53 protein-coding genes, 2 tRNA genes and 1 pseudogene (1 of these 56 running past the window's edge) are annotated in these 54,911 nt (G+C 68.7%); 25 read left to right on the top strand and 31 right to left on the bottom strand.

The window, feature by feature from the left end; all coding sequences use genetic code 11:
• Positions 1 to 962 carry the 5' portion of a sensor histidine kinase gene (locus MQH10_RS20795; RefSeq protein ID WP_242565895.1) on the bottom strand. Its footprint begins 691 nt before the window's first position, so 962 of the gene's 1,653 nt are visible here — the first part of the coding sequence; its start codon is at positions 960 to 962; its stop codon lies beyond the left edge, outside the window.
• A gap of 176 nt (positions 963 to 1,138) precedes the next feature.
• On the opposite strand from MQH10_RS20795, the gene MQH10_RS20790 reads away from it, so the two are divergent.
• Together MQH10_RS20790 and MQH10_RS20785 are read left to right on the top strand one after the other, a co-directional pair.
• Positions 1,139 to 1,933 carry a sensor histidine kinase gene (locus MQH10_RS20790; RefSeq protein ID WP_242565894.1) on the top strand — a complete coding sequence of 265 codons (795 nt, stop codon included), beginning with the start codon at positions 1,139 to 1,141 and terminating at the stop codon, positions 1,931 to 1,933.
• A 43-nt stretch (positions 1,934 to 1,976) separates the two neighbouring features.
• Entirely contained in the window at positions 1,977 to 2,399 is a 423-nt protein-coding gene (locus MQH10_RS20785; RefSeq protein WP_242565893.1) for a SufE family protein, read from the top strand.
• A gap of 22 nt (positions 2,400 to 2,421) precedes the next feature.
• On the opposite strand, the gene mopJ is transcribed toward MQH10_RS20785, so the two are convergent.
• From mopJ to MQH10_RS20765, 4 genes are all read right to left on the bottom strand, one after another.
• On the bottom strand, positions 2,422 to 2,913 hold the full coding sequence (gene mopJ, locus MQH10_RS20780; RefSeq protein WP_272887058.1) for a motility/cell cycle regulatory protein MopJ: 492 nt from the start codon (positions 2,911 to 2,913) through the stop codon (positions 2,422 to 2,424).
• Between the two features lie 178 nt (positions 2,914 to 3,091).
• Entirely contained in the window at positions 3,092 to 3,514 is a 423-nt protein-coding gene (locus MQH10_RS20775) for a Ros/MucR family transcriptional regulator (protein WP_242565892.1), read from the bottom strand.
• A gap of 332 nt (positions 3,515 to 3,846) precedes the next feature.
• Positions 3,847 to 5,064: a DUF2336 domain-containing protein gene (locus MQH10_RS20770; protein ID WP_242565891.1), complete on the bottom strand. Its 1,218-nt coding sequence runs from the start codon at positions 5,062 to 5,064 to the stop codon at positions 3,847 to 3,849.
• A 62-nt stretch (positions 5,065 to 5,126) separates the two neighbouring features.
• The gene (locus tag MQH10_RS20765; RefSeq protein ID WP_242565890.1) at positions 5,127 to 6,017 is read right to left on the bottom strand and encodes a crotonase/enoyl-CoA hydratase family protein; all 891 of its coding nucleotides are present in this window, start codon (positions 6,015 to 6,017) and stop codon (positions 5,127 to 5,129) included.
• Between the two features lie 142 nt (positions 6,018 to 6,159).
• Between MQH10_RS20765 and MQH10_RS20760 the strand changes: the two genes are divergently transcribed.
• The 3 genes from MQH10_RS20760 to MQH10_RS20750 all read left to right on the top strand — a co-directional run bounded on the left by MQH10_RS20760 (position 6,160) and on the right by MQH10_RS20750 (position 9,279).
• Positions 6,160 to 7,698 carry an acyl-CoA synthetase gene (locus MQH10_RS20760; protein WP_242565889.1) on the top strand — a complete coding sequence of 513 codons (1,539 nt, stop codon included), beginning with the start codon at positions 6,160 to 6,162 and terminating at the stop codon, positions 7,696 to 7,698.
• A 265-nt stretch (positions 7,699 to 7,963) separates the two neighbouring features.
• Positions 7,964 to 8,614, top strand: a complete 651-nt coding sequence (locus MQH10_RS20755; protein ID WP_242565888.1) for a TetR/AcrR family transcriptional regulator — start codon at positions 7,964 to 7,966, stop codon at positions 8,612 to 8,614.
• Positions 8,611 to 9,279, top strand: a complete 669-nt coding sequence (locus MQH10_RS20750; protein WP_242565887.1) for a VC0807 family protein — start codon at positions 8,611 to 8,613, stop codon at positions 9,277 to 9,279. The genes MQH10_RS20755 and MQH10_RS20750 overlap by 4 nt, the downstream gene beginning before the upstream one ends.
• Here MQH10_RS20750 and MQH10_RS20745 read toward each other — a convergent pair.
• The 5 genes from MQH10_RS20745 to MQH10_RS20725 all read right to left on the bottom strand — a co-directional run bounded on the left by MQH10_RS20745 (position 9,276) and on the right by MQH10_RS20725 (position 12,492).
• Positions 9,276 to 9,674: a DUF1801 domain-containing protein gene (locus MQH10_RS20745; RefSeq protein WP_242565886.1), complete on the bottom strand. Its 399-nt coding sequence runs from the start codon at positions 9,672 to 9,674 to the stop codon at positions 9,276 to 9,278. The two genes, MQH10_RS20750 and MQH10_RS20745, sit on opposite strands and share 4 nt — an antisense overlap.
• A gap of 5 nt (positions 9,675 to 9,679) precedes the next feature.
• Positions 9,680 to 9,901, bottom strand: coding sequence for a hypothetical protein (locus MQH10_RS20740; protein ID WP_242565885.1), 222 nt, complete (start codon positions 9,899 to 9,901; stop codon positions 9,680 to 9,682).
• Positions 9,902 to 9,926: 25 nt separating this feature from the next.
• Entirely contained in the window at positions 9,927 to 10,331 is a 405-nt protein-coding gene (locus MQH10_RS20735) for an SRPBCC family protein (protein WP_242565884.1), read from the bottom strand.
• A complete protein-coding gene (locus tag MQH10_RS20730; protein ID WP_242565883.1) occupies positions 10,328 to 10,657 on the bottom strand; it encodes an ArsR/SmtB family transcription factor in 330 nt (109 codons plus the stop codon). The genes MQH10_RS20735 and MQH10_RS20730 overlap by 4 nt, the downstream gene beginning before the upstream one ends.
• 275 nt (positions 10,658 to 10,932) lie before the next feature.
• Positions 10,933 to 12,492 carry a proline--tRNA ligase gene (locus MQH10_RS20725; RefSeq protein WP_242565882.1) on the bottom strand — a complete coding sequence of 520 codons (1,560 nt, stop codon included), beginning with the start codon at positions 12,490 to 12,492 and terminating at the stop codon, positions 10,933 to 10,935.
• Positions 12,493 to 12,611: 119 nt separating this feature from the next.
• Between MQH10_RS20725 and MQH10_RS20720 the strand changes: the two genes are divergently transcribed.
• Positions 12,612 to 13,058 (top strand): MaoC family dehydratase, encoded by a 447-nt coding sequence (locus tag MQH10_RS20720; RefSeq protein ID WP_242565881.1) that lies wholly within the window; start codon positions 12,612 to 12,614, stop codon positions 13,056 to 13,058.
• Positions 13,059 to 13,107: 49 nt separating this feature from the next.
• On the opposite strand, the gene MQH10_RS20715 is transcribed toward MQH10_RS20720, so the two are convergent.
• Together MQH10_RS20715 and MQH10_RS20710 are read right to left on the bottom strand one after the other, a co-directional pair.
• Complete coding sequence (locus tag MQH10_RS20715) at positions 13,108 to 13,605, bottom strand: hypothetical protein (RefSeq protein ID WP_242565880.1); 498 nt, start codon at positions 13,603 to 13,605, stop codon at positions 13,108 to 13,110.
• Between the two features lie 17 nt (positions 13,606 to 13,622).
• Entirely contained in the window at positions 13,623 to 14,450 is an 828-nt protein-coding gene (locus tag MQH10_RS20710; RefSeq protein WP_242565879.1) for a trypsin-like serine peptidase, read from the bottom strand.
• 164 nt (positions 14,451 to 14,614) lie between these two features.
• Between MQH10_RS20710 and MQH10_RS20705 the strand changes: the two genes are divergently transcribed.
• The 5 genes from MQH10_RS20705 to MQH10_RS20685 are packed head-to-tail and all read left to right on the top strand — an operon-like array spanning position 14,615 to position 19,719.
• The gene (locus tag MQH10_RS20705) at positions 14,615 to 15,427 is read left to right on the top strand and encodes an SDR family NAD(P)-dependent oxidoreductase (protein ID WP_242565878.1); all 813 of its coding nucleotides are present in this window, start codon (positions 14,615 to 14,617) and stop codon (positions 15,425 to 15,427) included.
• 1 nt (position 15,428) lies between these two features.
• Positions 15,429 to 16,586, top strand: a complete 1,158-nt coding sequence (locus tag MQH10_RS20700; protein WP_242565877.1) for an NAD(P)-binding protein — start codon at positions 15,429 to 15,431, stop codon at positions 16,584 to 16,586.
• Positions 16,505 to 17,020 carry a GMC family oxidoreductase gene (locus tag MQH10_RS20695; protein WP_242565876.1) on the top strand — a complete coding sequence of 172 codons (516 nt, stop codon included), beginning with the start codon at positions 16,505 to 16,507 and terminating at the stop codon, positions 17,018 to 17,020. The genes MQH10_RS20700 and MQH10_RS20695 overlap by 82 nt, the downstream gene beginning before the upstream one ends.
• Positions 17,021 to 17,062: 42 nt before the next feature.
• Positions 17,063 to 19,156, top strand: a complete 2,094-nt coding sequence (locus MQH10_RS20690) for a S9 family peptidase (RefSeq protein ID WP_242565875.1) — start codon at positions 17,063 to 17,065, stop codon at positions 19,154 to 19,156.
• A 17-nt stretch (positions 19,157 to 19,173) separates the two neighbouring features.
• Entirely contained in the window at positions 19,174 to 19,719 is a 546-nt protein-coding gene (locus MQH10_RS20685; protein ID WP_242565874.1) for a GNAT family N-acetyltransferase, read from the top strand.
• A gap of 3 nt (positions 19,720 to 19,722) precedes the next feature.
• On the opposite strand, the gene MQH10_RS20680 is transcribed toward MQH10_RS20685, so the two are convergent.
• Positions 19,723 to 19,929, bottom strand: coding sequence for a hypothetical protein (locus tag MQH10_RS20680; protein WP_242565873.1), 207 nt, complete (start codon positions 19,927 to 19,929; stop codon positions 19,723 to 19,725).
• A 194-nt stretch (positions 19,930 to 20,123) separates the two neighbouring features.
• Positions 20,124 to 20,197 (bottom strand) — tRNA-Gln (locus MQH10_RS20675).
• 126 nt (positions 20,198 to 20,323) lie between these two features.
• Between MQH10_RS20675 and MQH10_RS20670 the strand changes: the two genes are divergently transcribed.
• A tRNA-Pro gene (locus MQH10_RS20670) sits at positions 20,324 to 20,400 on the top strand.
• Between the two features lie 45 nt (positions 20,401 to 20,445).
• Here the strand turns inward: MQH10_RS20670 and MQH10_RS20665 are convergent.
• Positions 20,446 to 21,186 (bottom strand): 2OG-Fe(II) oxygenase, encoded by a 741-nt coding sequence (locus tag MQH10_RS20665; RefSeq protein ID WP_242565872.1) that lies wholly within the window; start codon positions 21,184 to 21,186, stop codon positions 20,446 to 20,448.
• 290 nt (positions 21,187 to 21,476) lie between these two features.
• Here MQH10_RS20665 and MQH10_RS20660 point away from each other — a divergent pair, with 290 nt between their 5' ends.
• The 5 genes from MQH10_RS20660 (at position 21,477) to MQH10_RS20640 (ending at position 28,225) form a co-directional block, all read left to right on the top strand.
• Positions 21,477 to 22,787: a putative 2OG-Fe(II) oxygenase gene (locus MQH10_RS20660; RefSeq protein ID WP_242565871.1), complete on the top strand. Its 1,311-nt coding sequence runs from the start codon at positions 21,477 to 21,479 to the stop codon at positions 22,785 to 22,787.
• Positions 22,788 to 22,905: 118 nt separating this feature from the next.
• The gene (gene sppA, locus MQH10_RS20655; protein WP_242565870.1) at positions 22,906 to 24,681 is read left to right on the top strand and encodes a signal peptide peptidase SppA; all 1,776 of its coding nucleotides are present in this window, start codon (positions 22,906 to 22,908) and stop codon (positions 24,679 to 24,681) included.
• Positions 24,682 to 24,700: 19 nt separating this feature from the next.
• Positions 24,701 to 25,261, top strand: coding sequence for a hypothetical protein (locus tag MQH10_RS20650; RefSeq protein WP_242565869.1), 561 nt, complete (start codon positions 24,701 to 24,703; stop codon positions 25,259 to 25,261).
• Between the two features lie 95 nt (positions 25,262 to 25,356).
• Positions 25,357 to 26,553, top strand: a complete 1,197-nt coding sequence (locus MQH10_RS20645) for an aspartyl/asparaginyl beta-hydroxylase domain-containing protein (protein ID WP_242565868.1) — start codon at positions 25,357 to 25,359, stop codon at positions 26,551 to 26,553.
• Positions 26,554 to 26,614: 61 nt separating this feature from the next.
• Positions 26,615 to 28,225 (top strand): tetratricopeptide repeat-containing sulfotransferase family protein, encoded by a 1,611-nt coding sequence (locus MQH10_RS20640; RefSeq protein ID WP_242565867.1) that lies wholly within the window; start codon positions 26,615 to 26,617, stop codon positions 28,223 to 28,225.
• A gap of 186 nt (positions 28,226 to 28,411) precedes the next feature.
• On the opposite strand, the gene MQH10_RS20635 is transcribed toward MQH10_RS20640, so the two are convergent.
• Both MQH10_RS20635 and MQH10_RS20630 read right to left on the bottom strand, forming a co-directional pair.
• On the bottom strand, positions 28,412 to 31,381 hold the full coding sequence (locus MQH10_RS20635; protein ID WP_242565866.1) for a TonB-dependent receptor domain-containing protein: 2,970 nt from the start codon (positions 31,379 to 31,381) through the stop codon (positions 28,412 to 28,414).
• Positions 31,382 to 31,849: 468 nt separating this feature from the next.
• On the bottom strand, positions 31,850 to 34,801 hold the full coding sequence (locus MQH10_RS20630; RefSeq protein WP_242565902.1) for a TonB-dependent receptor plug domain-containing protein: 2,952 nt from the start codon (positions 34,799 to 34,801) through the stop codon (positions 31,850 to 31,852).
• A gap of 458 nt (positions 34,802 to 35,259) precedes the next feature.
• Between MQH10_RS20630 and MQH10_RS20625 the strand changes: the two genes are divergently transcribed.
• A complete protein-coding gene (locus MQH10_RS20625; RefSeq protein WP_242565865.1) occupies positions 35,260 to 35,850 on the top strand; it encodes a class I SAM-dependent methyltransferase in 591 nt (196 codons plus the stop codon).
• Positions 35,851 to 35,854: 4 nt separating this feature from the next.
• Here the strand turns inward: MQH10_RS20625 and MQH10_RS20620 are convergent, their stop codons facing one another.
• The 3 genes from MQH10_RS20620 to MQH10_RS20610 form a co-directional block, all read right to left on the bottom strand.
• Positions 35,855 to 37,354, bottom strand: a complete 1,500-nt coding sequence (locus MQH10_RS20620; RefSeq protein WP_242565864.1) for a putative 2OG-Fe(II) oxygenase — start codon at positions 37,352 to 37,354, stop codon at positions 35,855 to 35,857.
• A gap of 83 nt (positions 37,355 to 37,437) precedes the next feature.
• On the bottom strand, positions 37,438 to 38,346 hold the full coding sequence (locus MQH10_RS20615) for an ABC transporter permease (protein ID WP_242565863.1): 909 nt from the start codon (positions 38,344 to 38,346) through the stop codon (positions 37,438 to 37,440).
• Positions 38,343 to 39,266, bottom strand: coding sequence for an ABC transporter permease subunit (locus tag MQH10_RS20610; protein WP_242565862.1), 924 nt, complete (start codon positions 39,264 to 39,266; stop codon positions 38,343 to 38,345). Before MQH10_RS20610 ends, MQH10_RS20615 begins: the two co-directional genes overlap by 4 nt.
• 114 nt (positions 39,267 to 39,380) lie before the next feature.
• Here MQH10_RS20610 and MQH10_RS20605 point away from each other — a divergent pair, with 114 nt between their 5' ends.
• The gene (locus tag MQH10_RS20605) at positions 39,381 to 39,791 is read left to right on the top strand and encodes a TIGR01244 family sulfur transferase (protein ID WP_242565861.1); all 411 of its coding nucleotides are present in this window, start codon (positions 39,381 to 39,383) and stop codon (positions 39,789 to 39,791) included.
• On the opposite strand, the gene MQH10_RS20600 is transcribed toward MQH10_RS20605, so the two are convergent.
• Complete coding sequence (locus MQH10_RS20600) at positions 39,788 to 39,949, bottom strand: hypothetical protein (protein WP_242565860.1); 162 nt, start codon at positions 39,947 to 39,949, stop codon at positions 39,788 to 39,790. The genes MQH10_RS20605 and MQH10_RS20600 overlap by 4 nt on opposite strands.
• Positions 39,950 to 40,020: 71 nt before the next feature.
• On the opposite strand from MQH10_RS20600, the gene MQH10_RS20595 reads away from it, so the two are divergent.
• Positions 40,021 to 40,917: an MBL fold metallo-hydrolase gene (locus tag MQH10_RS20595; protein ID WP_242565859.1), complete on the top strand. Its 897-nt coding sequence runs from the start codon at positions 40,021 to 40,023 to the stop codon at positions 40,915 to 40,917.
• Here the strand turns inward: MQH10_RS20595 and MQH10_RS20590 are convergent.
• Positions 40,899 to 41,306 (bottom strand): YybH family protein, encoded by a 408-nt coding sequence (locus MQH10_RS20590; protein WP_242565858.1) that lies wholly within the window; start codon positions 41,304 to 41,306, stop codon positions 40,899 to 40,901. The genes MQH10_RS20595 and MQH10_RS20590 overlap by 19 nt on opposite strands.
• Positions 41,303 to 42,286, bottom strand: coding sequence for an NADPH:quinone reductase (locus MQH10_RS20585; RefSeq protein WP_242565857.1), 984 nt, complete (start codon positions 42,284 to 42,286; stop codon positions 41,303 to 41,305). Before MQH10_RS20585 ends, MQH10_RS20590 begins: the two co-directional genes overlap by 4 nt.
• A 111-nt stretch (positions 42,287 to 42,397) precedes the next feature.
• Here MQH10_RS20585 and MQH10_RS20580 point away from each other — a divergent pair.
• Positions 42,398 to 43,305: pseudogene (locus MQH10_RS20580) on the top strand (aminoglycoside phosphotransferase family protein).
• On the opposite strand, the gene MQH10_RS20570 reads toward MQH10_RS20580, so the two are convergent.
• Complete coding sequence (locus tag MQH10_RS20570; protein WP_242565854.1) at positions 43,302 to 43,973, bottom strand: DUF1345 domain-containing protein; 672 nt, start codon at positions 43,971 to 43,973, stop codon at positions 43,302 to 43,304. The pseudogene MQH10_RS20580 and the gene MQH10_RS20570 overlap by 4 nt on opposite strands.
• Before the next feature lie 161 nt (positions 43,974 to 44,134).
• On the opposite strand from MQH10_RS20570, the gene MQH10_RS20565 reads away from it, so the two are divergent.
• The gene (locus MQH10_RS20565; RefSeq protein WP_242565853.1) at positions 44,135 to 45,535 is read left to right on the top strand and encodes a phospholipase D-like domain-containing protein; all 1,401 of its coding nucleotides are present in this window, start codon (positions 44,135 to 44,137) and stop codon (positions 45,533 to 45,535) included.
• A 110-nt stretch (positions 45,536 to 45,645) separates the two neighbouring features.
• On the opposite strand, the gene MQH10_RS20560 is transcribed toward MQH10_RS20565, so the two are convergent.
• Together MQH10_RS20560 and MQH10_RS20555 are read right to left on the bottom strand one after the other, a co-directional pair.
• Positions 45,646 to 47,034 carry a carotenoid oxygenase family protein gene (locus MQH10_RS20560; RefSeq protein ID WP_242565852.1) on the bottom strand — a complete coding sequence of 463 codons (1,389 nt, stop codon included), beginning with the start codon at positions 47,032 to 47,034 and terminating at the stop codon, positions 45,646 to 45,648.
• Positions 47,035 to 47,085: 51 nt separating this feature from the next.
• Entirely contained in the window at positions 47,086 to 48,144 is a 1,059-nt protein-coding gene (locus MQH10_RS20555) for a DUF2855 family protein (RefSeq protein ID WP_242565851.1), read from the bottom strand.
• Between the two features lie 88 nt (positions 48,145 to 48,232).
• Between MQH10_RS20555 and MQH10_RS20550 the strand changes: the two genes are divergently transcribed.
• Both MQH10_RS20550 and MQH10_RS20545 read left to right on the top strand, forming a co-directional pair.
• The gene (locus MQH10_RS20550) at positions 48,233 to 48,832 is read left to right on the top strand and encodes a TetR/AcrR family transcriptional regulator (protein ID WP_242565850.1); all 600 of its coding nucleotides are present in this window, start codon (positions 48,233 to 48,235) and stop codon (positions 48,830 to 48,832) included.
• Positions 48,833 to 48,947: 115 nt separating this feature from the next.
• Positions 48,948 to 50,270, top strand: coding sequence for a cytochrome P450 (locus MQH10_RS20545; protein WP_242565849.1), 1,323 nt, complete (start codon positions 48,948 to 48,950; stop codon positions 50,268 to 50,270).
• Positions 50,271 to 50,466: 196 nt separating this feature from the next.
• Here MQH10_RS20545 and MQH10_RS20540 read toward each other — a convergent pair whose 3' ends face one another.
• The 3 genes from MQH10_RS20540 to ggt all read right to left on the bottom strand — a co-directional run bounded on the left by MQH10_RS20540 (position 50,467) and on the right by ggt (position 53,017).
• Complete coding sequence (locus tag MQH10_RS20540) at positions 50,467 to 50,784, bottom strand: type II toxin-antitoxin system RelE/ParE family toxin (protein WP_242565848.1); 318 nt, start codon at positions 50,782 to 50,784, stop codon at positions 50,467 to 50,469.
• 15 nt (positions 50,785 to 50,799) lie between these two features.
• The gene (locus tag MQH10_RS20535; protein WP_242565847.1) at positions 50,800 to 50,988 is read right to left on the bottom strand and encodes a hypothetical protein; all 189 of its coding nucleotides are present in this window, start codon (positions 50,986 to 50,988) and stop codon (positions 50,800 to 50,802) included.
• 271 nt (positions 50,989 to 51,259) lie between these two features.
• Positions 51,260 to 53,017, bottom strand: a complete 1,758-nt coding sequence (gene ggt / locus MQH10_RS20530) for a gamma-glutamyltransferase (RefSeq protein ID WP_242565846.1) — start codon at positions 53,015 to 53,017, stop codon at positions 51,260 to 51,262.
• 105 nt (positions 53,018 to 53,122) lie between these two features.
• Here ggt and MQH10_RS20525 point away from each other — a divergent pair, with 105 nt between their 5' ends.
• Positions 53,123 to 53,995, top strand: a complete 873-nt coding sequence (locus MQH10_RS20525) for an alpha/beta fold hydrolase (protein ID WP_242565845.1) — start codon at positions 53,123 to 53,125, stop codon at positions 53,993 to 53,995.
• 1 nt (position 53,996) lies between these two features.
• Here MQH10_RS20525 and MQH10_RS20520 read toward each other — a convergent pair whose 3' ends face one another.
• Positions 53,997 to 54,533, bottom strand: a complete 537-nt coding sequence (locus MQH10_RS20520) for a hypothetical protein (RefSeq protein WP_242565844.1) — start codon at positions 54,531 to 54,533, stop codon at positions 53,997 to 53,999.
• A 4-nt stretch (positions 54,534 to 54,537) separates the two neighbouring features.
• Positions 54,538 to 54,911, bottom strand: a 374-nt coding sequence (locus tag MQH10_RS20515; protein WP_242565843.1) for a c-type cytochrome, incomplete at its 5' end; no start/stop codon positions are given.

The following is a 54,911-nucleotide window of genomic DNA, read 5'->3' as shown; positions in this document are numbered from 1 at the left end:
GACTTGCCGGCGTTCTGCGCCTCGGCCTCGGCGCGGGCCTGCTGCAGTTCCGCCTCGTGCGCCCGCTGGCGGCGCGCGTCGCGGATGGCGCCCAGGACGCGCGTGGGATTGACCCGACGCAGGGTGAGCTCGAGCCACGGCTCCGGCCCGCCGCCGGCGGGGGCGAAGGACACCTCGGCATGGCCCTCGGTCATCACCTGCACCAGGGCCGCCTCCACCCGCGCTCGATCGGCGGTGGCGGCCAGTTGGGCGACGGGACGTCCGACGAAGATCTGGCCCTTCAGCTCGCGGGGGACATTGCCCCAGACCGCGGCCAGCTTGCCGGTCGGGAAGATCGAGATCAGCAGATGCGGCTGCTCGCCCAGCGCCTCGCGCAGTCGGCTTTCGACCAGGACGCGGCGACGGCGGTCCAGGTCGATGTTCCGCTGCAGGACCACCAGGGCGACCCCCAGGCCCAGCACTGTCGTCGACAGCCCCATGGCGCCCAAGGCGGTGGCCACGTCATAGGCGGGCGGCGGCGCCATGCCGAGGGTGAGGCTCGCCATGCCGGTGATTCCGAGCGCGCCCGCGGAGATCGCGGCCGCGAGCGCCAGACGGTCCGGACGCGCCATGGCCGCCCCGGCCGCGAGCGGGGCCAGCAGCCAGATCGCCATCGGGCCCGCCAGTCCCCCGGTCAGGCAGGCCGCCAGAACCCCGGCCACGCCCCAGTTGATCAGGATGAAGATCTTGGCGGTCTCGTTCCGTGACCGGGCCAGGAGGAGCCCCGCGCCCGCCGGACAGGCGCCGACGGCCAGGGCGGCCAGGGCCGGCCCGGTCATGTTGATCGGCAGGAGCAGGATCAGGGCCGTGCCCAGCGCCAGAAGGGCCAGCCAGCCGGCGTGCCACCAGACAAGACTCGCCGCGGCCTCCAGGGCCTGCTGCTCAGTCCTGAACGACGGGCTGTCCACCACGGCGCGCTTCAAGGCCTCCCAAGGCTCCCAGCCAGACGCCGGGCGAATGATCTTAGCTTCGCCGCCGAGTCCCCGCGAGGCTCCTCGCCCCCCGCGCGACGCCACGCCGCCGGCTGGTGGAAACCAATTCGTAAGCGCGCGTTGCGATCATCGGTTGAACACGGCCGCAGAGACAGTTCAACCGACCCATGTCCCAGCCGGCCCCCCTCCCCATCCCCGATCCAGACGGCCTTACCGAGGTCACCCCGATCGCCCCTGTGCGGCGGGCGCGCAACCGCCGCCAGACGGGGCTTGAGGCGCAGAAGCGGTCGTTCCTGCGCATGGCCAGCCACGAGCTGCGCACGCCCTTGAATTCCATCCTGGGGTTCTCGGAGATCATCTCGGAAGAGCTCTACGGTCCGCTGGGGGCGCCCCAGTATCGAGAATACGCCGAGATCATCCGGGCCAGCGGTCAGAGACTGCTCAAACTGGTGAACCAGATCCTGGAGATCGCCCGGCTCGAAGGTCATGCGATGGATCTCCAGCCTCGACGGGAATCCCTGGACCATGCGCTGGACGACACGCTCGACACCCTGCGCGAGGACATCGGCGCGCGCGGCGCCCAGGTGACAGTGATCGACGAGGGCCAGCTGCCCTTCGTCCAGGCCGACCCGCGCGGCCTGCGCACCCTGCTGACCAACCTCATCCAGAACGCCGTGGTGTTCTCGCCTGAGCGGTCGCGGGTGACGGTGGAGGTGCGCAGGGTCGCCGCCCTCATCGAGATCCGGATCAGCGACGAAGGCCCCGGCGTCGACCCCGACGACATTCCGCGCCTGTTGCGCCCCTTCGAGCAGGGCGACAACGCCCTGACCCGACGCAGCGAAGGGGCTGGCCTGGGCCTGCCGATCGCGGCCCTGCTCTGCGAGGCCATGGGGGGGCGCCTGCGCCTGGACACCCTGCTCGGGACCGGCCTGACGGCGGTGGTCGTCCTGCCCGCCGCCTGAAGCGGTTGCGCTCGGGAGGGCGGCCCCTTAAGTCGCCAGTCCCATGCGCGCCATCGAAGACGACCTGACCGACCTGGCCGACGAGTTCGACCTCCTGGGCGACTGGGAGGAGCGCTATCGCTATGTCATCGATCTCGGCCGCGAACTCGCGCCCTTGACCGACGCCGAACGCAGCGAGGCCAACAAGGTCCGCGGCTGCGCCAGCCAGGTCTGGCTGGTGACCGAACCCCAGGCCGACGGGACCGTGCGGTTCCGCGGCGATTCCGACGCCCACATCGTCCGCGGCCTGATCGCAATCCTGTTGAGACTGATGTCCGGCCGGCGTCCGTCGGAGATCCTGGCCTTCGACACCACGGCGGCGTTCAATCGTTTGGGCCTCAGCGGCCACCTGTCGGCGCAGCGATCGAACGGATTGGCTTCGATGGTCGCCCGCATCCGCCGGGACGCCGAGGCGCTGGCGGCCTAGGGGCCCGGCTCGAGGGCTCTGCTCAGGCGGCGCGGATGCCGCTGAAGCTGGATTCGCTCTGCATGCCCATGACGGCGTCGTAGCCCAAGATCATGTCCACATCGACGCCGTTGGAGGCGAGCGGAAGCCGCAGCCACAGGATCGACATGTGGGAGGCGCCCCGCCAGGACAGGCTGTGCACGCCCACCGCGGGACGGCGGTCTTCGACGATCTTGGTCAGTTCCGTGCGCCAGTAGTCTGCGGCGGCGCTGTTATAGACCTCTTCCAGTGTGTGGCCGGTGATCTCGCGGCCATAGACGCCGTAGAGCTCGGTGCCGGCCAGGCGCAGCTTGAAGTCCAAGGGGTGGCGGGTGACGTCGATCAGGCTGACCGTGGGCAGCAGGCGCTTGAAGTCTTCGGGCCGAATGTCCTGGCGTCCAGGCAGCCGGGGGCCATGCCGGAGTCCCGCCCAGTAGGCGTACAACTCCTCATGCGCTCTCGCCGCTGCTGCAGATGCCCCGAACTGCGCCGCCATATTCAGATTCCTTAACAACCCCTTGGAATCACGACGAATCACTTATCGCTTGAGCCGGGATTCAGCGGCAAGCGGAAATGCGGCGGCGCGACGACATTTCCCAGCCAGCGAGTCCGGAAAATGCAAAACGCCCGCTGGACCAGCGGGCGTTCACATCTCCAGGCCGAGAGTGGTCGGCTTATTTGGCCCGCTTGCGCGGGGCCTGACGACCGCCCTGACCCAGGCCCATTTGCTTGGCCAGATCGGAGCGCGCCTTGGCGTAGTTCGGAGCGACCATCGGATAGTCCTTCGGCAGGCTCCACTTCGCCCGATATTCCTCGGGGCTCATATTGTACTTGGTGCGCAGGTGCCGCTTAAGCGACTTGAACTTGCGGCCGTCCTCAAGACAGACCAGATGGTCCGGCGTGATGGACCGGCGAACCGGCACCGCCGGTTCCTTCGGCGCCGCCTCAGGCGCTTCCGAACCGGTGGAAATGCCCGACAGAGCGCGGTGGATGCTCTGGATCAGGGCAGGCAAATCTGCAGCGGCGACAGTGTTATTGCCGACGTAGGCGGAGACAATGTCCGCCGTCATCTCGATGACTTCTGACTTCTCGTCCATAACTTTGTTCCGTGGGGTGCGATGCACCAATTTGGGGGATGACTGATTCACGACATCAGTTATGGCGTGCTTATAGGGGACTCATGCCAAGCACAAGTGATGAAAATCGCCTGCGACTTTAGCGAACATGTTCATTGCAGCCGTTGTTGAAGCCGCTGACCACTTTCCCCAATAGCGAAGCGAGTACTAGTCCGTGGAACTGCCGCACCATGACCACAACCCAAAGATTTATCCACTGGGTTACGGGTGTGACATACTGTCCGTACGCGCGGGCGCAGGTTCACGGCGCGGCCGCGCCGCGATTAATCGGCCGACTTGGAGAGAATCGAAGTCTAGCGGCCGAATTCTTTCGCAAGCGCGAGCATCGCTGTGCGCTGCGGGATGGAATATTCGTCTACTGCATCTTCATCGCCGTCGCGGATGGCCTTCATCAGCGCCGGGGTAAGCGCCGACGATAGAGACCAATTCCAGTAACGCAGAACGGTTTGCGCACGATCAACCGCGATCATGTCATAGGTGATCAGCACCCGCTCCAGGGCCGGATGAACAGCCCCGGTGTCGTCGGTCTCGGGCCGGCGCAGGGCCCGCCACAGGGCTCGAACAGCGGCTTTAGGTAACCCGGTGGCCTTACAGACTATAGCCAAGGGTTCGCCGCCGGGATCGGTGAATATCTTGGCGCCGGTCATCGGCTTGACGCCCGACAGATAGGAAATCTCCTCGGCGACATCCCGCGTCAGCCCCGTCTGGGCCGCCGAGACGGCCGCTTCGAGACTGTCGAACGGGCTCTTGTCGATCGCGGCCCGGTTGCGTTGGCGTCGCTCAATAAACTGCAGGGCCTTCCGCGACAGCGGGTCTTGCCAGTTCTCTTCCGCCGCCATGGCGAAGATGTCGCTGGCCGCATCCTGCAGGACTTCGCGAGAGACCGCGAACCTCTGCAGAATCGTCCGCCGGGCGTCGGCGTCGGCCCACCAGAACAGCACATAGGCGTGGGCCGGTCGCAGTTCGGGCCGGCGAAGCAGGATCGGCGCGAGCCGCGGCTCGTCGCGGGTCAGGGCGACGATCACCTCGATCGCGCCATTGGACAGGCGCGCCAGCTCGTTGTTCAGCAGGCAGTTGATGACCGCGGACTCGCCGAACTCGACCAGGGTCTCGCAGACCACCTCGCTCACGCCGCGGCGCAGGGCGATCAGGCGGCGGTGCTCGAGGCCGGTCATGCGGGCGCAGTCGAGCAGGTCGGAATCGCTCAAGCCCTGGGCGTTGGCCAGCAGGGCCTCGGCGATCTCCACCCGGTCGCGCAGCAGCAGGCGGACCAGGCTGGCGGGGATCTCGGTGAGGTTGGCCAGGCGGCGGGCGACCTTCAGTCGCTCCTCCGGTTCGGCCTCGCGCAGCATGTCGACCAGGAGGTCGGCGGTCATGGCGCGTTCGAAGGCGTTCACCCGCGACGAGGGCAGGCACACCACGTCCGCCAAGCGTTTCAGCAGGGCGCCGCGGGCCCGGAAGGCTCGGGGGTGAGGCGGCGGGGCGCCGAAGGGGGGCGGTGCGGCGGTCATGGTCGAAGCGAATCCGACCACAACCGCCTTAACCGGTCGTTCTCAGACGGGCGAATGGACGCCTATTTGAAGGTCGGGGCTTCCCAATGGTCGCCCCAGATGTCCGGCAGGTCGGTCGAGACCTTGTCGGGATAGTTGGCCGGGCGCTTCTCCAGGAACGAGACCACGCCCTCCTTGGCGTCGGCCATGCGGCCGCGGGCGTGGATGCCGCGGCTGTCCGAGCGGTGGGCGAACATCGGGTGCGTCGCCCCGGCGTTGCGCCAGATCAGCTGGCGGGTCAGGGCCACGGACACCGGGGCGGTGTTGTCGACGATCTCGCGGGCCAGAGCGTTCGCCGCCGGCAGCAGGTCCTCGGGCGCGTGCAGCGAGCGCACCAGGCCCTTGTCGAAGGCCTCCTGGGCGGGGAACACCCGGCCGGTGTAGCACCACTCCAGCGCCGTCTGGATGCCGACCAGGTGCGGCAGGAACCAGGACGAGCCGGCTTCCGGATTGATGCCGCGACGGGCGAAGACCAGGCCGAACCGGGCCTCGGTGGAGGCCAGGCGGATGTCCATGGCCAGCTGCATGGTGACGCCGACGCCGACCGCCGCGCCGTTGATCGCCGCGATCACCGGCTTCAGGCTGTCATAGATGCGCAGGGTCAGGAGACCGCCGCCGTCGCGCTGCACGCCTTCCGGCGTCCGCGCCGCCTGGCGCTCGCCGCCCGCCTGGGCGTCATAGTCGAAGGTCGCCGCGCCCGAGGACAGGTCGGCCCCGGCGCAGAAGGCGCGGCCGGCCCCGGTCACGATCACCACCTTCACGTCGTCATTGGCGTCGGTGTGATCGAAGCAGGCGATCATCTCCTTCATCATCTGGGTGTTGAAGGCGTTCAGCTTGTCCGGCCGATTCAAGGTCAGCGTCGCCACCCCGTTTTCGATCTCAAGCTTGATGGTCTCAAAAGTGGGCGTGGTCATAGCTGGAACTCCTCCTCGTGATTTCTCCCATTCGGGCGCGCTTGACGGACGGTCCGTCAAGCACCGCATATGCCGGTTAACGACGATAAGTTTTGGGAGGGACCTTCGGCGCGCGCGCCGGAGCCCGAAGTCAGGAAGACCCATGCATCCGGCCACACACGCCAAGACCCACCCCGATCGCGCCGCCTACATCATGGCGAGCACCGGCGAGACCGTGACCTACCGCCAGCTCGACGAGCGCTCGAATCAGGGCGCCCAGCTGTTCCGGTCGCTCGGCCTCAAAGCGGGGGACGTCATCGCGATCCTGCTCGAGAACCACCCGCGCTATTTCGAGGTGACCTGGGCGGCCCAGCGCGCCGGCCTCTACTACACCTGCATCTCCTCCAAGCTGACCGCCGGCGAGGTCGAGTACATCATGGGCGACTGCGGGGCGAAGGTGCTGATCACTTCGCAGGGCGTCGGCCCGGTCGTCGACGAGTTGCCGGCCCTGCTGCCCGGCGTGAAGCTCTACATGGTGGGGCCGCCTGTCGCGCCCTATGAGAGCTTCGAGGACGCCCGGGCCAAGATGCCGGCGACCCCGATCGCCGACCAGACCGCCGGCTCCGACATGCTCTATTCGTCCGGCACCACCGGCCGGCCCAAGGGCATCAAGCCGGCGCTGACCGGCGGCGCGATCGACGAGCCGACCTCGCTCGCCATGATGGCCAACCAAGTGTTCGGCTTCCCGCTCGACGGGGTCTATCTGTCGCCGGCCCCGCTCTACCACGCCGCCCCTCTGCGCTGGACCATGGGCATGCAGCGCCTGGGCGGCACGGTCGTCGTCATGGAGAAATTCGACGCCGAGGACGCCCTGCGGCTGATCGAAAAGTACAAGGTCAACTGCGGCCAGTTCGTGCCCACCCACTTCGTGCGCATGCTGAAGCTGCCCGAAGAGGTCCGCGCCCGCTACGACGTCTCCTCGATGATCTCGGCGGTCCACGCCGCCGCCCCCTGCCCCGTCCCGGTCAAGGAGCAGATGATCGCCTGGTGGGGCCCGGTGATCCACGAGTACTACGCCGGCACCGAGGGCAACGGCTTCTGCTATCTCAGCTCCGAGGAATGGCTGGCCCACAAGGGCTCGGTCGGCCGCTGCCTGACCGCCGAGCTGAAGATCTGCGACGAGAACGGCGAGGCCCTGCCGCCGCGCGCCGAGGGCGTCGTCCACTTCGCCGGCGGCCCGCCGCTGAGCTATCACAACGCCCCGGAAAAGGTCGCCGAGAACACCAACCAGCACGGCTGGACGACGCTGGGCGATGTGGGCTGGGTCGACGAGGAGGGCTATCTCTACCTCACCGACCGCAAGAGCTTCATGATCATCTCCGGCGGGGTGAACATCTATCCGCAGGAGCTCGAGAACCTCTTGATCACCCACCCCAAGGTGACCGACGCCGCCGTGGTCGGGGCGCCGCACGAGGAGATGGGCGAACAGGTGGTCGCCGTGATCCAGCCTGCGAACTGGGACGACGCCGGCGACGCCCTGCGCGCCGAGCTGATGGCCTTCTGCCGCGAGCACCTCAGCCACGTGAAGTCCCCGCGCCGCATCGACTTCATGGCCGAACTGCCCCGCCACCCGACCGGCAAGCTCTATAAGCGCCTGATCCGCGACGCCTATTGGGGCAAGGAAGGCTCCAAGATCGTCTAGGGGCAAGCGGCCCGGCGGGGGGCCTTGGCGCCCCGCCAACACCGCGCGGCGGTGTGTTTGCGAACCACGATGAGAAGGACCGCGGCCAGTTTAACCCGGAGGTCCGGAAATCGCCGACCTGATTTCGCAGGGCGGTTTGACGTCAACATGGACGAGTGGTTTTGGCGTGACGGACGTCATTCTATCCATTTGATTTATTGATATATTTATAGGCGCCAGCGCAACAGGCTTGCGCGGCACGGGTTCGTGCGGTATCGATTTGCTCATGCAAGCAAATAACCGCTCGAACAAGCAAACGACCAGCCCCGCCCGCACCTTCACGGAGTCGGCGCGGCGAGCGCAGATCGTGGAGGTGGCGATCAAGGTCGCGGCGTCGGCGGGCTATGCGAACATCTCCTTCGCCCGCATCGCCAAGCTGGCCGGCCTCAGCAGCACCGGGATCATCTCCTACAATTTCGACGGCAAGGACGACCTGATCCGCGAGGTGGTGTCGCAGATCCTGAAGGTGGCGGAGGCCTATGTGACGCCGAGGCTGGCCGCCGCTTCAGGCGCGCGAGCGACCCTGCGGGCCTATATCGAGGCCCGGATGGCGTTCCTGGCGGACTATCCCGACCACCTGCCGGCCCTGGTGGAGATCATCTCCAACCTGCCCCGCGAGGCGCCCGACCGCGGCCGCCTGCTGGCCCAGACAGAGACCTGGCAGGGCGTGCACGCCGACTTCGTGCGCCAGGCCCAGGCGACCGGCGCGTTCCGCGCCTTCGACCCCGCCGCCATGGCCTTCGCCCTGAACGGCGCCCTGGACGCGGTGGTCACGCGCAAGATGCGCGAGCCCGACCTGGATGTCATCGCCCTGGGGCGCGAGCTGGCGGACCTGTTCGACCACGCCGTCCGTCCCGTCGAGGAGCCCCGCCCATGAGCGTTCAAACCTCCACCGTCCCGACGGCGACCGAGGCGCGGCAGGCCTCCGCCCGCCTGCGCCGGCAGCTTGGACTGCAGCTGATCTTCGAACTGGCCCTGCCGCTCGCCGGCTATTACGGCCTGAGAGCCGCCGGGGCGGCGCCCTGGCTCGCCCTGACCGCGGGCGGCGCGCTCACCGCGCCCTGGATTCTCTACGGCCTACTGCGCCACCGGCGGCTCGACATGACCGCCCTCTTCACCCTGAGCCTGCTGCTGGTCGGCGCGGCGGCCAGCGCGGTGACCGGCGATCCGCGCCTGATGCTGGTCAAGGACGGCGCAATCGGCGCTCTGCTGGGGCTCTGGTTTCTGGGAAGCGTGCCAACCCGCCGTCCCTTCATCATGACCACCTCGCGGGCGGTCGTGGTCGCCAAGGTCGGCGTCGCCGGGGCCGACGCCTGGGAGGCACGGTGGGAGGATGACGCCGACTTCCGCCGGCACATCCGCATCCTGTCGGCGATCTGGGGCGTGGTCTTCCTGGGCGACGCCGGGATCAGGGTCGCGCTGGCCTACGCCCTGCCGCTCGACGCCGCCCAGGGGATCACCACGATCCAATGGCTGGTGGTGCTGGGCGGCCTGCTGGTGTTCCACGCCCGCTACGTGGCGCGGACAGGGTTGAAGGTCTAGGCCTTGCCGCGCTTGGGGGGCTTGGACATGTTCAGGGCCGCGGCCGCGCGGACCAGGGCCTTGAAGGCGTCGGCGTCCAGAACCACACCCTCGGGGATATCGATGGCGCGGCGGGTGTTTCCTTCCAGGCTTGAATTGAACAGGCCCGCCGGGTCGGGGAGCGAGGCGCCCTTGGCGAAGGTGAGCTTGACCACCGCCTTGTAGGTCTCGCCGGTGCAGAGGATGCCGCCGGCCTCCCACACCGGAACGCCGCGCCACTTCCAGGTCTCGACCACCTCGGGGACCGCCTCATGGATCAGGCCGCGCATGCGCGCCAGCGTCTCGCCGCGCCAGTCGCCGAGCTCGGCGATGCGGGCGTCAATGAGGGCGGCGGCCTCGGACGGGGGGTTCGACATCCCACTCATGCCCCGGCGCCCTGACGGCCCGGGCGGCGGGCGACATAGGGCAAGGCGAACAGATAGAGGCCGGTGACCAGGAGAGGCAGCAGGGGCACGACGGCCACAAAGCCCAGCCAAGGCGCATTGGCCCCGAGCGCCAGGGCGACCAGATTGGCCACGGCGGCCAGGGCGAAGGCGAGCGAAAGCCAGCGGTGCGCCTGTCGGATCAAGGGGGTCCAGGTCATGGGGATCTCCTGTGAAGGATGGGGCTCAGTCGGCCCGGGCGAGCACCTGCTCCAAGGCGTCGAAGAAGCGGGGCCAGCCGGCGGTGGCGCCCCGGTAAGCCATGGGTTGGTCGGGCTGGAAGCCGACCTGCTCCATGCGCAGGCGCGTGCCCCTGTCGGTGGGGGTCAGGGTCCAGGTGACGACGCTGTCCAGGCCCTTGGCCGCCCAGCTGTAGGCGAGCGAGCGGCCGGGCTCGAGCTCCAGGACGCGGCAAGCGATGTCGCCCCAGGCCGCGTGCAGGCTGAAATCGCGGCCGAGGACCGGCGCGAAATCGCTCTTCATCAGCCAGACCTCGATCAGATGCGGCTGGGTGAGCGCGCGCCAGATCTTCTCTGGCGGATGGCCCAGCTCCCGCTCGACCACGACGCTGAGGGGTTCGGCGGCGCTCATTGGTCCATCCTCGACAGCAGATCGTCCAGGGCGTCGAAACGACCATGCCAGAACCCGGTCATCTCGACCGTCCAGTCGGCGAGCGGGGCCAGGGCCGAGACCCGGGCCGTGTAATGGGTCTGGCGCCCCGCATGGCGGTCGCCCACGAGGCCCGCGCGCTTCAAGACACCCAGATGCTTGGACACCGCCGGCTGGCTGATCCCGGCCTTAAGGGTCAGGGCCCCGACCGTCTGCTCACCGTCCCGGCACAGGCGCTCGAAGATGGCCCGACGGGTCGGGTCGCCCAGGGCGCGGAACAGGTCGTCAGGGGTGGCGGGCGCGGGCAATGCATAACTCTCTGGCTATGAGATAATTCATAGCCATCGAGATATGAGTGCGTCAAGCGGGGGCGCCGGAGATCAGGCGCGTGCGACGATCTCAGGTGCGGCGGTCCAGCCCCCGCCACGTTGAGCACGCCCCGCGGACCCAACCGCCTTGAGGCCCAGTTGAAGGGGTCAAAGTCCCCCTCTGGCGCTTCGCACCAACTCCCCCAACGGGAGAGCAACTTGCAGGACCTCGTATGCGTTACCCCTCCCCCCTTGAGGGGGAAGGACCGGGCGCCTCAGTACGCCCGGCCGATCAGCACCTCTTCGACGCCGGGTTCGCCGGTGAAGATGCACGGCGCGAAGGTCGCGGGCTGGTCGAGGGGGGCGTTGCGCAGGGTCAGCTTGTGGATCTTCAGCTTCTGCTCGATGGCGTCGAGCGCCTCGCCGCTCGGGCGGGACCAGCTGGCGCGGACCCAGCCCTTGAAGGCCACGCCCTCCTCGTCATCGTCCGGGGCGGCGCCGAAGAACTCGGTCAGGCCGTCATAGGTGGTGATGTCGCGGCGGATATTGGCGTCCAGGCGGGCCTTGGCCTCGTCGAACAGGCCCTTCTGGATGGCGGCAAGCAGGCCGGGGACCTGGGCCACGAACTCGTCGCGGGATAGAGCCTGAGACTTGACCTTGTCGCCGTCGCGCAGGTCGTCGCGGCGCATGAAGCTGACCATGCCGGCGGCCACGTCGCGGGGGCCGAGCTCGACGATGATCGGCGCGCCGCGGCGCACCCAGTTCCAGCGCTTCTCGGCCGAGCGCTGGTCCTTGGTGTCGAGCAGGGCGCGGATGGGTTCGCCCAGAGCGAAGGTCTCGTTCAGGGTGGCGACCAGGGCCTCGCCGAAGGCCAGGACCTCGGCGTCCTCGGGCTTGCCGCGCAGCATGGGCACGATGACGATCTGGCGGGGCGCGATGGCGGGCGGCAGGCGCAGGCCGTCATCGTCGCCATGGGTCATGATCACCCCGCCGATCAGGCGGGTGGAGGTGCCCCAGCTGGAGGTGTGGCAGAATTCCAGCTCGCCGCTCTCGCCCTGGAAGCGGATGTTCTGGGCCCGCGCGAAGCTGGTCCCAAGATAGTGCGAGGTCCCGGCCTGCAGGGCCTTGCCGTCCTGCATCATGGATTCGATCGAATAGGTGTTGTCGGCGCCGGGGAAGCGCTCGTTCTCGGGCTTCTCACCGGCGACCACCGGCATGGCCAGCACCGTCTCGGAGAATTCCCGATACATTTCCAGCGCCTGGCGGGTGGAGGCGAGCGCGTCCTCGCGGGAGGCGTGGGCGGTGTGGCCCTCCTGCCAGAGGAATTCGGAGGTGCGCAGGAACAGCCGCGTGCGCATCTCCCAGCGGACCACATTGGCCCACTGATTGATCTTGAGCGGCAGGTCGCGGTGGCTCTTGATCCAGCGCGAGAAGGCGTCGCCGATGATGGTCTCCGACGTCGGGCGCACGATCAGCGGCTCGTCGAGCTTGGCGTCGGGATCGGGCTGCAGCTTGCCGTCGATGGACTTCAGCCGGTGGTGGGTGACCACCGCCATCTCCTTGGCGAAACCGTCGACGTGCTCGGCCTCCTTGGCGAAGAAGCTCAAGGGGATGAACAGCGGGAAGTAGCAGTTGTCGACGCCCATGGTCTTGATGCGCCGGTCCATGGTCTGCTGGATCCGTTCCCAGACCCCGTAGCCCCACGGCTTGATGATCATTGAGCCGCGCACCGGGCTGAGCTCGGCCATGTCCGCCTCGCGGACGATCGCCTGGTACCAGTCGGGGAAGGACGAGCGGTTGCCGGTCATGCGGCTGACGCTGAGAGCGCGTTGCATAGAGAACTCCGTGTGTGCGCTCTCCATAATGGCGCCCGGCCGCGTGGCAAAGCCGGCTTGCGCGAAGCCGGTCAGATGCTAGACCCTCGAACACCTGTTTCAATTCTAGGGAGAGAACGATGAACCCCGTTGAGTTCAAGGATCTGGGCGGCCTGGTCGGTCAGGAAGTCGGCGTGTCGGACTGGCTGGAAGTCACCCAGGAGCGCGTGAACCAGTTCGCCGAAGCCACCGGCGACCACCAGTGGATCCACGTCGACGTGGAGCGCGCCAACCGTGAAATGGGCGGCCCGATCGCCCACGGTTATCTCACCCTGTCGCTGATCCCGTTCCTGTCGGCCGGCCTGCTGCCGGTGAAGGGCGTGACCCGCGGCATCAATTACGGCTCGGACAAGGTCCGCTTCGTGAACATGGTCAAGGTCGGCAAGAAGGTGCGCTTGCGCCAGAAGCTGCTGGGCGTCGAGCCCAAGGCCGGCGGCGTGCAGATCCGCAACGAGTGCACGATCGAGATCGAAGGCGAGGCCAAGCCCGCCTGCATCGCAGAGACCCTGTCCCTGCTCTACGCCTGATCAAGGCGATCTAAGCGCCCGCCCCCGGTCGATCCGGGGGCGGCGTCGCTCAGCGCCCCGTACGGCGCGTGAACAGCCAGTCCGAAAAGACCACCGGCGCGGCCTTGTCGCCGGTCTCGATCCGCAGCCGCCACTGGTCGTGGCCGCGATCATAGTCCAGCCGGTCGCGGAACGTCCCGTCGGGATAGGGAAACGCAAAGACCAGGCCGTCGCCCTCGACCGCGCCGGCTCCCAAGGTGTGGGACGTCTCACCGCCGGTGGCGTCCAGCCAGTGAATGACCAGCTTGCCGGCGTCGTCCTGCCCGAACCAAACCCGCGCCTCATAGGGCGACCGTCTGGTCGGATCTTGGATGTGCAGCTCGACGAACGCGCCGCCGAACTGGGCGCGGACCTCCGCCTCGGTCGCGGTCGCGTGCCCGCGAGTCTGGCCCGAGACCGTCCAGTCGCCGACGAAACGCCCCAAGACCCCGTCAGCGGGCGTCGTGGCATGAGCCACAGGGGCGGCGAGCGCCAACCCCAACGCCACGGCGGATACGAATTTCAGCATTCAAAGCCCCCTCACCTTCAATCCGGCGAGGCGGCCTCCTCTGCGGAGGCGGCGCGCGCGCCGGCCACGACGTCCGTGCTGGCGGTTGTCACAGGCGCCGCGGCGTTGTCCAGCAGGGCGATCGTCTCGCGGATGAACCGCGCATGGGTGACGATTCCGATCTCCAGCCGTTCGCTGTTCAGTTCGACCTGCTGGGTGAGCAGGCCGGCGATGAACTGGGTCGGCGCCTCGGCGGCTGCGCCCACGCGGCGGCGGCCGGTTTCGGACATGAACACCGGCCCGCCGGAATTGCCCGGGAAGACGCTGAAATCCAGCAGGAAGGTCGGGAAGATCTTGGCCGGGGCCACCGGATAGGATGCCACGCGGCCCGAGCGCAGGATCGGGAAGCCCGCCTGGTTGGCCGCCAGGCCGCGCGGGAAGCCGAGCGCCATCATCTCGTCGCCGGCCCCGACCTCCAGCTTGGTGAAGGTCTGATCCTCGGCCAGCCAGTTTTCCGGGATGGCCGCCTTGGCGAATTCCGGCGGGGCGGTGATGGAGATGGTCGCCACGTCGCGGGAGGGGTGATGGGTCCACAGCTCGTGGCCGGCCTTGTCGCGGATCTTCAGGAGGGCCGGGGTGTAGGTCCAGGAGCCGTCCGGGTTCTCGACCCGGTAGCCGATGCGGGCGTCCTGGCCCGGCATCTTTTCGAAGACGTGATTGGCGGTGACCAGCACGACGCGCGGCTTGCCGTCCGGCGTCGGCGCCTCGATCAGGAACCCGGTCCCCACGGTGCGCGTTCCATCGCCGAGCGGTTGCTCGAGCTGAACGGTCGCGTGGATCAACTCCATTGAGAGATCGTAGGCCATCGACGCCCCCTGTCGGGATCAGCACTCCACCCGACTAGGCGACCATCACTCTAAGAGCATTGTTAACGCAATGCCCTTCGCGGCCGTGCGCGCTGCGTTCAATCGCCGCGCCGCATTCGCAGCGGCGGTTGTTGTCCGTTGAGCAGGCGCGCACTGTCCAGCCCATGACATCCGCACCCGCCCGCCCCTTCGCTCTGGTCACCGGCGCCTCCTCCGGCATGGGGGCGGCCTTCGCCCGCGCGCTCGCGGCGCGGGGCTATGACCTGTGCCTCACCGCGCGCCGGCTGGACCGGCTGGAGCGGCTGGCGGAAGACCTCGCCGCCGCGCACGGGATCGAGGCCTTCGCCGTCGCCGCCGATCTGGGGGCCTTCGAGGCCGAGGGGCCGATCCTGGCGGCGATCGCCGCGCGGGGCCGGCGCGTGGACCTGCTGGTCAACAACGCCGGGTTCTCCATTCCTCAGAGCTTCGCCGCGACGCCCTGGCTGAGGCAGCGTGACTTCCTGATGACCCTGGTCGTCGCCCCCTGCGCCCTGGCGCATGCCGTGATCCCGGGCATGGTCGAACGGGGGCATGGCCGGATCATCAATGTGGCCTCCCTGGCGGGCTTTGCGCCGGGGGCGGCGGGCCACAGCCTCTATCCGGGGGCCAAGAGCCTGATGATCAAGTTCTCCCAGGCGCTCGACGCCGAGTACCGGGCCAAGGGGCTGTCGGTGACCGCGGTCTGCCCCGGCTTCACCCGCACCGAGTTCGCGCAGGCCAACGCCACCCAGCACCTGATGGACGAGGCCCCGCGCCTGTTCTGGCAGAGCGCCGAGACCGTGGTCGAGACCGCGCTGCGGGCCAACGATCTTGGCCGTGTTGTGGTCATACCCGGCTGGCACAACCGCCTGGCCGCCGCCCTGTTGCAGCATCTGCCCCAGGGCCTGGTCGCCGCCGCCGTCCGCAGGGGATCGGCGAAATATCACCTGGGGGACTGAGATGGCCGCGCATTTCGACGTCATCATCATCGGCTCCGGCGCCGGGGGCGCCACCCTGGCCCAGAGGCTGGCGCCGACCGGCAAGTCGATCCTGATCCTCGAGCGCGGCGAGCATCTGCCGCGCGAGGCCGAGAACTGGGACTCCAAGGCGGTGTTCATCGAGCACCGCTATCGCACCAAGGAGCACTGGTACGACAAGCGCGACCGGCCGTTCACGCCGAACACCCACTATTGGGTGGGGGGCAACACCAGCTTCTATGGCGCGGCCCTGATGCGGCTGCGGGGGCGGGACTTCGAGGAGGTGCGGCACGCCGGCGGCGTCTCGCCCGCCTGGCCGATCCGGCTGGCCGAGTTCGCCCCCTACTACGCCGAGGCCGAGACCCTGTGGCAGGTGCATGGGGCGCGGGGCGAGGACCCGACCGAGGAAGGGACCGAGCCGCCCTACGCCCATCCCGCCATCCGCAACGACCCCGGCGTCGAGGAGCTGCGCAGCCATTGGCTGAACCAGGGCTGGCGGCCCTTCTCCCTGCCGCTGGGCGTCAAGCTGGACGCCGCCCACCCGCTGACCTCGCCCTGCATCAAGTGCAAGACCTGCGGCGGCTATCCCTGCCTGCTCAAGGCCAAGTCGGACGCCCGCAGCCTGGCGGTCGAGCCGATCCTGGACCTGCCCAATGTGACCCTCCTGACCGGCCGCAAGGTGCTGCGGCTGGAGACCGATCCGTCGGGTAAGAGCGTCACCGAGGTGGTCTGCGCCGCCGAGCACGGCGAGGAGCGCTGGAGCGGCGACATCGTGGCCCTGGCGGCGGGGGCGGCGAACAGCGCCGCCATCCTGCTGAACTCGGCCGGACCCGCCCATCCCAACGGCCTGGCCAACGGCTCCGACCAAGTCGGGCGCAACTACATGTTCCACACCCTGACCGCCATGGTGTCCCTGACCGCGGCGCCGGTGGACGTCACCTTCCCCAAGACCCAGGCGGTCAACGACTTCTATTTCAACGACCCGCGCGGCGGGTTCGACACGCCGATGGGCCATATCCAGCTGCTGGAATACATGTCCGGCCGACCCTGGAGGGCGAGGTGTCGGACTGGCTGCCGCCGGCCCTGGTGCCCGACGCCTTCTCCGGCGCGCTGGCCCAGCGGATGCTGTCCATGCTGGTGATCTCGGAGGACCTGCCCGCCCAGGACAACCGGGTGCGGATCACCCCCGACGGCCGGCTGAGGCTGGAATATGAGCACAACAATCTGGAGGGCCACGAGCGGCTGGTGCAGACGCTGAAGGCGTCGTTGGACGGCTTCGTCGACCACGCCCATCCGATCTCGCAGCACCATCTGCAGCTGGACTCGCTGCTGCCGCTCTATGGCACCGCCCACCAGCTGGGCACGGTGCGGTTCGGGACCGACCCCAAGAGCTCGGTGCTGGACCCGTGGTGCAAGGCCCACGAGCTGGACAATCTCTATGTGGTCGACACCAGCTTCTTCGTCTCCTCGGCGGCGGTGAACCCGACGCTCACCACCGTGGCCAACGCCATGCGGGTCGGCGACCACCTGAAGGAACGGCTGGGCGCGCGGACGCCGGCGGCCGCGCCGACCTAGGCGACGCTTGCCAGGGCGGGCGGAGCCCCTCATCTAGCAGGCATGTCCCTGACCCCGCCGACCGCCCGCCGAGAACCCAAGACCATCGTCCAGCTGGGACGCACCCGCGTCGATGACTATGCCTGGATGAAGGACGACAACTGGCGCGAGGTGCTGCGCGACCCCAAGGCGCTGCGCGCCGACATCCGCGAGCACCTGACCGCTGAGAACGCCTACGCCAAGGCCATGCTGGCCGGGACCGAGGCCCTGCAGGCCGAAATGTTCGCCGAGATGAAGGGGCGCATCAAGGAGGACGACAGCTCCGTCCCCGCCCCCGACGGCGCCTGGGACTATTATGTGCGCTACGAGATCGGGGCCGAGCATCCGATCCATGCGCGGCGCCCGCGCGGCCGCAATGACGGCGAGGTGGTGCTGCTGAACGAGGACGAACTGGCCAAGGGCAAGGCGTTCTTCCAGGTGGGCGCCGCCCACCACAGCCCCGACCACCGGCTCTACGCCTATGCCTGCGACGCGCAGGGGTCGGAATACTACACCATCCATATCAAGGACCTGGCGACCGGCGAGGTCCTGCCCCAGACCATCGACAGCGCCTATGGGGATTTCGCCTTCTCCCCCGACAGCCAGTGGCTGTTCTGGATCTGGCGCGACGACAATGCGCGGCCGGCCAAGGTCTTCCGCCGCCCGGCCCGGGGCGGCGAGGACGTGCTGGTCTATGAGGAACCCGATGACGGCATGTTCCTGGGCGTGGGGACCACGTCCGACGACAGCCACATCGTCATCCATGTGGGCAACCAGGAAACCACCGAGATCTGGCTGATCCCGGCCGCCGATCCGACCGCCGCCCCCGTGGTCGCCGAACCGCGTCAGGCCGGGGTGAAGTACGAGCTCGACCACTGGTCCGACCGCTGGGTGATCCGCACCAACGCCGACGCGGCCGTCGACTTCAAGCTGGCCCGCTCCATGGCCGAGATCCCGGCCAAGGCCACCTGGGTGGATTTCGTCGCCCACCAGCCGGGCCGCTACATCACCGGCTTCGCGGCCTATGCGAACCACCTGGTGCGGCTGGAGCGGGTCGACGCCAGCGACCGCATCACCATCATGGCCCGCGAGGGCGCAGAGCATGTGGTGGCCTTCGAGGAGGAGGTCCACGCTCTGTCGCTGGCCGAGGGCTATGAGTACGATACGACGCTCACCCGTTTCGTCTACCAGTCGCCGACCACGCCCCGCCAGTGGATCGACTATGACATGGCCACCCGCGAGCGGACCCTGCGCAAGACCCAGGAAGTGCCGTCCGGCCACGATCCGAGCCGCTATTTGGCGCGGCGGCTGATGGCGACGGCGGCGGACGGGGCGGAGGTGCCGATCACCGTCCTGATGCTGAAGGACACGCCGCTCGATGGGTCCGCGCCCCTGCTGCTCTACGGCTATGGCTCCTACGGCCACGCCATGGATCCGGCCTTCTCGATCCGGAATCTGAGCCTGGTGGACCGCGGCTGGATCTGGGCGACCGCCCATGTGCGCGGCGGCTCCGACAAGGGCTGGGGCTGGTTCATGGACGGGCGCAAGGAGAAGAAGGTCAACACCTTCACCGACTTCATCGCCTGCGCCGAGCACCTGGCCGACCAGGGATACGGCGCGCGCGGCCGCATGGTCGCCTATGGCGGATCGGCGGGCGGGATGCTGATGGGGGCGATCGCCAATATGCGGCCCGACCTCTGGGCCGGGATCATCGCCGCGGTGCCCTTTGTCGACGTGCTGAACACCATGAGCGACACCACCCTGCCGCTGACCCCGCCGGAATGGCCCGAATGGGGCAATCCGCTCCAGGACCCGGCGGCCTATGACCAGATCGCCGCCTACAGCCCCTATGACAATGTCGCGGCCCGGCCCTATCCGCCGATCCTGGCGACCGGCGGGCTGTCGGACCCCCGCGTGACCTATTGGGAGCCGGAGAAGTGGGTGGCGAAGCTGCGTCAATATTCGACCAGCGCCTCGCCCATCCTGCTCAAGATCAATATGGAGGCCGGCCACGGCGGCGCCTCGGGTCGATTTGATTTCCTGAAGGAGATCGCGCTGGATTACGCCTTCGCGGTCTGGGCCGTGGCGCGGGCCTGGGAGGGCCCGGCCGCGCCGTAAGCCTGAAGAGGAAGTCCATGATCGTCCGACCGTCCCTGGAGACCGACGCACCCGTGCTCGCCGCCATCTACGGCCACCACGTGCTGCACGGCCTGGCCTCCTTCGAGGAGGTGCCGCCGACGGCGGACGACATGGCCGGGCGCCGCGCGGCGATCGTGGCGCTGGGCCTGCCCTATCTGGTGGCCGAGGCGGACGGCGTGGTCCTGGGCTACGCCTATGCCGGCCCGTTCCGGCCCAGGGCGGCCTATCGCTACACGGTCGAGGACAGCGTCTATGTGGCCCCCGAGGCCATCGGCCAGGGCGTGGGCCGGGCGGTGCTCACCGAGGTGCTGGCGGCCTGCGAGGCGCTGGGCGTGCGCCAGGTGATGGCGGTGATCGGCGATAGCGGCAACGCCGGCTCCATCGGCCTGCACGCCGCCCTGGGATTCGAACATGCCGGGATCTGCCGCGCTGTGGGCTTCAAGCTCGGCCAGTGGGTCGACACCGTCTGGATGCAGAAGTCGCTGAACGGCGGCGACGCGCGCGCGCCAGACGCGCCGGGCCTGGCGCTCGCCGGGCACTGAGCCTCAGCGCGCGGGCCTGCGCCGGAACAGGAGCCAGACCCCCAGGCCGAACAGCAGGGCGCCGGCGAGCGTCAGGAGATAGCTGAGCGGCATGCCGATCGCGACCAGGGCGCGGTCCCATTGCGGGCCGTCGGCGTAGTTCACGAGCGCCATATAGACGAGCAAGACGACGCCCAAGAGCGCTGCGACCAGTCCCGCGAGTCGTCCCATGCCGGCCTCTCCCGTCTTGAGATGGCCAAAGCCTAGGGATTCGCACCGCCGGCGCCTTGATGTGAATCAGCCAGGAGCTTGCGCGACGCGGCCCGGGCGCGCGCGAAGCCCGGCGGCCGCAGAGCGACGATCACCCGGCTAAGGGTTCAGCCTGGCCCTTGCGGGATAGGGATTTCCGGGGTGTCGGGAGAGATTGGCTGGGGAACTAGGACTCGAACCTAGAATGACGGTACCAAAAACCGCAGTGTTACCATTACACCATTCCCCAGCAGGAACGGCGACGGGCTGGGCCCGCGCGAGGGCGTGTGGATAGCGCAACGAATTCGTCGATGCAACGGCCTCGACGTCGCTTGCGGCCAGGAATTCCCTCCTCTATATAGCGCCCTCCTCAAGTCGGAGTGTGGCTCAGTCTGGTAGAGCACCGCGTTCGGGACGCGGGGGTCGCAGGTTCAAATCCTGCCACTCCGACCAAGAGGACCTTCCCCCGATCCCGACGGGGCGATCCTTCCCAAGACATCACCCCTCCGGCCTCCGGCTCCTGATCCATCCCGTCACCGACAGCCGCTCACCCGTCACGAATCCCGCTGTCTGGCTGACGCTGTGGACCTGAGGGACGCGGAACAGGTTGAGCGCGTTGAACTTGGGCGTGAAGCCCTGGTCGATGTGGCCTTCGGCGTCGTGGAACAGCAGGAGGCCGCCCCACTCCGCGCGCCAGACGGGGGTGAGGTTCAGCACATAGGCGCAGAGCCGGTGCTTGCCCTCCACGTCGTCATCATGGGTGGTGAGGAAATGGCCGGCCCGGTAGCGGGTGGCCTGGGCGTCGCAATAGAGGGCGCGATCGTCGCCGGTGATGTCGTGGATCAGGCCCAGGAAGGCGTCGCTGTTCCACAGATCATAGAGCTGGCCCAGGGGGGCGAGGTCGCCGGCGGGCCGGCGGCCGGCCTCGACCTCGTCGCTGACCCGGAAGCGCTCATAGTCATATTGAAAGCCGGTGCGGCCGCCCTCGGCGATCGCGGCCTCCACGGCGGCCATGACGTCGGCGGGGGTCTCCGCCTGGGCCGCGAGCGCGATGTCGTAGCCCTTGCCATTGACGGTGAAGGCCCGCGTCCAGGGCACCTCAGCGGCCATGGCGGCCGCCAGCTCGGCGGCGAAGTCGGGGGCCAGGATGTCGGGGACATGCAGACGGCCGGCGACCGCGAAGGCCTGGGCCAGGGCCGCCCGGTCGAGGGCCGGATTGAGATACTGCCGCGCGGTCATGCCGGGGGTCGGCTCCTATAGGGTCGAACGGGATAACATGGATTGCCGAACCCCGTGATCCGGGCGACACAGTCGGCGGGGACGCGTTCGCGCAAAGGCCGGGGCTTGAGCAAGACCATTTTGGACCAGGCGGCGGCCCAGATCGCGGCCGGGCGGTTCGCCGCCGCTCTGACCGCTCTCGATCCCCTGTTGTCCCGCCCCGACGCCATCCCCCGCACCTTCGCCCTGCACGCGGCCGCGCTCAAGGGCTGGGTCGCCGACAAGAGGCGCTGGCCAGCGACCGCGAGGCGGTGCGCAGGTTTCCGGAGGCCCGGATCGCCTGGCACAATCTGGGGGCCACCCTGGGCGACCTGGGCCGGGCCGGCGAGGCGATCACGGCGACGCAGACGGCGTTCCGGCTGGGGTTGGACGCGCCGGAGACCTGGCTGGTCCATGGCCGCGCCCTGATCGCCGCCGGCCGGCTGGACGAGGGCGAGGCCGCCCTGGGCCAGGCCCTGCGCCGCCGCCCCGCCGAGGTCGCCTGGTCGGCGGAGCTGGCCAATCTGGTCTGGATGCGACGGGGCGATCTGACCGCCGCCCTGGAGGTGCTGAACGCCGCCGAGCGGGCCGGCGCGCCGGTTCCCCTGGTGCGCATGCGCCAGGCCGACCAGATGCGGGCCGCCGGCCAGGGCGAACAGGCCTGGACGCTGTTGAAGACCGCCTGCGCCCAGGCGCCGAATGTGGGACCGCTGCAGCTGGCGGCGTCCCAGGCGGCGATGAATATCGGCCTGGCCACCGAGGCCGAGGCCCTGGCGCGCCGGGCCCTGGCGCTCGCCCCCGGCGAGCCCGCCGTGCTCAATCAGGTCTGTATCGCGGCCCTGGCCCTGGGTCGGCCGGCCGAGGCGCTGCAGGCGGCCCTCCAGGGGCTTGAGCGGGCGCCCGCCAACCAGTCGCTGTGGGGCTGGGCCGCCGTGGCCGCCCGCCAGGCCGGCGACCCGCTCTATGCGACGCTTTACGACTATGACGGCCTGGTGCGGATCTTCGACCTGCCGACCCCGGACGGCTGGATCGACATGGGGACGTTTCTGGCCGATCTGGACGCGGCGCTGTCGGCCCAGCACCTCTATATAAGAGAGCCCGCCAACCAGTCGGTGCGCCAGGGCAGCCAGATCTCGCACCTGCTGACCGGGTCGGATGATCCGGCGATTCAGGCCGCCTTCCGCCAGTTCGCCCCGGCCATCGCCGACTACGCGGCCGCGCTGGGGCCGGGCGCCGATCCCCTGAGATCGCGCAACACCGGCGCGCAGCAGGTGCATGGCGCCTGGTCGGTGCTGCTGGGGCCCGGCGGGTCGCACAGCAATCACCTGCACATGGAGGGCTGGATCTCGTCGGTCTTCTATGTGGCCACGCCCCAGGTGATCGCCGGGTCCGCGGCCCATGAGGGCTGGCTGAGTTTCGGCGAGCCGCCGATCACGCTCGATCCCCCCTGCCCGCCGGAGCGTTTCGTCGAGCCCAGGCCGGGCCGGCTGGTGCTGTTCCCCTCCTATATGTGGCACGGAGTGATCCCGTTCTCGACGCCGGAGCGGCGGCTGACCATCGCCTTTGACGTCACGCCGGTCTGATCTCGCGCCCGAAAGCCGCAGGGGGACGGAATTCTCAACCCCTGGGGGTTGAGGGCTCTTCATTTGCGCGAACTGCGGCCCGATATAGCGTAAGCCTTCCTCCTCACCCGGGATTCGAATGAAGCAGTTCCTGATCACCACGGCAGGCGTGTTCGCCGGCCTCGTGCTGTTCCTGGTGGGGGTGCCGTTCCTGCTGATCGTCATGGCCGCCGGCGCGACCAAGCCCGACCCGGTTCCGGCCCATGCGGTCCTGAACCTGGACCTGCGCGATCCCCTGACCGATCAGGACCCCAACAATCCCTTCGCCGCCTTCGGCCGCCGGTCGATGTCGGTGATGAGCGTGATCCAGACCCTGCGGAAGGCCGAGACCGACGACAAGGTGGCCGGCGTGCTGATCCGCCTGCCCGAAGGCGGGATCGAGCCGGCGTCGGCCGACGAGATTCGGCTGGCGCTCAAGCATTTCCGGGCGGCCGGCAAGCCGGTCTATGCCCACAGCCAGGGGCTCTATCCCTCGGGCATGATCACCTCGACCTATATGCTGGGCGCGGCGACCGACCAGCTGTGGATGCAGCCGGGCGCCTCGTTCCAGGCCGTGGGCCTGTCCAACGAGGACATCTTCTTCAAGCGCTTCTTCGACAAGTACGGGGTCAAGGCCCAGTACGAGCAGCGCTATGAGTACAAGAACGCGGTCAATCCCTACCTCTATGACGACTACACCCCGGCCCATAAGGAGTCGGAGACCTCGTGGATGGGGTCGGTCTATCGCACGGCGGTGGCGACCGCGGCCGTCGACCGCAAGATCAATCCCCTGGCCCTGACCAAGACCCTGGAGGCCGGGCCCTATCTGGCCGAGGACGCCCAGAAGGTCGGGTTGATCGACAAGGTGGGCCAGGTGAAGGAGGCGCAGGACGCCATCCTGGCCAAGGCCGGATCGAACGCCAAGCTCGTCGACTTCGACGATTATCTGCGCGCCAGCCGCGACGGGGGCGGCGGCTCGGGGCCTGTGATCGCCGTGGTCGAGGCCGAGGGGCCGATCGTCACCGGCCATGACGGGACCGCAAATCCGTTCTCGGGCGGCTCGACCGTCTATTCCGACGACGTCTCCAAGGCGATCTATGACGCGGCGGAGAACAAGGACGTGAAGGCCATCGTCTTCCGGGTGAATTCCCCCGGCGGGTCGGACACCGCGTCCGAACAGATCCTGGCCGCCGTTCGCGCCGCCAAGGCGGCCCACAAGCCGGTGGTGGTCTCGATGGGCACCTATGCCGCCTCGGGCGGATACTGGATCTCGTCGGAGGCCTCAGCGATCGTGGCCGAGCCCACCACGCTCACCGGCTCGATCGGGGTCTATGGCGGCAAGTTCGATCTCGGGCCCGCTCTGGCCAAGTTCGGGGTGGACGTGCGCCAGACGACGGTGGGCGGCGACTATGCCGGCGCCTTCGGCATGGGCCGCGAATTCACCCCGGCCGACCGGGCCGCTTTCGCCGGATGGATGGACCGGATCTACGCCAACTTCGTCGCGCGCGTCGCCGAGGGCCGCAAGCTGTCGCCCGACCGGGTGCGCCAAATCGCCAAGGGCCGGGTCTGGACCGGCGCCCAGGCCCGCCAGCTGGGCCTGGTGGACGAGATCGGCGGCTTCTATCAGGCCGTGGACAAGGCCAAGGCCCTGGCCGAAATCAAGGGCGAGGCGCGCCTGCGCCGCATGACGCCCCAGGTCTCGCCGTTCCAGGCCTTCGAGCACGCGCTGGGCGTTTCGGCGACCTCGGTGCGGACCCTGGCCGCGGCGGCCTGGATCATGGGCGACCCGCGCGCCCAGAGCCTGCTCGATCAGATGGCCGCGACGCGGATGGGCGGGGCCGGCGCCACGGTGCTCGCGCCGCGCATGGCCCGCTAGACTTGAGGGGAGCTGAACCGTGACCACATCGTCCAAGCGCATGGGCCAGGCCGGCCTCGCCGTCGCCCTCGCCGCCGCCGCCCTGGGGTTCGCGACCCCGAGCGCCGCGGCCAAGCCGGCGGGCCCGGACCGGTCGGCCATCCTGCAAAACCTGCTGGACTGCCGGGCCAAGACCGATCCGCAGGTCCGGCTGGCCTGTTTCGACGCCGTCGCCGCCCAGTTCGACACCGCGGCCGCCAAGGGCGACGTGGTGGTGGTGGACCGCGAGCAGATCCGCTCCATGAAGCGCCAGGCCTTCGGTCTGTCCCTGCCCAGCCTGTCCATGCTGACGCCCGGCGGGGCGACCAAGGACGAGGTGGACGAGCGCCTCGAGGTGGTGCTCGACCAGGCCCAGGTTGGCCAGGACGGCCACATGTACTTCACCTTCGAGGACGGGGCGGTGTGGCGCCAGTTCGACCAGTCCGAGCTGTGGCCCAAGCCGAAGAAGGGCATGAAGGGGGTCGTGACCCGCGGCGCGGTCGGAAGCTTCTTCCTGTCCCTGGACGGCAAGCCCGGCGTGCGGGTGCAGCGTCAGCGTTAGGTTGACCGCGGACGCATCGGGTGATTTCCGTTTAAGCGCCCGGACAGCGGGCGTTCTGCAGGCCGCGGCCGTGGCGCATATGGAATTCATGAGCGATGTCTGACACCGGCGCCCCCTCCCCCGTCGACATCAATTCCCCGGCCCTGCGCACCCTGGCCGGGGCCGATCCGGCGCGGGCCCTGACGATCCTGAAGCGGGCGCTGGAGCTGCAGCCGGACAATCTGGGCGCCTGGCTGAACTATGCCGGCCTGTTGCGCGCCTCCGGCGACAGCGAGGCGGCGCTGGACGCCCTGAACCACGCGCTGGGCGTCGAGCCGCGCTCGTTCCACGCGCTTCTGATGAAGGGCTCGATCTTCGACCGTCAGGGGAACATGCCCAAGGCGGGGCGGACCTATGCGCTGGCCCTGCTGTTCGCGCCGCCGATCGAGCAGCTGGATCCGCCCACCCAGACCGCGCTGGCCCGGGCGCAGGCGGTCTATGAGACCTATCTCTCAGACTTCAACCGCGAGGTCTGGTCGGCGGTGGACGCCAAGTCGGGGCGGGAGGGCGCGCGCGACCGCCAGCGGGTGAACCGGTTCCTGGACATCATCAGCGGCAAGAAGCCCAGCTATCCGCAGAAGCCGACCGACTATTATTTCCCGGGCTTGCCGCCGATCGAGTTCTTTGACGACGAGATGTTCCCGTGGATGGACGCCTTCGAGGGCTATTTCCCGGACATCCTGGCCGAGCTGCAGGCCGAGCTGGACCGCGGGGCCAAGACCTTCGCCCCCTATGTGCAGCTGCCGATGGACGCCCCCGTCGACCAGTGGAAGCTGCTCAATCACTCCGACACTTGGTCGTCCCTGGCCATGAAGTCGAACGGCCGGGTGGTGGAGGAGAACGCCCCGCGCTTTCCCAAGACGCTGGAGGCCCTGGCCCTCCTGCCGCAGCCCGTCGTGCCCAACCGCTCGCCGGTGGCGATCTTCTCGGCGCTGAAGCCGCGCACCAAGATCCCGCCGCACCACGGGGTATCGAACACCCGCATGGTGGTCCACCTGCCGCTGATCGTGCCCAATCACTGCGGCTTCCGGGTGGGGTCGGAGACCCGTGAGTGGAAGCCCGGCAAGGCCTGGGTGTTCGACGACACCATCGAGCATGAGGCCTGGAACGACAGCGACCAATTGCGCGTCATCCTGATCGCCGATATCTGGAACCCCTATCTCACGGACTACGAACGTGAAATGTACGCCGCCATTCTCGGGGCGGTGGACGCGTTCCACAACGAAGCCGTGGCCTATTCCGAAGCCATCTGACAGTCGGGCGCGCCAAAGCCTGCGCCCGCCCTCCCCTATTCTCCGGCCTTGAGATCGAAACTTGGATCGCGAAACGCTCTTCAACTCCATCAACCAGAAGCTGGCCGCCAACGATATCGACGGCGCCATCGATCTGGCTGAAGTCGCCGTCGCGCTGGGGGAGAGCCATCCGACCCTGTTCAATCTCTGCGCCCACCGGCTGGAGACCCAGGGCGATTTCGAGGGCTCGCTGAAGCTGCTCGACCAGGCCCACCAGCTGGCCCCCAAGGACGCCAGCATCCTGAACGCCATCGGCCAGTCGTGGCTGAAGCAGGCCGCGCCGCGCAATGCGCTGCGCGCCTTCGCCGCCGCCCTGACCTATGAGCCCAACTTCCCCCCGGCCCACCATGGCGCGGGCCTGGCCCTGCGGGCGCTGGGGGACGTGGCGGAGGCGCGCACCGCCCAGATGCGGGCGGCGCAGCTCGACCCCAACTATCCCGATCCGCGCGGCGCCCTGGCGATCCTGGCCCTGCATGAGCGCAAGTGGGACGAGGCCCGGGCCCATGCTGAGGCCGCCCTGCGGCTCGACCCGACCGAGCCGGCGGCCTTCCTGGTGCTGGCGACGCTTGAAGGCGAGGCCGGCCACCATGAGGCGGTCGCCAAGATGATCGCCGAGGGCATCAACCGACCCAATATCGCGCCCCTGCAGCGCGCCGCGCTCGACCGGCTGCACGGCGACGCCCTGGACGCGCTCGGCCGCTATGACGAGGCCTTCGCCGCCTATAGCGACGGCGCCGCCATCCTGCGCGCCATCTATGCGCCGCAGCACGCCGGCGAGGGCGACGAGGCCGCGCTGGATCTCGCGAACCGGATCCGTCGCGAATTCGATCAGGACATCAAGGCCTTCCCGGCCCCGCACACGGCAGCGGCGCGCCCGGAGGTCAATCACGTGTTCCTGGTGGGCTTCCCGCGGTCGGGGACCACGCTACTGGAGCAGATCCTGGCCAGCCACCCGCAGGTGGTCGCGCTGGAGGAAAAGCCGACCCTGAACCCGGAGATCACCGAGTTCTTCCTCGACCAGGACAGCCTCAGCGGCTTGATGAACCTGAGCGAGGCGGAGATCGAGACCCGGGTCGCGGCCTATTGGGCGCGGATCGCCGACTACGGGATCGATGTCGCGGGCAAGACCTTCGTGGACAAGCAGCCGTCCATGACGCTGTACCTGCCGCTGATCGCCAAGCTGTTCCCCAAGGCCAAGATCATCTTCGCCCGGCGCGACCCGCGCGACGTGGTGCTGAGCTGCTTCCGGCGCGGGTTCGAGATGAACCGCACCACCTACGACTTCGCCGACCTGGAGCGGCTGTCGGCCTATTACGCCGCCACCATGGATCTGGCCGAGGTCTATTTCGAGACCCTGCCCCTGACCTTCCACGTGCACAGCCACGAGGCGATGATCGCCGACTTCGACGGCCAGATCGCCAAGCTGTGCGAGGCCATCGGCCTGGATTTCGACGAGAACATGCGCAACTTCGTCGAGACGGCGAAGCAGCGCGACATCCGCACGCCCAGCGCGGGCCAGGTGGTGCAGGGGCTGAACGCCTCCGGCGTCGGCTACTGGCGCAATTATGAGCGCCACATGGGCCCGGCGATCGAGATCCTGCAGCCCTGGATCAACAAGTACGGCTACGCCTGACGGGCTGATCGCCCGCCGCACGTCCGACGCCCTATCGTCTAATCGCGACCCATGCCGCCGCATGCGGCCGTACGCCTTCGCGCGCCCGCCCAGGCTCGCCGACCGCGCCTGGGACAAGGCCCAGATACAAAAATGGCGGGCTGGCCGAAGCCAACCCGCCACATCTGAAGTCAAGTCAGACTGGACTTAGAACTCGGCGCTGACGCTCATGAAGATGTTGCGGCCGAGGGTGTCGTAGGTCTGCGGGAACGTGTTGCCGTTACCGCCGCCGAAGGCGCCGGTGTTGACCGAGTCACCGCGGGGCGGGTCTTGGTCGAACAGGTTGTTCACGCCGGCGCGCAGGGTCAGACCCGTACGAACCTTATAGGAGGCGCTGAGGTCGATGTAGTTGATCGCCTTCAGCTTGGCGTCGATGGTGTCGACGATGCCGTTGGTGAGGAACGCATTGGTCGAGTTGCCGTCAAACTTGGTCGAACCAATGTAACGCCAGGTCAGGGTGGCGCTCACGTCCCACGGGGTGTTCCAGGTGATCTTGGCCCGGTGACGCCACTTCGGGGTCGGGACGCTGCCCGTCGCCGCGGTGTTGTTGCAGGTCACGCCGAAGTAGCCCGCGCATTCGTAGGTGCCGCCACCAGTCACCGGTTGGGTGACGTAGTTCTTGGTGTAGGTGCCCACGAGGCCGAAGGTCAGACCACCCCAATCCGGCAGGCTCCAGTCGGCGAACGAGGTCCGGTAGGTGCCGGAAACGTCGATGCCCTTGGTCTGGATGAAGCCGGTGTTGGTGTTGGTGGCGTCGACATAGCCCGCGCCGAACAGGTCACCGGTCGTCGCGTCGCGATGGATGTGCGAGCAGTAGACCGAGGAGCCCGTGGAGAGGCAGTTCGAGAGGGTCACGGCCGGACCGCCGATGCCCGCGGAGATGATGTTGCGGACGCGGACGTTCCAGTAGTCGACCGACAGGCTCAGGCCCGGCACGAAGTGCGGGGTGAACACGGCGCCGTAGGTGTAGGTGTCAGCAAGTTCGGGCTGCAGGTCCGGGTTGCCGCCGGTGATCGAGCCGCACTGCGACGCCGGGCAAGGGTCGATGTGACCGTACTGGGCCGCGGTGACGCCCGACAGCTGGCAGGCCGCCAGGGACTTCTGCGGGGTGTTGCCGCCGCAGGGGTCGGACCCGTTGAACAGGTTCTGGGTCTGGGGCAGGAACAGGTTGACGATGTTCGGGGCCCGAACGGCGCGGTTGTAGCTGTAACGGAACCGGACGTCTTCCGTCGGCGCGTATTCGGCTTCACCCTTGTAGGTGTTGGTCGAGACGCCGGTGTTGTAGTCCGAGTAACGATAGCCGCCGGTCACCGACAGGGTCTTGATCCAGGGCTTGTCCTGAACCAGGGGCATGCGGGCTTCGCCGAACAGTTCATAGACGTCGAACGAACCCGAGACGCTCTTGCTCTGGCTGCCGCCCGAGAGGTCGCCGAGGGTGTATTCGTTGTCGACGTTATACTCGAGGCTTTCACGACGATATTCGGCGCCGGCCGCGACGCCCAGGCCTTGGTCGGCCCAGGGGGTCTTCACGCCGTATTGGCCGAGGTCACCCGTGATCGAACCGCTGACGATCTGTTCGATCGTGTTGCCGTTCCGAAGGCCGGGGGTCAGCAGGTACTTGTAGGCGTCTTGGCTGATGCCGGCGCCGAGGGCCTGGAAGATGTTCAGCGGGACGCAGTCGCCGCCCGAATAGCACTTGCCGGTCGTCGGATCGACCAGCAGGGCCTTCTGGATCTTCGACAGCGAGGTGTAGCCGCCCTGGGTGTCCTGATAGGCGGCCGTGCCGTACTGGGCGTAGATGTCGTAGTTCCAGCCGTCACCCAGATCGCCGCGAGCGCCGAAATTGATCTTGTAGTTGGTGTGGCTGTAGGCGTCGGTCCGCGGCACGGCGGCGAAGCGGTAGCCGGCCAGCATGCGGCCGACGGCCGAGGTGCCGGCGGCGGCGCCGCAGAGCGCGGTCTGTTGCGAGGCCGACATCAGCGGGTTGTTACAGTTGACCTCGAAATAGCTCTGGCCAACCACGGCGCCCGAGCCGCTGAACAGGCCCGACGGCGCGTATTGCGCGGTCGAACGGTCGTCAGCGAACATGAACTCCGAATAGAGTTCGATCTTCGGGGCGATCTGATAGTGCGCGTAGTAACCGGCCGTATAACGGTCGTCCTGGCGCTGCAGATAGCTGAGGGTGTTGAAGTTGTAGCCGAACGAACCTTGCGACGGCACGAAGGTCTTGGAACCGTTCGGGTTGTCCGCGAAGTTGTGGGTCGTGTCCGGCGGCGTCACGCCCGGCGCGGTCAGGAAGCGGAACTTGCCGTAGGCGCCGTTGGACGAGCCGAAGCACTTGTAGCTGTCATAGGCCGAATTGACCGAGGTCGGGCCGGGTTGCGAATAGAGGCCGCACGCGGCGTAGTCGCGGGTCGACTGGGTCACCGGCTGGGAGTTGAAGTAGGTCCCGTAGACGGTGATGTTGCCCTTGTCGTCGTCGAAGTTCGACCCGAACACCAGAGAGACGCTGGTCTGGCCGCCGTCGGTCACGTGACCGGGGACCTTGTAGTTCGCGGCCTTCAGGGCCGCCTGGACGGTCGAGTCCTGTTGGCCATGTTCGTTGAAGCTGTACTGGGCGTCCATTTTGACGCCCTGGAAGTTCTTCACCATCAGGAAGTTGACGACGCCGGCGACGGCGTCGGCGCCGTACACGGCCGAGGCGCCGCCGGTCACCACGTCAACCCGCTCGACGAGCGCGGCCGGGATGGAGTTCAGGTCGGCGACGGGGGACTGGGGGTCGCCGGGTTGCAGGCGGCGGCCGTTGACCAGCACGACGGTGCGGCTCGGGCCGAGGCCGCGGAGGTCGACGGTGGCTGTGCCGTTCGAGTTGATCGACTGACCGAGGTTCTGGCCGCCGATGACCTGCGGCAGGGCGTTGGTCAGGGTGTCGATGGTGGCCGTACCGGCGACCTTCACGTCTTCCTGCGTGACGGTGACCAGCGGGCTGTTGGAGGTGATGTTCGGCTGCGCGATGCGCGAGCCCGTCACCACGATTTCCTGGACTTCGGTGGCCTTGGCCTCCGCCGCCATGGCCTGGGTGGCCGAGACGCCGGCGATCGCGGCGCCGCAAATCATCGAAGACGCCAAGAGGCGTTGTCGAACGGTCATTGATTTCAAGATCGGTCCCTCCAGCGCAAACATCGGCCCTAAAGCCGCGGATCTGCGCCCCACTGAAGTTGTCACGGGCGCGTCAATCGCGCCAGATTGCCGGCATAATCGACCTCGCCCCCCCTCGGTCAATGTCCATTAAGGTTTGGACACGTCATGAGGTAACGCATGTCACTTTGCAGTCACACATCAGGCGGGTGATGGCCACACAACGGGCGTCGGCGCCGGGTCCGTGACAATTTGGTCAGGCGGGCGGCGAAATCGCAACACCGGCGGGCGCCCGGCGTCAGCGGTGAAACCCTTGAAATCAAAGCCGGGGTGGCCTGCAGGCCATGCGATTCGCCGCTCGGCGCGCCCCCAGAATCAAGAAGGCCGTGGGGTGACCAAATCTGGTCAGCCACCCCACGGCCCGGTCTTGTTTAAGTCCGGATGGACTTAGAAGCGGGCGCGCAGGCCCACGAAGTAGCGGCGACCCAGGACGTCATAGGTCGACGGGTCGGTGTTGGCTTCGATCTGCGACGTGTAGGCCGGAGCCGCCTTGTCGCCGACATTGGTCACGCCGGCCCGCAGGTCGAACATGTCGTTGATCTTCCAGCTGCCATCGACGTCGTAGTAGCTGTAGTTCGGAGCCGCCTGGCCGCCGGCGAAGAAGTCGTCGACCTTGCTCACGAAGCGCCAGCGCATGCCGAGCTCGATGTCCTGCCAGGCCCAACGGACGCCGAGGGCACCCTTCCAGTGGCTGTAGTTCGAGCCAAGGGTGTTGCCGACGGTGCCGGCCCGATGGTCGATGTTGCCGCCCGGAATGGACTCAACGTCGTAGTTCAGCAGGTAGGTGCCCTGCAGATTGGCGCTGATGCGGCCCCAATCATCGCTCAGGCCCACAGCGCCCAGACCGAAGCCCCAGTCCGCCTGGAAGTCGATGCCGTCGGTTTCGTAGGACGCCAGGTTGGCGTTCGTCGAAGTGACGTTGACGATTTCACCGGTGGCCGGGTCGCGACGGATCAGCGAGCAGAACAGGTTGCTCGTCGAGAAGGTCGGGTTCGACGCGGTGCCTTGCGGGTTGTTGAAGCAGTAGCTGATCGCGGTAGCGGCGTTGATGGTGCCGACCGCGTTCTCGATCTTCATGTGGTAGTAGTCCACCGAAGCCGAAACGCGCTCGAACAGCGGCATGTCGAAGTGCGGGGCGAAGACCAGACCGGCGGTGTAGCTGTCGGCGGTTTCTTCCTGCAGGGTCGGGTTGCCGCCCGTGGTCGCCTGCACCTGGCTGTTGCCGTAGGTGAAGGTGTCGATCACGACGCTCGGCACGCCTTGGGCCAGGCAGAGCGCCTTGACCTGAGCCGCGCTGGCGCTCTTGCGATAGGCGCCGCGGACGTCGCAGGGATCGCCCGAGCCCACGCCGCCGGCCGGGCCGATGGTCGGGAAGCTCTGGCCGGTCGCCGCGTACAGTTCGCCGACGCTCGGGGCGCGGATGGCCTTGGAGTAGCCGCCGCGCACGGTGAGCGCGTCAACGATCTTCCAGTTGCCGTCCGCACGATAGGTCGAGACGCCGCCGATCGTGTTGTAGTCCGAGTAGCGATAGCCGAGGTCGAGGTTCAGTTCCTTGACGAAAGGCAGATCCTTGACGATCGGGATCAGGGCTTCGCCGTAGACTTCGTACACGTCGGTCGAACCCTGGAGGGGGTTCTGGGCGTTGAAGCCCACCACGCCCGGCGCGTCCTGGGGGATCGGCGCCGTCGAGGTGTCGCGGGTCGACAGGACCGAGTCGGGGATGAAGTTGTAGGCGTTGCGGATGTAGTCGGTGCCGATGGCGACCTTCAGGTGGCCGGCGGGCAGATCGAACACGGTGCCGGTGGCGCTGGCTTCCGCCAGACGCTGGTCATAGGTGGTCGAGTTCTTGGTGATGCGGCTGATATAGGCCGCGCACGCCGCCGAGATCGGGTTGGCGCCGAAGGGGTTGTAACCGCCGGCGCAGATCGACTTGCCGCCGTCGGCTGCTTCGAGAAGCGTGCGGACCGCGCCGTGCGAGACGTTGCCGTATTGGGTTTCGAGGCGCTTTTCACGGCCGTCGGCCATGTAGGCGTCGAAGGTCCAGTCGCCCCACAGCTTGCCGTTCACGCCCACCAGCATCTGGGTGACGGTGTAGTCGCTGACCGAACGACGGCCGCCCAGTTCGCTGAAGCGCTTGCGGATCAGGAAGGGCGCGGTCGGGTTCGGACGCGAGGCCAGCAGGGTCTGCAGGTCGGTCGGGACGAAGGGGTTGTTGTAGGGAACCAGGAAGCCGGTGTTGCCGGTGGCCGGGTTCGACGCCGCCGGCGACGGAGCCAGGAGGGCGCCGGACTGGTAGCTGACGAAGTTGAACTGGGCGTAGCCCTTCACGTTGTCGACCAGGTCATGTTCGACGCGGGCGAAGGCGTTGTAGCGCTCGAGCGGCACGACCAGGTAGTTCAGCGGGCCGGTGTTGTAGTTGCCGGTGACCGGGATCGTCGAATAGTCGATCGTGGTCGGGCCCTTGTAGTTCACGCCGTTGGCGAACAGCGAACCGTCCTGGTTGAAGCCCAGACGGGTGAAGGTGCGGCTGACGGTGCCGGGAGCCTTGCCGTACTTCGCGAACACCGCGTCCATCGCGGCCTGGGTCGGCGCGTTGGTGGCGATGGTGTCGTAGGAGCCAAGCGGGGTGGTCGAGGACGCGCCGGAGACCGACGAGATCGCGCGGGCGCCGTTCTTGATCGAACCGCGGTTCGAGAAGCCCAGGGCCAGGACCGCGTTGCCGGCGCCGCCGTCGAAGTCGCCGCCCATCAGCAGGGTGACGTTCTCGGTCTCGCCGTCGCGGCGGGTGGTGGAGCCGTACTGGGTGTCGACTTCAATGCCGTTGAAGTGCTTCTTCAGGCGGAAGTTCACGACGCCGGCGATGGCGTCCGAACCGTAGGTCGCCGAGGCGCCGCCGGTGATGACTTCGACGCTTTCGATCAGGCCGGGCGGAACGGTGTTCAGGTCGACGGTGCCGTCCGAGTTGGACGGCGGAATGCGACGGCCGTCCATCAGGACCAGGGTGCGCTGCGTGCCGAGGCCGCGCAGTTCGACGTTGGCCTGGCCGGACCCGCCCGGGTTGTTCGAGGTCGCCGTCACCGACGGCACGAACTGGGGCATGGTGTTCAGCAGGGTGTCGACGGTGACCGTGCCGGTGTTCTTCAGCGCTTCGGCGCCGACGGTCACGATCGGGGTGTTCGACTCATAGTCCTGGCGAGCGATGCGCGAGCCGGTGACGATGATTTCTTGGACTTCGGTGGTGCCCGTCTCGGCCGCGAAGGCCGGGGTGGAGGCGACGGCGAGAACCGCCATACCGCCCAGGATGGACGACGCCAGCAGGCGGTCGCGCGTTGATTTCATGCTCAAGATTAAAACCCTCCAGCAAGCACCCGCGCCGTAGCGGGTCGCTTTGCGGCCCCATTTTTGTTTCACCCACGCCACATTTGCAGCTTGGTTGAGGCTGGTGTTACGGAAGTTACGCAAACCCAGCAATATTCTTTACCAAAACGTAATGCCGATGGCTGGGACGTGTCGCATTCTGGTCACATAGGGCGACATTCACCCTCGCCACCCCGATCCAGGGGAATGACGCCCCCCGCGCGTCAGCCCCCATTTTGGGTATGGGCGCCGCCAAATCCTTGGCGCCCAAGGGGTGTGGGGGCGGCCGGCCCCGGCGACGCGACACAATGCGGCCACGATTTCGACCTGTTGCAAGCTCGCCCCGCCCCCGCCGGACATCGCGGCCGCCCGCCTACGGATTGCTGCGCGCCCCGGCTCCGACTACGACTCCGGCTCCTCGCAGATTTCAGGGCTCGTCCATGAGAACCTCCCTTCGCCTCGGCCTGACCGCCGCCCTGGTTCTGACCGGCGGCGTCGCAGCCCTGGCCGCGACCGCGGCCGCCCCGGCGGCCTCGACCGCCGCGGTGGTCATCCAGCGGATGATCGCCTGCCACGCCAAGACCGACGATAAGGACCGCCTGGCCTGCTACGACGCGGCGGTGTCGGACCTGATCAGCAGCGTCCAGGCGACGACGAGCGGCGGCGGCGATTCGCAGACCCCGGCCAAGCCCCTGGGCGGCGACGTGCTGGTCATCGATCGCGAGCAGGTCCGGGCCGCGCGCCGCCAGGCCTTCGGGTTCGACCTGTCGGCCCTGTCGGTCTTCGACCGCGGGGACAAGCCGGAGGTGATCGACAAGATCTCGACCACGGTGGACCGGGCCTATCTGCAGGGCGACGGCCACTGGCTGCTCGACATGGCCGACGGCGCCGAGTGGGTGCAGACCGACGACGAGAAAATGTGGAAGCCCCCGGTCAAGGGCTCCAAGGCCGAGATCCGCAAGGCCTCGATGGGCAGCTATTTCATCAATATCGACGGCCAGCGGGCCATCCGCGCCAAGCGGGTGAAATAGACCCTCAGACCGGCACGGCGTCGAAGGCCACGGTCAGGCGGGGCTGGGTCGAGCTGAAGGGCACGGTGCCGTGCCACATATAGGACGGGAACAGCACGATCCGGCCGGGCTGCGGCTGGACGAAATGCTCCGCCTCCAGCACCGGGGCGGTCACCACGCCCGGCTGGCCGAACTTGATCCAGCCGGCGCGAGTCTCGGTGTCGGCCACCTCGTCCGGCAGGCTGACATAGCTGGCCGAGGACAGCCATCCCATCGGATGGACGTGGTCGCTGTGGAAGCCCTGCGAGGCCAGGCGTACGGTCCAGGCGCCGGTCATCCGGGTCGCCCCGGTGTTGCGCGAGCGGATGGGGTCGTTCCCCTGGCCCAGCCTGGCCGAATGCTCGGTGACCACCGCCCGGGCCGAGGCCAGATAGGCCTCGATCACCGCGCCGTTCTCGCCGTTCAACTTCAGGGTCTGCTGGCTGCCGTGGCGCAGAGACTGCGACAGCGGGTGGCTGACATAGGCGTGGACGCCGGTCAGGGCCTGGGTCAAGTCGGCCAGGAAGGCGGGCAGGTTGGCCCAGCCGTCGGGGGTCGGGAGCTCATAGGCGCCCACCAGGGTCTCGTAGTCATAGACCCGCCGATAGCGCGGATCGTCCAGCAGCCGCCAGGCCGTGGCCAGGATCGCCAGGGCGAACTGGTTGTGCGGCGCGCGGAACACCGCCCGTTGCGCCATGTCGGCGGCGCGCGTCCCCTCCCCCGCGGCCAGCCAGGCCTCGGCCATGACCAGTTCGGCGGCCAGGGGGCTGGCCGCGGCCTGGGCGCTGCGCTGGGCCAGCTCCACCGCCGCGCCGACGTCGCCGGCCTCGCCCGCCAGGTGGGCGGCCGAGCGCAGCAGCTCGAAGTCGCCGGGACTGCGGGACAGCGCCCGGGCCAGGGTCTGGCGGGCGGCGCCGATCTCGCCGGCGTATTCCAGGACCGTGGCGCGGATGCTGTGCAGGGTCAGGTCGTCCGGGGCGCGGGCCAGAACGCCGTCGAGATGCTTGAGGGCCTGGCCGACATCGGCGGTGCGCATCCAGATCAGCTGGGCGAGCTCGCGATGGGCGTCGGCGAAGTTGGGCCGCAGGATCACGGCGGCCTCGAAGGCCTCCTGGGCGAGGGTGAGCTTGCCCTGGGCCATCAGGGCGCGGGCCAGCACCAGGCGGGTCTCCGGCGCCGCGAGCCCGAGCGAGATGGCCTTGCGGGCGGCGGCCTCGGACTCCTCGTGCTGCTCCAGGTCGCCGAGCGCGCTGGCGAGGTTGTGCCAGGACACGCCGCTGGTGGGAAACCGCGAGGTCGACTGGCGGTAATAGGTCAGGGCCTCGGACAAGCGCCCCGCGGCCTTGAGCGCCGAGGCGTGGGCGGCGAGCGCGGCGGCCGAGCTGGCGCCGCCGGCCACCTGCGGCGTGGTGATCTTGAGCGCGCCGGCGGCGTCGCCGCGGGCCAGGGCCTCATAGGCCTGCTTGAAATCGGCCGTGACAGCCATGGATCAGAACTCTCCTGCGCCAACCGGCGCGACAGCGGTCTTACTAGCCCTGGCGGAGCCTCAGGCGAAGCCCCCTCGCCTGCTCAGCGATCCTTGGGGTCGATGGCGTCGCGCAGGCCGTCGCCGATGAAGTTGAAGCACATCAGGGTGCCGACCATGGTCACCGAGGGGAACACCAGCAGCCACCAGGCGAGCTCCATGTCCTGGGCGCCGCCGGCGATCAGGGTGCCGAGCGAGGCCATGGGCGGCTGCACCCCCAGCCCCAGGAAGCTGAGGAAGCTCTCCGACAGGATGACCGCCGGAATGGTCAGGGTCACATAGACCACCACCGGCCCCAGCAGATTGGGGATGATGTGGCGGACGATGATCGCCCCCTGGGTCAGGCCGGCGGCGCGGGCGGCCTCGACGAACTCCTTCTGCTTCAGGGCCAGCGTCTGGCCGCGGACGATGCGGCTCATGGTCAGCCACTCCACGGCCCCGATGGCCACGAAGATCAGGATGATGTTCGAGCCGAAGGTCACCATCAGCAGGATGACGAAGAAGATGAAGGGCAGCGAATAGAGCACGTCGACGATGCGCATCATCGCCTCGTCGACCACGCCGCCGACGAAGCCGGCCACCGCGCCCCAGGCCACGCCGATCACCAGGGAGACGAAGGTGGCGACGAAGCCGATGGCCAGCGAGACCCTCAGGCCCATGAGCTGGCGGGCCAGGAGGTCGCGGCCGAGCTCGTCGGCGCCCAGGATGTGCCCGGCGGTCAGGGGCTGGGCCCAGACATCGGCCTTGTTGATCTCGTCATAGCGGTAGGGCAGCAGCATCGGGCCGATCACGGCCAGGACCACCAGGGCGGCCAGGACGATCATGCCGGTGACGGCCGCGCGGTTGCGCATCAGCCGGCGCCGGGCGTCCTCCCACAGGCTGCGGCCACGGACGGCGGCTTCCATCAGTTCGGCGCCGCGACGCGAGCCGGGGGCCAGGACCGGGCCGGTCATGACAGCCGCACCCGCGGATCGAGCAGGGCGTAGACCAGGTCGGCCACCAGGTTCAGGAACAGGATCAGGGCCGCGTAGAAGATCACCATGCCCATCACCACCGTGTAGTCGCGCTGCAGGGCGCTGATCACGAAGAACTTCCCCAGGCCCGGCAGGTTGAAGATCTTCTCCACCACCAGGGAGCCGGTGAGCAGGCCCGCGCAGGCCGGCCCCAGATAGCTGACCAGGGGCAGGATCGCGGCGCGCAGGGCGTGCTTCATGACGATGGTGCGGGCCGGCAGGCCCTTGGCCCGGGCGGTGCGCACATAGTTGGACTGCAGCACCTCGATCATGCCGGCCCGGGTGAGGCGCGAGATGATCGCCACCTGCGGCAGGGCCAGGACGGTGACGGGCAGGACCAGATTGCCGATCGCCCCGCCGTTCCAGCCGCCGTTCGGCAGCCATTGCAGGATCGAACCGAACAGCAGGACGAGAAGCGGGGCGATCACGAAGGTCGGGATGCAGACCCCGACGATCGCCACCCCCATGACGCCCACATCGACCCAGCCGTTCTGGCGCAGAGCCGCCAGGACGCCGAGCGTCACGCCGACGCCGGCGGCGATGGTGATCGCCGACAGGCCCAGGATCAGGCTGACCTTGTAGTTCTCCTGCAGGATCTGCAGGACCGTCTTGTCCTTGTATTTCAGGGACGGCCCGAAATCGCCGCGCAGCACGTCGCGGACATAGGTGACGTATTGCTCGCCTAGGGGCCGGTCCATGCCGTAGCGGGCGAGCACGTTGCGCTCGATCTCGGGCGACAGCTTGCGGTCCATGTCGAAGGGACTGCCGGGCGCGGCGCGCATCATGAAGAAGGCGACGGTGACCACGAGGAACAGGGTGGGCAGGGCCACAAACAGACGGCGGCCGATGAAGCGCAGCATGAAGGGGTGACGCTCGCGGAGGGCGGCCTTTTACGCCGGCCGGTCATTGCGAAACTTCCATCGCCCCCCGATGATGTCAACGAAGGGTCTCACTCCAAAGAGCGTGCGTATCACATGACCGAATTTCGACGCGTCACCGACCAGCTTTCCGTCAGCCCGCAGATCGCGCTCAGCGATCTCGCCCGGGCCGCCGCGCGGGGCTTCAAGCTGGTGATCAACAATCGGCCCGATGGGGAGGAGCCCGGCCAGCCGACCAGCGCCGAGATGGAGGCGGCCGCCAAGGCTGCGGGCCTGGCCTATGCCCATATTCCCGTCCGCGGCGGGCCCACCCCCGATCAGGTGGAGGCCGAGCGCCTCCTCCTTGAGGACGCGCCCGGGCCGGTGCTGGCCTTCTGCCGCTCCGGCACGCGCTCCATCGTCACCTGGTCGATCGGCCAGGCCCAGGCGGGGACGCGCACCCGCGAGGAACTGGTCGGGCTGGGCGAGATCGCCGGCTATGATCTGTCCGGCGTGCTGCCCGGTTAGGGGTGGCTCATGGCCAGCGGAACGCGCACGGCGCCCATGGCGACCGGTTCCGATTGGCAGCTGGCGACGGCCATGACCATCTGAGCCGTCAGGAGACACAGGAAGGCGAAGGCCGCGCGCTGGAGCCGTTTTGAAACAAAAATCGCCGCGTCCGCCATGAGTACTGCTCCATTTCGATAAACTGGAGCGGCTCACCGCAAGGACGGCGCCGACAGGGAAGGCCGCGCAGATGATTCCTTACGTCCGCGAGATCAAGTTCGAGTACGGGGCCTGCGACCAGGTCTCCCCGCTGATCCGGCGGGTGGTGGCCAACAATCCCGGGCCCTTCACCTATCTCGGCACCGGCACCTATATCGTCGGGCGCGGCGAGGTGGCGGTGATCGATCCTGGCCCCGACCTGGCCGAGCATCTGGACGCGATCCTGGCCGCGATTCCCGGCGAAAAGGTCAGCCACATCCTGGTCACCCACCACCATTCCGACCACTCGCCCCTGGCCGGGCCGCTGAAGGAAAAGACCGGCGCGCCGATCTATGGCTGCGCGGTGGGCGCGCGGGCCGCCGAGTCGGTGGTGGTGACCGAGGCCGGCTCCGACTTCGGCTTCACCCCGGACGTCAGCCTGTGCGGCGGCGGCCAGATCCTAGAGGGTCCCGGCTGGACGCTGGAGGCGATCGCCACACCCGGCCACACCTCCAATCACATCTGCTTTGCGCTGAAAGAAGAGAACGCCCTGTTCTCCGGCGACCACATCATGGGCTGGTCCACCACCGTGGTCTCGCCGCCGGACGGGGACATGACGGCCTATATGGAGAGCCTGGAGCTCATCAAGGCGCGGAACTTCACCACGCTGTGGCCGACCCACGGCCCGCCGGTCACCGAGGTCACGCCCTTCATCCAGGCCTATATCGACCACCGCCGCGAACGCGAGGCCCAGGTGCTGGGCGCCCTGGCCCAGGGCCACGGCCGGATCAAGGAGATGGTGCCGGTGCTCTATGCGGCCGTGGACCCCAGGCTCCACCCCGCCGCCGCCCGCTCGGTGCTGGGCCACATGATCGACCTGGTCCGCCGCGGCAAGGTGGTCACCGACGGCGAGGCGGGCCTCGACAGCGACTACCGGCTGGCCGGCTGATCTTCGGCCAGGGTGATGTAGAGCTCGGACTCGATCACCCACTGGCCGGTGACCTTGCGCCAGCAGGCCAGATAGGTCCCGGACATGGTCTGGTCCTGTCCGGCCGTCCGCCAGAGCGCGGTCCAGGCGCCCTGCTCGGCGGCGCGATCGCCAGACTGGTCGAGGGAGATCTCGCCGCTGGTGCGCACATAGTTGACGAAGGCGGGATCGCGGAACTGGCCGGCGAAGGCCGCCACCACCGCCTCGACGCCGGAGATCAGCGAGCCGTCCCCGGTGATCAGATTGACGTCCTTGGCCAGGAAGGGACGCAGGCGGGCGGCGTCCTTGGCGGCGATCAGCTTGTTGGTCAGCTTGCGCCGGGCGCGGATGGCGTCGTCCGGTGCGGTCATGGCTCGACCACCACGGTGCCGACCTTGGTCCCCGACTCGACCAGCTCATGGGCGCCGGCGCAGTCCTCAAGCGGGAAGCGGCCGGCGACTGAGAGCATGCGCTCGCCGGTGGCGATCCAGCGGGTGATGTCCTCCTGGGCCCGCTTGCGCGCCGCGTGCGGGCTGACCGGCAGATAGACCCCCTGGATCAGGAGGTTCAGGCGCATGACTTCCCCGGCCGGGACCACGGGCGTCTGACCGCCCTTGCTGGCGTAGTAGGCCAAGGACCCGTTCAGCCTGAGGCTCGCCAGGCTGGCGGCCAGATTGCCCCCGAAGTCGACATCGACGACGTGGTGCACGCCGGCCCCCTCGGTCAGCTCGCGCACCCGGGCGGCGACATCCTCGCGGCGATAGTCGATGACATGGTCGGCGCCGCCGGCCCGGGCCCGGTCCAGCTTGTCCGGCGAACTGGCAGTGGCGATCACCGTGGCGCCGGCCCACTTGGCCAGCTGCACGGCATAGCAGCCGACCGCGCCCGCCCCGCCGGTCACCAGGACGGTGCGGCCCTGGACCGGTCCGGCCAGGAACAGGGCGCGGTGGGCGGTCATGCAGGGGATGCCGAGGGTCGCGCCCTCCGCGAAGCCGACATGATCCGGCAGCTCGGTCAGCAGGTCGGTGTCGAGCTCGATATATTCGGCCGCCGAGCCGAAGGCGCGGCCGTTGCGCTGGCCGTTATAGAACCAGACCCGCTTGCCGACCCAGGCCGGGGCGACGCCCGGCCCCACCGCCTCGACCACGCCGGCCCCGTCGCTGTTCGGGGTGATGCGCGGATAGGCCATCGGGCCCGCTCCGCCGCCGCGCATGCCGACGTCCGACGGATTGACGCCCGAGGCGCGGATGCGAACCAGGGCCTGGCCATGGCCCGGCGTCGGGGTGGGCAGTTCGCCGAACTGTAGCACCTCCCGCGCGGGCCCGGTGCGGTCGTACCAGATGGCGCGCATGACGGTTCGACTCCCTCGACTGTGGCGGCCGGAGCATCGCGGCGCGCGGGCCGGCGGGCAAGCCGCGTGCCGGCCGGCGGCGCGACTTTGGACAAGGCGCTGTCCGAGGTGATGATGGCGGACGTACGGGAGAGATCCATGGTCGAGATCAACGCCGATCTGGTGCGCCGCCTGGTGGCCGCGCAGTTTCCGCAATGGGCGGCCCTGCCGGTCCGGCCGGTCGCGGTGGGGGGCTGGGACAATCGGGCGTTCCATCTTGGCGAGACCCTGGTGGTTCGCCTGCCGAGCGCAAAGCGTTATGCGCCCCAGGTCGAGAAGGACCAGGCCTGGCTGCCCCGGCTCGCGCCGCACCTGCCCCTGCCCATCCCCGCCCCCCTGGCCAAGGGCGCGCCCGGCGAAGGCTATCCGGGCGCCTGGTCGATCTTCGCCTGGCTGCCCGGCGAGACGGCTCTGGCCGAACCGCCTGCGGACCGCGTCGCCTTTGCGAGCGATCTCGCCGGATTCCTGGCCGCCCTGCAGCGCATCGACGCCGCCGACGGCCCTCCAGCCGGGCCGCACAACTTCTTCCGCGGCGGGCCGCTGGCGACCTATGACTCAGAGACCCGATCGGCGATCGCCGCCCTGGGAGACCGGATCGACGCCGCCGCCGCCCTTGAGGCATGGGACGCCGCCCTGGCCACGACCTGGGCCGCGCGCCGGTCTGGGTGCATGGCGACGTCGCCGCCTCGAATCTGCTGGTGCGGGACGGGCGCCTGAGCGCGGTCATCGATTTCGGCAGCTGCGGCGTGGGCGATCCGGCCTGCGACCTGGTCATCGCCTGGACCTTCCTGGCGGGCGAGAGCCGCGCGGCCTTCCGCGCGGCCCTGCCTCTCGATGCCGGGACCTGGGCGCGGGCTCGCGGCTGGGCGCTGTGGAAGGCGCTGATCACCTTGGCCCAGGCGCCGGGGGTCAATCCGGCGGGCTACGGCGCCTCACGGCAGGTGCTGGACGACGTGCTCGCCGAGCACCGGGCGCTCTAGACCAGCCCGGCCAGGAGATTGATGGTGAGCGCCAGGACCCCGGTGTTGAACACGAAGGCGACCAGGCTGTGGGTGGTGCCGATCCGCCTCTGGCTCTTGGAGGTGAAGGCCACGTCGGCGGTCTGGGCGGCGACGCCGATGACCACGGCGAAATGGACCAGATCCCAGTAGTCGGGCTCCTCCCCGCCCGGAAAGTTCAGGCCGCCCGCGTCGCAGCCCGGACCGCCGCCGCGGCGGTAATATTCGTGCCCGTAGTGCAGGGCGAAGATCAGCTGGACCACGAACCAGGAGATGGCGACCGTGGCCATGGCCAGGCTGGCCCGGAAGGCCAGCACCCAGCCGGTCGCGCCCTTGGCGAGGCCCAGCTCCACGGCGATGGAGCCCAGGCTGGCGATCGAGGCGATCAGCACGATGCCCAGGATCATGCCCTGCCCCTCGTCCTGTCGGGCGACGGTGCGGCGCATGTCCTCGACGCTCTTGCCGCGCATGAACATCAGCATCGAGACGATGAACCAGATCCCGCCGACGTCCCAGGCGAGGATCGAGCGGGTGCTCCAGGGCGCGGCCCACGGGGTGACGCCGAGCAGGAACCAGGCGATCAGGCCGGCCAGGGCCGCGGCCGACAGATGGGGTCGGCTGGTGAGCACGCGCCAGATGCGCCGAGGCATGGGTCGAACCGGTCGAGCTGTCATGAAGCCAGACTAGGGGATTCCGCGAAATTCGGCGCGGCCCGCGTGAGGCGACCCGATCCGGGCCAAGTCGGCCTGGGCGGGGCGCCGCGTCTCGGTCATACCGCGCCCGGGGACGCCTATGCGCTTGGAGGCCTGACATGACCACGCAACAGATCGACGCCGCCCATATCCCCGCCGTGACCTCGGGCGCCTATCCGCTGCGGGCGGGCAACCTTGTGCGCCCACTGGTCGATGGCGAGCCGGCCTTCCGCCGGATCTGCGAGGCGGTCGAGGGAGCCCGGCGCAGCGTCTGGCTGACCGTCGCCTTCCTGCATGACGACTTTCTGGCGCCGGACGGGCGCGGCACGCTGTTCGACGTGTTGGACCGCGCCACGGCCCGGGGCGTGGACGTCCGGGCGATCTTCTGGCGGGTGAACCCCGAAAGCCGGTCGGTCGAGCACCACACCTTTTCCGGCTCCGCTGACCAGCAGGCCATGCTCGCGGCGCGGGGCTCGCGCTTTCTGGCGCGCTGGGACCGGGCCGAGCGGGTCTATTGCCAGCACCAGAAGAGCTGGCTGATCGACGCCGGCCAGGAGACCGAGACGGCCTTTGTCGGCGGGATCAATCTGGGCGCGGCCTATGTCAGCCCGCCCGGCCACCCGCAGGCCGATGGCGAGGAGCACATCCACGACGTCTATGTCGAGGTCACGGGCCCGGCCGCCACCGACGTGCACCACAACTTCGTGCAGCGCTGGAACGCCGCCAGCGAGCGCGCCGTGGCGAACGGCGTGTTCGGCCATGCGCCGGGCGAGGCCGACCTGCCCTTCCCGACCCGCCTGTCCGCCCCCCGGGGCGACAGCGGCGTGCAGATCCAGCGGACCATCCGCGCCGGCCAGTACGCCGGCGACCAGCAGGCCCCGGAGGCCAGCCCCTTCGACATCGCCGCGGGCGAACTGTCGATCGTCGACCAGTACCGGCAGGCGATCGATGCGGCCCGCGCGACCATCTATATCGAGAACCAGGCGCTCGGCGCCCCGACCACCCTGGCGGGCCTGAAGGCCGCGCTGGAGCGCGGGGTCCAGGTCGTGGTCCTGACCCCGGCCGAGGCCTATGGCGAACTGAAGGCCGCCCGCCAGCGGCCTGAGAGCAAGCCGTTCTTCGACCAGCTCGCCGATCTGGGAACCTATGACAATTTCACCCTGGTCGGCATCGCCGGGCCGACCGCCCAGGGGGGGCGCCACATCGTCTATGTCCACGCCAAGGCGATGCTGATCGACGACGCGTGGGCGACGATCGGATCGTGCAATATCGCACCCCGCTCGTTCTTCGGAGACAGCGAGATGAACGCCAGCATCTGGGACCCGGCCGTGGTCCGGGCGCTCAGGGTCGAGCTGCTGGCCGAGCATCTGGGCCAGGACACCTCGGCCCTCGACGACCGCCAGGCGCTCGCCCTCTATCGCGAGATCGCCCTGGCCAATACGGCCAGGCGCGCGGCCGGCGAGACCGACTGGCAAGGCCTGGCCTTCGCCCTCGATCCCGCCCGCTACGGCGAAGTTTAGAGCATTTCCCGAAAAGCGTGTCGCACTTTTCGGATCAAGAAATGCTCTAACCTTTTGATTTAGAGCCCTTCTTATCCAGTTTGGTTGAGACAACCAAACTGGGAAGCGCTCTAGCCCGCGACCCAGTTGCCGTGGAACCCGAAGGGCACCCGGCGCGGGACCTCCGCCAGGGCGATCGGGCCGGCGGCGACGTTCTGGGCGTCGAAGACCGCGAAGTCCGAGCGGTTCTCGGCGGCCCGCCAGATCACGGCGGTCAGCCAGCCTTCGCCTTCGGACGCGTTGTCGCTGGCCGGGGTGAAGACCGGCTCGGAGGTCAGGTCGCCGCCGTTCAGCTCATAGACCGAGCGCTTGCCCGTCGTCAGATCGATATGGGCGATGGCGTTCAGCTTCACCGAGCCCGAGCGGGTGGTGTCGCCGGCGAACCAGCCGTGGCGATAGGCGCCGCCGGCCAGGCGCTCGTCGAAGCGCGGGAACTCGCCGTCGAGGTCGTCGATCGCCTCCTCCCGGATCGCATCGGAGGCGCCGGACAGATCGAAGGTCCAGCGCGCCAGCCGCGCCGCCGACTTGGCGCCGCGCGAGCCGTCGGCCAGGGGGAATAGGGGCGCACTGTCATAACGGAACACGTCGGCGACGATCTTACCGTCGACCTCATAGGCGTTCATCGGGTGGAAGACGTAGCAGGCGCCGGTGTGGAACCAGCGGATGGTCGAGACGTCGGCGTCGCGGCGCATGACGCCGACATAGGCCGCCTTCTCCGGCTCCCAGGCATAGGCCGGCAGGCCTTTCATGGCCCGCTCCAGGCTGCCGGTGAGCGGCATGACCGGGAAGAGGACGTAGTTCTCGGTGACCATGAAGTCGTGCAGCATGGCCGAATAGGGCGCCTCGAAGTTCGAACGGCGGACCACATTGCCGGTCTTGTCCGTCACACCGTAGCTGAGGGTGGCGTTCAGGGGCGTCTCGCCGACGCTGTAGCCGAACCAGACCATCTCGCCGGTCTTGGGATCGAGCTTGGGGTGGGCCGTCACCCGGCCGCGATAGGCCTCGACATAGCCCAGCGAGTTGAGGGTCTTGGGCTCCATCTCGAAGGGCATGTGGCCCTCCTCCAGGGCCAACAGGCGGCCGGCGTGGCTGACGATGTTGGTGTTGGCCACCCCGCCGTCCTTGCCCATGGCGATCGGGTCCGACGCCATGGGGTTGAAGCCGGCGAACAGGGACCGGCCATGCTCCCGCTCCAGCTCGAACTTCGGCGTGCGGACATAGCGGTTGCGGTAGGTGACCTTGCCGTCCTCGACCGCGAAGGCGTGGATCATGCCGTCGCCGGTGAACCAGTGATAGTTGGGGTCGCGGGGCTCGAACTGCGGATTGGGGCCGGTGCGATAGAGGGTTCCGCGCAGACCCTTGGGGATCTCGCCCACGACCTTGAGGTCGAAGTCGTCCTCGCTGCGCACAGGGGCGAAATTGCCCGCCAGATAGGGATTGATGCGAACGTCGCCGTCCATGGCGTGTCTCCCTTGTTGTGGGCCTTCGAGGGCCCTTTTCATTCCGCTAGATCAGGGCCGCACGATATGGCCTTCGTCCGGGGCGGCGCGGCCTTCGAGCACGGTGGCGTAGGCGGCCTCGAGCCCCTCGGCGCCCTTGTGCTGGACGAGCTTCAGCCAGGGCGCGCCGGCGACGAAGGCGGCGAGCGCCTTGCGGAAGCGGGCGTCGACCTCGGCCATGCCCCACTCGCCTGCCCGCTTGCGGATCTGGTCGGGGGCGAAGAACAGCACCGGCTGCGGGCCGGGCAGAGGCTGGGGCGCCCCACGAGGCGCCTCCCAATGGGTGCCGCCGACGATCAGGCTGCGGGCGAGATCGCCGCCCAGGGCCTCATGCACCGCCGCGGTCGTCGCCCGGTCGCCGGCGAAGTCGACATAGGCCGTCCCCGGCCCGGTCTTCAGCGACCCGGCCTCGGCGTAGGAAACCACCTGGTCATAGAGGCCGAGCCCGGCCAGCCGCGCTACGTTGGCCGGCGAGCTCAGGCCCACCACCTTCACCCCGCGGCTGCGCGCGTAGAAGGCCAGGCCCATGGCGGTCTTGCTCGACGCGCTGGAGAGCACCAGCGTGCGCACGGCCGCGTCCTCGCCCAGGAAATCGTCCAGCAGGAACGAGGTCATCAGGAGCGGCCGCAGCAGGGAGCGGTAATCGTCGTCGGCCCCCGGCGCCTCGGCGGCGTTATAGGCGTTGTAGGTGGGCGGCAGCTCGGCCCGATGGGGGCTGCGGTCCACATAGCCGTCGCGCGAGGGAACCAATTGCATCACCACATGGGTCGACATGGGCAGATAGCCGAACAGGCGCAGGCCCTCCGCCACGCCCTCGGCGCGCGAGGCGACGACGGTGGCGAAACCCCAGACCGGGATGCGGCCCCAGCCGTCCGGCGCGGGGAAGAATTTCCAATAGCCGAAGGCGTCGCCCATGGCGCCATAGGTGATGTTGTTGGCCGTCAGCGCGAAGCTCTCGACCGCCAGCAGGACCTGGCCCCCCGCCAGGTCGGCCGCCTGGGGATCGGGCGCCGGGGCGAGCTTGGTGACGCGCAGATCCTTGCGATCGATCAACAGATCCCACGCGGCCATCGGTCATACTCCCCCTGAATTTCTTACGTTGTAAATTTATTACGTAAGATGTAGCTCTGCGCAAGACCTAAATCGCCGAAAGGGGAGCATGCCCCGCGTCCTGTCCGAAACCGACGTCGCCGACTTCCGCGAGCGCCTGTGCGACGCGGCCGAGCGCCTGTTCGCCGAGCGCGGGCCGGACGCGGTGACCATGCGCCAGCTGGCCTCGGAACTGGGGGTCAGCCCCATGACCCCCTACCGCTATTTCGCCGACAAGGAAGACATTCTGGCCGCGGTCCGCGCCTCGGGCTTCAACCGCTTCGCCGAGGCCCTGGAGACGGCTTACGCCTCGGCCGCTGACGCCCGCACCCGCGGCTCGGCCGTGGGCGAGGCCTATGTCACCTTCGCCTTCGAGCACCCCCACACCTACAAGCTGATGTTCGACCTGAACCAGCCGCATGAGGAAAAGTACCCCGACCTGGTCGCCGCCGCCCACCGCGCCCGCGGCAGCCAGACCGACTACGTCAAGGCCCTGGTCGAGGCCGGCGTCATCGCCGGCGACCCCGAGGAGATCGGCCAGATGATGTGGGCCGCGGCCCACGGGGCCGTGGGCCTGGAGCTGGCGGGCAAGCTGCCGGCCGGGACGGCGCGCAGCCTGCTCAGGCACATGAACGGGGCGATCGCCCGGGGATTGCGGCCGGGGGCCTAGGGCCGAACCAAAATAATGACGCCCCCGTCACGACAGGTCTTGTCGAACACGGTTCATGGGGTGAGATGTGGGCGTCACGGGCCAATAGAGCCCGGCCAAAGCGAGGAACGCCTTTATGAGCGAGAGCGCCACCCTGGACGCCGCCACCGTCAAAGACGTTCGCGACGAGGTCTACGCCCAGCCGATCGAGAGCCTCAACGTCGCGCAGTCGGCGCTGTTTCAGGCCGATGCGATCTGGCCCTACTTCGAGCGCCTGAGGGCCGAGGATCCGGTCCACTGGACGCCGGCCAGCGACTTCGAGCCCCACTGGGCGATCACCCGCTTCAACGACATCATGGCGGTCGACACCAATCACGAGGTGTTCTCCTCGGCGAGCGGCATCAGCCTGGGCCCCAGCGAAGAGATGATCGCCAAGCTGGTGGCCAGCGGCGCGCAGATGACCGGCGGCCCCTTCGGCGGCCCGACCGGCGGGCCGACCATGTTCATCGCCATGGACCCGCCCAAGCACGACGAACAACGCAAGACCGTCAGCCCGGCGGTCTCGCCGCACAATCTGAAGATCATGGAGCCGCTGATCCGCGAGCGCGCCGGGATGATCCTGGACAGCCTGCCGATCGGCGAGCCCTTCGACTGGGTCGATAAGGTGTCGATGGAACTGACGGCCATGACCCTGGCCACCCTCTTCGGCATGCCCCAGGAGGACCGCCGCAAGCTGACCCGCTGGTCAGATACGGTGATGGCGCGCCCCGGCGACGGCGTCGTCGACACCTGGGAGGAGAAGCGCGCCGAGATGGGCGCCTATGCCGGCTACTTCCTGAACCTGTGGGCCCAGCGCAAGGCCAACCCGATCGAAGGCGACATGGTCTCCATGCTGGCCCACGGCGAGGCCACCAAGGACATGGATCAGTTCGAGTATCTCGGGAACATCATCCTGCTGACCATCGGCGGCAACGACACCACCCGCAACACCATCTCGGGGTCGGTCTATGCGCTGAATAAGCATCCCGACCAGTACGCCAAGCTGCGCGCCGATCCCGACCTCGTCCCCTCGATGGTGTCGGAGACCATCCGCTGGCAGACCCCGCTGGCCCACATGAAGCGCGTCGCGACGCGGGACTATGAGCTGGGTGGCAAGACCATCCGCAAGGGCGACAATGTCGTGATGTGGTACGTCTCGGGCAACCGCGACGACACGGTCATCGACCGGCCCAATGACTACATCATCGACCGGGAGCGGCCGCGCCAGCATCTCTCCTTCGGCTTCGGCGTGCACCGCTGCGTGGGCAACCGCCTGGCCGAGCTGCAGCTGAAGATCATCTGGGAAGAGATCCTCAAGCGCTTCCCCGAAATCAAGGTGCTCGAAGAGCCCCAGCGGGTCCCGTCGACCTTCGTCAAGGGCTACAAGAGCATGCAGGTGATGATCCCGCGCAAGCTCTAGACGGGCGAGGCGCGAGCTGACCTTCGCTCGCGGCTTGCGCGCGAATTGCGACGCGAGGGCGGCTGGGCCCGGCGCGCCAAGGCTCGGGTCGAGGCGGGCGTCGTCACCGGCGACCCCAAGAGATCGGCCAGTTGATGTGGGCCGTGGCCCACGGGGCGGTCGGGGTGGAGCTGGCGGGGAAACTGGCGGCAGGGGACTACTCGAAGCGTCCTGGCCGCCGCACTAGATCGTCCAAGCGTCGCGCGCCATGCAGCACGCGCCAGATCGCGATGCCGTCGCCCTCGGGAAGCGGCTCGTAGAAGATGAGATAGGGGCGCACCACGATGCTGCGCGGCCGACCGGAGAATTCCGGCCGTTCGCGCCCAGCATAGGGCGCGGAAGCGACCACCTCCAACGCGCCGTAGATACGGGAGAGGAAGCCGTCCGCGGTCGCGGGCGAACTCTCAGCAGCGATATGGGTCCAGATCTGGATCAGGTCGTTGCGCGCCGCTGGCGCGCGAAGAATGCGAGCCATCGTCGGTCGAGAGCGTCAGCGCGCCGCCCTGGCGTCGCGCAGCAAATCTTCCAAGGGTTCGAGCGGCGTCGCTTCGCCCCGCAGGACCTCGTCACGACCGACCGCGAGCTGGGCGGCGATCTCGTCGTGATGCGCCGCGACGAAAACGTCGAGATCGGCGTCAGGCGCGACGGTGCGATGAGCGCTGGTGGACTTGGAACTCATGGCGCGAGCATAGCACAGGGCTGTGTCGAGGTGAACGTCTCGGCGCAGACGCAGACCGACGACCGCCCTCGGTTGCCGACGGCGTCACCGCCGGCGCCCCCGAGGAGATCAGCCAGATGATGTGGGCCGCAGCCCACGGGGCGGTGGGGCTGGAGCTGGCGGGCGAACTGCCGGCCTGGGCGGCGCGGAGTTAGCTGCGGCACATGAACGGGGCGATTGCGCGAGGGTTACGGCCGGGGGCGTCGGGCGGGGGATGGATGGGTTGGCTCGCCTACCGCACCGCCACCGCCGCCCCTGCCCCGTCCCGCACGTCGTGGCCGCCGAACATGTCGGCGCCGGGGGGGAGCGGGAGGCCTAGGGACAGGGCGCGGCCCTGGGCGTCTCTGGGCGAGGGTTTCAGGGTGGGGGCGCCGGTGACGATGCCTTCGGCTATGCCCCAGGGGTCGTCGTCGATGATCTTGTAGCCGCGCTGTTCGAGCAGGCGGCGGGTGTCGGCCGAGAGAGCGTAGGGCTCGGCGTAGATCACGTCGGGCAGCCACTGGTGGTGGAGGCGCGGGGCGTCGATGGCGGCCTGCACGTCCATGCCGTGGTCGACCATGTTGAGGATGGCCTCCAGCGTGATGGTGATGATCCGCGAGCCGCCCGGGCTGCCGATGATCAGAGCGGGCTTGTTGTTCTTGGTCAGGATGGTCGGGCTCATCGAGCTGAGCGGGGTCTTGCCGGGCGCGATGGCGTTGTTGGCGCCCTGGATCAGGCCGAACATGTTGGGGGCGCCGACCAGCGAGGTGAAATCGTCCATCTCGTTATTGACCAGGATCCCCGTGCGACCGGCGACGCGGTGGGCGCCGAACCAGTCGTTCAGCGTGTAGGTCACCGAGACGGCGTTGCCCTTGGCGTCCAGCACGTCGAAGTGGGTGGTGTTGTGGCCCTCCTGCGCCGGCTGGGGCGGGCCCAGCGTGGCGGACGGGGTGGCGCGTTCGGGGTCTATGCCGGCGCGGAGTGTCGCGGCGTAGGCCGGGTCGGTCAGCTGGGCCACGGGGTTGGCGACGAAGTCGGGGTCGCCCAGCTTGTTGTTGCGGTCGACGAAGACCCGGCGCAGGGCCTCGGTCAGGACATGGACCTCGGCGGCCGAGTGGAAGCCCATGGCCGCGAGGTCGTAGCCCTGAAGGATGTTCAGCGCCTCGCAGATGGCGACGCCGCCGGAGCTGGGCGGCGGGGCGGAAATGACGTGATAGCCGCGATAGTCGCACTCGACGGGCTTGAGCTCGCGCACCCGGTAGCGGGCGAAGTCGGCCGGGGTGAGCACGCCGCCGCCGGCCCGGGCGGCGCCGGCGATCGCGGCGCCGATCGGGCCCTTGTAGAAGGCGTCCGGCCCCTGGGCGCTAATGGTCGTGAGGGTGGCGGCGAGGTCGGCCTGGACCAGGCGCTGGCCCTTGGCCGGAACCTTGCCGCCCGGCAGGAAGATCGCCCTGGCGGCGGGGTCGCGGGAAAGGCCGGGGGATTCCAGCGCGATGACGCCGACATCGCCCTGGCCCAGCACGAAGCCCTCGCGGGCGAGCTTGATGGCCGGCGCCATGAGGGTCGCGCGCGGTAGGGAGCCGTAGCGGATGCGGGCGGTCTCCAGCCCCAGGACCGTGCCGGGGACGGCGACGGCCCGCCAGCTGTCGGTCGAGGCGCCGGGGACGAGCTTGCCGGCCTTGTCCTGGAACATGGTCGCCGTGGCGGCCATGGGCGCCTTTTCGCGGAAGTCCAGGAAGGTGGTGCGGCCGTCGGCCAGGCGCAGGGTCATGAAGCCGCCGCCACCGATATTGCCGGCCTGGGGATAGACGACGGCGAGCGCATAGCCGACCGCCACGGCCGCATCGACGGCGTTGCCGCCCTTGCGCAGGACCTCGGCGCCCACCTCCGAGGCCAGGTGCTGGGCGCTAACCACCATGCCGCCGGAGCCGGCGACGGGCTCGGGCGAGGCGGCGTGGGCGGCGCTGGCGGTGAGCGCCGTGGCGCAGAGGACGGCGGCTAGGAATCGCATGGCGGGCTTTCTTGGGCTGCGGGCCGATTGGAGCGTCCGAGGGGGGTTCGGTGTCAAGCGCGCGGGGTGTATGGACAGCCTCCCCGCACCGCCCCGGAGAGCGCCATGGATGGTCCCACGTCCCACTTCTATTTCTCGCAGCGGCTGCGGCTGCACTATGTCGACTGGGGCAATGAAGGCGCGCCGCCGCTGTTGCTGGTGCATGGCGGGCGCGACCATTGCCGCAACTGGGACTGGGTCGCCGCCCGGCTGGCCGACCGCTATCACGTCATCGCCCCCGACCTGCGCGGTCATGGGGACAGCGGCTGGGCGATCGGCGGCGGCTATGACATGGGGGCTTACGTCTATGACCTGGCCCAGATCATCCACCAGAAGGGCATGGCGCCGGTCACCATCATCGCCCACTCCCTGGGGGCGGGGATCGCCCTGAACTATTGCGGGACCTATCCGGAGACGGTGGCCAAGATCATCGCCATCGAGGGGCTGGGCCCCTCGCCCAAGGTGATGGCCGAGCAGGGCAAACGCAGCGTGGACGAGCGGCTGCGCGACTGGATCGCCGACCGGCGGGAGAACTCCGGCCGCTCGCCCCGGCGCTATGCGAGCCTGGAGGCGGCGGTGAAGCGGATGGCGGGCGAGAACCCGCACCTGTCGCCGGAACAGGCGCGGCACCTCACCGTGCATGGGGCGCACCAGAACGAGGACGGCACCTATAGCTGGAAGTTCGACAACCACGCCCGCTGGGGCGGCGGGGTCGGTGGCCTGACCCATGCCGACCAGCACTATCTGTGGAGCCGGATCACCGCCCCGGTGCTGCTGGCGCGCGGCACGGAGAGCTGGGCCTCGGACCCCGTGGCGGACGGGCGGATCACCCACTTCCAGAACGCCCGGCTGGTGAATTTCGAAGGCGCCGGCCACTGGGTGCATCACGACCAGCTCGACGCCTTCATGGCGGCGGCCGAGGCCTTCCTGGCGGAGTAGCCTAGCCGCCCGCGAAGGCCCGCATGGCGCGGTCCACGTCATAGGGGCGCTCGTGCAGGGTGGCGGGGTCCCACTCGCTGCGCGGGGCAGCGAAGAAGTCGCCGCCATAGATGTGGATGGCGCCGGTCACCTGGCTGAGCGGATTGATCACCGAGTGGATGACCTCGGCGCCGAAGGCGATGGTGTCGCCGGTCGCCAGCGACTTGGCGCCGGCGGCCTCGACCTGGCCGTGGGCGTCATCGGGCAGACGCCGCCAGAGGATGTTGTCCTCGCGCCCACCATAGACCCCGATCACCGCCCACATGGCGTGGTCGTGGGGCATAAGCACGAACTTCGGCCCCCAGAGCACATTGAGGATGGTGAGGTCGGGCGAACGGTAGAGCGCCTGGACACCGCCCTTCTTGGGCTCGCCCAGGGCGCGGACGACACCGGCCGGGTCGGAGACCGCGCGGGCGACGATCTCGCGCACCTCCCCCGACGGCCGGTCGGCGGCGAGCGCCGCGCGGCAATCGGCGGTGAGCTGGTCGAGATCGAACATCGCCCTACTTCTCCCCGCCGTGGCCGAGCGACCAGACATAGGCCGAGATGGCCTTGAGCTCGTCGGGGCCGAGGTTGGCGCCGCCCATGGCGGGCATGGGGCTACGGTACTTCTTCGGCTGGGCGACGCCCTGGCTGATGGTGGTCGAGAGACCGGCCAGCGAGCCGTCGCTCCACATCCAGGTTCCGGAGGTCAGGTCAGGGCCGAGCGGGCCGCCCTTGCCGTCGGCGCCGTGGCAGCCGGAGCAGGTTCCGCCGGCGGCTTCGCCGCGCCAGATGCGGGCGCCCAGGGCCAGCTGCTCGGAGGTGACGCCGCTGGGCATGGGATAGACCTTGGCGGCCGTGGTCGGCGCGGCGCGGCCGGCGGCGGCGCGGCGAC

This window comes from Phenylobacterium aquaticum (assembly GCF_022695515.1).
GTDB lineage: Bacteria > Pseudomonadota > Alphaproteobacteria > Caulobacterales > Caulobacteraceae > Phenylobacterium > Phenylobacterium aquaticum.
Note: the sequence above shows the minus strand (reverse complement) of the source record. Positions and strands in the feature narration are given on the sequence as shown.

Bases quoted from the DNA above. Each gene is read 5' to 3' on its own strand.
- MQH10_RS20775 (WP_242565892.1), bottom strand. From the start codon at position 3,514: ATGGACGAGAAGTCAGAAGTCATCGAGATGACGGCGGACATTGTCTCC.
- MQH10_RS20555 (WP_242565851.1), bottom strand. From the start codon at position 48,144: ATGGCCGCGTGGGATCTGTTGATCGATCGCAAGGATCTGCGCGTCACC.
- MQH10_RS20645 (WP_242565868.1), top strand. From the start codon at position 25,357: ATGTCTGACACCGGCGCCCCCTCCCCCGTCGACATCAATTCCCCGGCC.
- MQH10_RS20720 (WP_242565881.1), top strand. From the start codon at position 12,612: ATGAACCCCGTTGAGTTCAAGGATCTGGGCGGCCTGGTCGGTCAGGAA.
- MQH10_RS20735 (WP_242565884.1), bottom strand. From the start codon at position 10,331: ATGAGCGCCGCCGAACCCCTCAGCGTCGTGGTCGAGCGGGAGCTGGGC.
- MQH10_RS20750 (WP_242565887.1), top strand. From the start codon at position 8,611: ATGAGCGTTCAAACCTCCACCGTCCCGACGGCGACCGAGGCGCGGCAG.
- MQH10_RS20690 (WP_242565875.1), top strand. From the start codon at position 17,063: ATGTCCCTGACCCCGCCGACCGCCCGCCGAGAACCCAAGACCATCGTC.
- MQH10_RS20745 (WP_242565886.1), bottom strand. From the start codon at position 9,674: ATGTCGAACCCCCCGTCCGAGGCCGCCGCCCTCATTGACGCCCGCATC.
- MQH10_RS20635 (WP_242565866.1), bottom strand. From the start codon at position 31,381: ATGATTTGCGGCGCCGCGATCGCCGGCGTCTCGGCCACCCAGGCCATG.
- MQH10_RS20550 (WP_242565850.1), top strand. From the start codon at position 48,233: ATGCCCCGCGTCCTGTCCGAAACCGACGTCGCCGACTTCCGCGAGCGC.
- MQH10_RS20600 (WP_242565860.1), bottom strand. From the start codon at position 39,949: ATGGCGGACGCGGCGATTTTTGTTTCAAAACGGCTCCAGCGCGCGGCC.
- MQH10_RS20710 (WP_242565879.1), bottom strand. From the start codon at position 14,450: ATGGCCTACGATCTCTCAATGGAGTTGATCCACGCGACCGTTCAGCTC.
- MQH10_RS20765 (WP_242565890.1), bottom strand. From the start codon at position 6,017: ATGACCACGCCCACTTTTGAGACCATCAAGCTTGAGATCGAAAACGGG.
- MQH10_RS20705 (WP_242565878.1), top strand. From the start codon at position 14,615: ATGACATCCGCACCCGCCCGCCCCTTCGCTCTGGTCACCGGCGCCTCC.
- MQH10_RS20620 (WP_242565864.1), bottom strand. From the start codon at position 37,354: ATGGCTGTCACGGCCGATTTCAAGCAGGCCTATGAGGCCCTGGCCCGC.
- ggt (WP_242565846.1), bottom strand. From the start codon at position 53,017: ATGCGATTCCTAGCCGCCGTCCTCTGCGCCACGGCGCTCACCGCCAGC.
- MQH10_RS20700 (WP_242565877.1), top strand. From the start codon at position 15,429: ATGGCCGCGCATTTCGACGTCATCATCATCGGCTCCGGCGCCGGGGGC.
- MQH10_RS20590 (WP_242565858.1), bottom strand. From the start codon at position 41,306: ATGACCGCACCGGACGACGCCATCCGCGCCCGGCGCAAGCTGACCAAC.
- MQH10_RS20785 (WP_242565893.1), top strand. From the start codon at position 1,977: ATGCGCGCCATCGAAGACGACCTGACCGACCTGGCCGACGAGTTCGAC.
- MQH10_RS20790 (WP_242565894.1), top strand. From the start codon at position 1,139: ATGTCCCAGCCGGCCCCCCTCCCCATCCCCGATCCAGACGGCCTTACC.
- MQH10_RS20560 (WP_242565852.1), bottom strand. From the start codon at position 47,034: ATGGACGGCGACGTTCGCATCAATCCCTATCTGGCGGGCAATTTCGCC.
- MQH10_RS20760 (WP_242565889.1), top strand. From the start codon at position 6,160: ATGCATCCGGCCACACACGCCAAGACCCACCCCGATCGCGCCGCCTAC.
- MQH10_RS20715 (WP_242565880.1), bottom strand. From the start codon at position 13,605: ATGCTGAAATTCGTATCCGCCGTGGCGTTGGGGTTGGCGCTCGCCGCC.
- mopJ (WP_272887058.1), bottom strand. From the start codon at position 2,913: ATGGCGGCGCAGTTCGGGGCATCTGCAGCAGCGGCGAGAGCGCATGAG.
- MQH10_RS20535 (WP_242565847.1), bottom strand. From the start codon at position 50,988: ATGAGTTCCAAGTCCACCAGCGCTCATCGCACCGTCGCGCCTGACGCC.
- MQH10_RS20520 (WP_242565844.1), bottom strand. From the start codon at position 54,533: ATGTTCGATCTCGACCAGCTCACCGCCGATTGCCGCGCGGCGCTCGCC.
- MQH10_RS20525 (WP_242565845.1), top strand. From the start codon at position 53,123: ATGGATGGTCCCACGTCCCACTTCTATTTCTCGCAGCGGCTGCGGCTG.
- MQH10_RS20685 (WP_242565874.1), top strand. From the start codon at position 19,174: ATGATCGTCCGACCGTCCCTGGAGACCGACGCACCCGTGCTCGCCGCC.
- MQH10_RS20615 (WP_242565863.1), bottom strand. From the start codon at position 38,346: ATGACCGGCCCGGTCCTGGCCCCCGGCTCGCGTCGCGGCGCCGAACTG.
- MQH10_RS20755 (WP_242565888.1), top strand. From the start codon at position 7,964: ATGCAAGCAAATAACCGCTCGAACAAGCAAACGACCAGCCCCGCCCGC.
- MQH10_RS20770 (WP_242565891.1), bottom strand. From the start codon at position 5,064: ATGACCGCCGCACCGCCCCCCTTCGGCGCCCCGCCGCCTCACCCCCGA.
- sppA (WP_242565870.1), top strand. From the start codon at position 22,906: ATGAAGCAGTTCCTGATCACCACGGCAGGCGTGTTCGCCGGCCTCGTG.
- MQH10_RS20595 (WP_242565859.1), top strand. From the start codon at position 40,021: ATGATTCCTTACGTCCGCGAGATCAAGTTCGAGTACGGGGCCTGCGAC.
- MQH10_RS20725 (WP_242565882.1), bottom strand. From the start codon at position 12,492: ATGCAACGCGCTCTCAGCGTCAGCCGCATGACCGGCAACCGCTCGTCC.
- MQH10_RS20740 (WP_242565885.1), bottom strand. From the start codon at position 9,901: ATGACCTGGACCCCCTTGATCCGACAGGCGCACCGCTGGCTTTCGCTC.
- MQH10_RS20630 (WP_242565902.1), bottom strand. From the start codon at position 34,801: ATGAAATCAACGCGCGACCGCCTGCTGGCGTCGTCCATCCTGGGCGGT.
- MQH10_RS20540 (WP_242565848.1), bottom strand. From the start codon at position 50,784: ATGGCTCGCATTCTTCGCGCGCCAGCGGCGCGCAACGACCTGATCCAG.
- MQH10_RS20610 (WP_242565862.1), bottom strand. From the start codon at position 39,266: ATGCTGCGCTTCATCGGCCGCCGTCTGTTTGTGGCCCTGCCCACCCTG.
- MQH10_RS20605 (WP_242565861.1), top strand. From the start codon at position 39,381: ATGACCGAATTTCGACGCGTCACCGACCAGCTTTCCGTCAGCCCGCAG.
- MQH10_RS20585 (WP_242565857.1), bottom strand. From the start codon at position 42,286: ATGCGCGCCATCTGGTACGACCGCACCGGGCCCGCGCGGGAGGTGCTA.
- MQH10_RS20625 (WP_242565865.1), top strand. From the start codon at position 35,260: ATGAGAACCTCCCTTCGCCTCGGCCTGACCGCCGCCCTGGTTCTGACC.
- MQH10_RS20680 (WP_242565873.1), bottom strand. From the start codon at position 19,929: ATGGGACGACTCGCGGGACTGGTCGCAGCGCTCTTGGGCGTCGTCTTG.
- MQH10_RS20565 (WP_242565853.1), top strand. From the start codon at position 44,135: ATGACCACGCAACAGATCGACGCCGCCCATATCCCCGCCGTGACCTCG.
- MQH10_RS20545 (WP_242565849.1), top strand. From the start codon at position 48,948: ATGAGCGAGAGCGCCACCCTGGACGCCGCCACCGTCAAAGACGTTCGC.
- MQH10_RS20665 (WP_242565872.1), bottom strand. From the start codon at position 21,186: ATGACCGCGCGGCAGTATCTCAATCCGGCCCTCGACCGGGCGGCCCTG.
- MQH10_RS20570 (WP_242565854.1), bottom strand. From the start codon at position 43,973: ATGCCTCGGCGCATCTGGCGCGTGCTCACCAGCCGACCCCATCTGTCG.